The following is a 55,117-nucleotide window of genomic DNA, read 5'->3' on the forward strand; positions in this document are numbered from 1 at the left end:
AACGCGGGCGCGGGCGACAGCCTCGCCGTCGATGAAGTCATCATGGAGTTCGAATGACGTGAACGGCGCGGCGCGGCATAACGGCAGCGGGAGAGATCTGACCTTCGTCACGATCACCTTCCGCGAAGAGCTGGAACTGCTGCGCCTGCAGGCCCGCTCGATGGCGGCGTTCCTGCCGCCCGATATGGTGGGCGAGATCCTCGTCGTGGTGAACGACCGCGACGAGGCGGCGCTTGGCGATGCGGTCGAGGCGATGCGCGCCGAATATGGCGCGCTCTCGGGCCGCCTGCGGGTGATCCCCGCCACGCGGCTCTTCCGCTGGAACGTGGGGCCGCGCGGACCTCTGGCCCGGCTGCGGCGGGTGCAGGCGCTGCATCCGCGTCTCGCGCTCCGCTCGCCCGGCACCGCCTGGCGCGGGCATGGCGGCTGGAAGATCCAGCAGGTCTGCAAGCTGGCGATCTGGCGCGAGGTCTCGACGCCCTGGACCGTTCTGCTCGACAGCAAGATCCACTTCATGGCCCCGGTGCCGCGGTCCGAGTTCTTCGCCCCCGACGGCCGTCCGCGGATGATCTGCAAGGACCTTTCCGATGCGCGGATGGACTGGCTCGCGCCCTCCTTCGCCCAGTTCGGGCTGCCGCCCGATGCCGCGGGGCCCCGGGTCGCCGACGGCATCATGCCGCTGCCGGTGGCGACCGCGCTGCTGCGCGACGTGACCGAGGCGGTGGAAGCGAAGGCGGGCCCCCTGCAGGTGCTTTTCGCCGTCCACCGCAAGGGCGAGACCGAGGCGATGCTGATCACCGCCCATTGCATCGCGCGGCACGGCAGCCTCGAGGCGGTGTTCGACACCGCTCGGCCCCTCCCGCCGGTCATCATGCGGAGCCATGATGCGGCGTGGGTGGATGCCGCGCTCGACGCGGTCGAGCAGGGGGCGGTCTCGCTCGCGCTGCACCGCGCGGCGGTGGCCCGGCTGACCCAGGCGCAGCGCAGGCGGCTCGCCGGGCTCTGGCGTGACCGGGGGCTCGTCGGGGACGCGGGTGATCTGGCGCGGATCTTCAGCGTGCGGGACGGCGATGTGCCAGCCGCGGAGCAGGCGGCATGAACGGGCGCTACCGGATAGGCGCGGCCCGGCGGTCGCGGATCTCCTGCTGGCGGTCGGGCAGCTTGTCGATGGAGCGCGAGATCTCGCGCACGTCCCAGGGCTGGGGTTTGCGCAGCTTGATCTGTCCGTCCTTGCCGATCAGCACCATCATGAAGCCGCGCGGGCGCAGCGCCTGCCGGATCGGCGAGGGCGCGTCGGGGTCGGTGTCGGTGATGACGATCACGTCGCGGTCGCGCAATTCGTCGGGCCGCAGCTCGAGCGCTTCCATCTGCCGGCGGAACATCGGGTCGAGCGGGCTGTCGGCGAAGACGACCACGGGACGCTTTTCCCACCTGAACGCGTCGAGCTCCAGGTCGCCCGCCTCGACGAACAGCGGCTCCTGCTCGGGGTCGGCCGCGGCGGTCGCCTGCAGCGGCAGAGCCAGTGTCAGCGCCAGGGCAAGTGTCGTGAATGGCTTCATGCGTCCTCCTGCTGGGACGAATATAGGCACAAATCCGCGCGCTTACACGCGTCGTCACGCAGAATTTTGGCACGCTCGACCGTCCGTGCCCTCCGGCATGGCGGCTCGGGGCGCGATCGGCCCCGCCCCGCATGGCCGATCGCAGGCGCCCGCACCGCGGCCCGAGGGCCGCACGGCAGAGATATCCGCACCCCCCGCACCGTCGCGACGGGGCAGGGAAGACACACGCCCGGCAGGCGGAGCCCCCTCCGCATCCGGTGAAGAGAAGAGGACGTCACGATGACATCGAAGAAGGACGAATGGGCGGCCATCGCCGAGAAGGAACTCAAGAGCCGCACGCTCGAGGACCTGAACTGGCAGACGCTCGAGGGGATCGAGGTGAAGCCGCTCTACACCGAGGAGGACACCGCCGATCTGCCCCACATGGGCTCGCTCCCCGGCAAGGCGCCGTTCACCCGCGGGGTGAAGGCCACGATGTATGCGGGCCGGCCCTGGACGATCCGGCAATACGCGGGCTTCTCGACGGCGGAGGAATCGAACGCCTTCTACCGCCGCAACCTCGCCGCCGGTCAGCAGGGCGTCTCGGTCGCCTTCGACCTCGCCACCCACCGGGGTTATGACAGCGACCACCCCCGCGTGGTCGGCGACGTCGGCAAGGCGGGCGTGGCGATCGATTCGGTCGAGGACATGAAGATCCTCTTCGACGGCATCCCGCTCGACCAGGTTTCGGTCTCGATGACGATGAACGGCGCGGTGATCCCGATCCTCGCCAGTTTCATCGTCGCGGGCGAGGAGCAGGGGCACGACAAGTCCGTGCTCTCGGGGACCATCCAGAACGACATCCTCAAGGAGTTCATGGTCCGCAACACCTACATCTACCCGCCCGAGCCCTCGATGCGGATCATCTCGGACATCATCGAATACACCTCGAACGAGATGCCGCGGTTCAACTCGATCTCGATCTCCGGCTACCACATGCAGGAGGCGGGCGCGAACCTGGTGCAGGAGCTCGCCTACACGCTGGCGGACGGCAAGGAATACGTGAAGGCCGCGATCGAGGCCGGGATGGACGTGGACAAGTTCGCCGGGCGGCTGTCGTTCTTCTTCGCCATCGGGATGAACTTCTTCATGGAGGCCGCGAAGCTGCGCGCCGCGCGGCTGCTGTGGTATCGCATCATGGACGAGGTGGGCGCGAAGCAGGAGCGCTCCAAGATGCTGCGGACCCATTGCCAGACCTCGGGCGTCTCGCTGCAGGAGCAGGACCCCTACAACAACGTCATCCGCACCGCCTACGAGGCGATGTCGGCGGTGCTCGGCGGGACCCAGTCGCTGCACACCAACGCGCTGGACGAGGCGATTGCACTGCCGACGGACTTCAGCGCCCGGATCGCGCGGAACACGCAGCTCATCCTGCAGGAAGAGACGCAGGTGACCCGGGTGGTCGATCCGCTGGCGGGCAGCTACTACGTCGAGAGCCTGACCCATGAGCTGGCCGAGAAGGCCTGGGAGCTCATCCGGGAGGTCGACGAGATGGGCGGCATGACGAAGGCCGTGGCCTCCGGCATGCCGAAGCTCCGGATCGAGGAAAGCGCCGCCATCCGCCAGTCGATGATCGACCGGGGCGAGGAGGTGATCGTCGGGGTCAACAAGTACCGTAAGGACAAAGAAGACCCGATCGACATTCTCGACGTGGACAACGTGAAGGTCCGCGAGGGCCAGGTGAAGGCGTTGGAGCGTATCCGGGCGGAACGTGACCAGGCGGCCTGCGACGCGGCCCTGGCCGAGCTCGAGCGTGTGGCGAAGGAGGGCGGCAACCTACTGGCCGCCGCGGTCGAAGCGGCGCGCGCGCGTGCCAGCGTGGGAGAGATCAGCATGGCGATGGAAAAGGTGTTCGGCCGCCACCGGGCCGAGGTGAAGACGCTCGCGGGGGTCTACGGCAAGGCCTACGAGGGCGACGAGGGCTTCGCGGCGATCCAGAAATCGGTCGAGGACTTCGCCGAGGAGGAGGGCCGCCGCCCCCGGATGCTCGTGGTCAAGATGGGCCAGGACGGCCATGACCGCGGCGCCAAGGTGATCGCCACGGCCTTTGCCGACATCGGGTTCGACGTGGATGTCGGCCCGCTGTTCCAGACGCCGGAAGAGGCCGCGCAGGACGCGATCGACAACGACGTGCACGTCGTGGGGATCTCCTCCCAGGCGGCGGGCCACAAGACGCTGGCGCCGCAGCTGATCGAGGCGCTCAAGGCCAATGACGCGGGCGACATCATCGTGATCTGCGGCGGGGTGATCCCGCAGCAGGATTACGAGTTCCTCAAGAACGCCGGCGTGAAGGCGATCTTCGGGCCGGGGACCAACATCCCGACGGCGGCGCAGGACATCCTGCGGCTGATCCGCGAGGCCCGGGCAGGCGAGCCGGCCGTCTGAGATGGGCAAGCGCCCGGTCATCCTGCTGGGCATGGCGCTCGGCCTCCTCTGGGGGGTCGGGCTGCTCTGGGCGGGCGCGCGCGTCTTCCTGCCCGTCCCGCCGCCGATGGTGCTGGCCATGGCGCTTTTCCCGGCGGGGCTCGTCACCTGCGTGATGATCGGGCGCCTCGCGCAGCGCCGGTTCTTCGACGACACGATCATCGACGGCTCGCCCTTCGCGCCCGGCTCGGCCGCCGCCATCGACCAGGCGGTCCTGCGCAACACGGTCGAGCAGGTGACGCTCGCGCTCCTCGTCTGGCCGGTGGCGGGCTACGCGCTCGGCCCCGGGGTGGTGCTGGCGCTCGGCCTCGGATTCGCCATCGCGCGGGTGCTCTTCTGGGTCGGTTACCACATGGCGCCGCCGCTCCGGGCCTTCGGCTTCGCGGCCAGCTTCTACCCGACGGTTCTGGCGGCATTCTGGGTGCTCTGGCGGCTTCTGGGCGGAACTTTCGCGCTGCCGCTCTGATCCGCCCTTGCGCTGCGCCGCGCTTTGGCAAGGATCGGCCAGAGATCAGCCAGAGACACCCCATGACCCATAGTATACGCCCCGCAACCCACGGGGATCACGCCCAGATCCTCGCGATCTGGAACCCGATCTTCCGCGACAGCCTCGTCACCTTTGCCTCGGTCGAGAAGACCCCCGAGACGCTGGCCGACTACATCGACGGGCGCCGCGCCCGCGGCCGGGAGTTCTTCGTGGCGACGGAGGGCGAGACCGTGCTGGGCTTTGCCTCCTACGACCAGTTCCGGGCGGGCGACGGCTATGTCCATGCCATGGAGCACACGGTGATCCTGGCCGAAGGGGCGCGGGGCCGCGGGATCGGCCGGGCGCTGATGCGGGCGGTCGAGGATCATGCCCGCGCGGCCGGCGCGCATACGATGGTGGCGGGGATCTCGGGCGGCAATCCGGGCGCGGTGCCGTTCCATGCCGCCGTCGGTTACGAAGCCTGCGGGCGCATGCCGCAATCGGGCCGGAAATTCGGCCGCTGGCATGACCTCATTTTGATGCAGAAGGTCCTTTGATTCCGCAGCGCAGCGGTTAGAGTGCGCGCCCATGTCGATCTGGTCCCGCATCGCAGAAGCCCTCGCGGCCCTCGCCAATGGCGAAGGGCTGGCAGCCGTCTTCGACAAGCTCCGCGGCCCGCGCGAACGCAGCGTGGTCTTCGCCATCGCGGTGATCGCGCTCGGCGCGAAGATGGCCAAGGCGGACGGCGTGGTGAACCGGGTCGAGGTGCGCGCCTTCCGCGAGGTCTTCCGCATCGCGCCCGAGGACGAGAAGAACGCCGCGCGGGTCTTCAACCTCGCCCGGCAGGACGTGGCGGGCTACCAGGATTATGCCGAGCGCGTGGCGGGGATGCTGAAGGACCAGCCGGGGATGCTCTGCAACCTGCTGGAGGGCCTCTTCCACATCGCGATCTCGGACGGCGACTATCACCCGGACGAAGATGCCTTCCTTGCCGACGTGGCGCGGATCTTCGGGCTGGGGGAGGGCGACTTCCGCCGCCTGCGCGCCCGCTTCGTGCCGAGCGCCGAACGCGATCCCTACGAGGTGCTGGGCGTGGACAGCGGCGCCACGACCGAGGAGATCCGCCGCGCCTATCGCCGCGCCGTCCGCGAAAGCCATCCCGACCGGCTGATGTCGCAGGGGTTGCCGGAAGAGGCGATGAAGATGGCGGAAAAGCGGATGGCCGACCTCAACACGGCATGGGAAGAGATCAGGCAGACCCGCGGCGAAGCCGCCTGATGCGGCTCGCCACCTGGAACGTCGAATGGTTCTCGGGGCTCTTCGACGATGCCGACCGGCTGATCGCGGACGACAGCTGGTCCGCGCGCCACAACGTCACCAAGAGCCAGCAGATCGAGGCCATTGCCACGGTGATGACCGCGCTCGATGCCGACGGCATCATGGTGATCGAGGCGCCCGACCACGGGTCGCGGCGCAGCACGGTGCGGGCGCTCGAATATTTCGCCGATGTGTTCTCGCTGCGCGCGCGCAAGGCGCTGATCGGCTTTCCCAACGAGACCCAGCAGGAGATCGCCTTCCTCTACGATCCGGACGCGATGGAGGTGCGCCACGATCCCGGCGGCGACCCCACGGGCAAGAAGGGCGCCTTCGGCGCGCCGCGGTTCGACGGTGTCTTCCGGATCGACCTCGACGTCGACGCGACCGAGGACCATGTGCGGTTCTCCAAGCCGCCCCTGGAGCTCGAGGTGACGCCACGCTCCGGGCGGCCGATCCGGGTGATCGGCGCGCATCTGAAATCCAAGGCGCCGCACGGGGCGGTGGACCGGGACGCGGTGATGCGGCTGTCGATCGCGAACCGTCGCAAGCAGCTGGCGCAGGCGATCTGGCTCAGGGCGCGGGTGGCCGAGCACCTGGCGGCGGGCACTCCGCTGATGGTGATGGGCGATCTGAACGACGGGCCGGGGCTCGACGAATACGAACATCTCTTCGGGCGCTCCTCGCTCGAGATCGTCATCGGCGGAGAGGGAGAGGTCGCGCTCCACGACCCGCACGCGGCGCGCGCGCTGCAGGGCCGGCTGGCCGCCCTGCCGACCACCGCGCGGTTCTACGTCAAGCCCGAGGGGCGCTACCTGCAGGCGCTGCTGGATTACATCCTCGTCTCGCCGGACCTGGCCGCGACGGGGCCGCGCTGGCGCATCTGGCACCCGTTCGACGACACCGGTTGCTGGGCCCGGCCCGAGCTGCGCGATGCGCTGATTGCCGCCAGCGATCACTACCCGGTGACCATCGACATCGAAGTGTGATTTGGGCCGCGCGCCCCGATGCGGTAGAATGGGCGCCATGACAAAGCACATGCCCCTCATCCTGCTCCTCGCCCTTGCGGCACCGCTTCCCATTGCCGCGATCGCGCAGGCCACGACCGATGAGGAGGCGACCGAGGACGGTCCCACCCTCATGGAGCGGGGCGCGCGGATCTTCATGCGCGGGCTGATGTCCGAGATGGAGCCCGCGCTGCGCGACCTGCACGAGAGCTTCGAGGAGGTCGAACCCGCGATCCGCAGCTTCGTCCAGGAGATGGGCCCCGCCGTGGTGGATCTGCTCGAGACGGTCAAGGACTTCCGCGGCTATCACCCGCCCGAGATCCTGCCGAACGGCGACATCATCATGCGCAAGAAGCTGCCCGGGGAGATGGAGACGCCCGGCGAGACCGAGGTGGGGCCGGACGGCGAAGTGGAGCTCTGACAGGCGACGCCCTGCGCAGAGCCGCGATCGACGACGCAGGCCGGGCCTGGGCCCGGCGTGCCGCTATCTCCGCAGCAGGATCTCCGTCTCCGCTCCAAGCGAGGAGGCGAGCGAGGCGAAGCGCGCCGATGCGACCTCGCCGAAGAGGGGGAACGCGGCCTCGGTCAGGTGAAGTTCGAGCCGCTTCTTCTTCGGAAACCACTTCAGTTCGCCGATGTCGGCATCGCGGTCGAGCCAGAGCATCGCACCGAAGCGCATCGCCTTGCCGAGGATCTCGGCGTTGAGCTGCTCTTCCGGCGGGATCAGCTCGTAGAGCTCCTCGAAATGCGTGCCTTCGCGCTTGTTGCGATAGCGGTGCAGCAGCGCAAGGCCGAGGAAGATCCGCTCGGAATGCTTGAGCCCCCCGAGGTTCGCGCGCGTCGCGTTGTCGAAACAGACCTCGGCGCGGTAATCGGGATGCGCCCGCCATGTCACGTCGTGCAGCAGGCAGGCCGCCTTGATGATGCGCATCCGGTCGGGCCGGGCGGAGCGGAACAGCGGCAGGATGAATTCGTAAAGCGTGCGGCCGAAGCCGGGCAGGCGGGCATCCTTGCGCTCGGCGAAGCGGCAGCTCTCGATCAGCGGGTCGCGGTCGCGCAGTTTCTGGGGCATCTGCTGGTAGAGCATCCCCTCGCGGATGCCGTAGGCCGAGACGGCGATGTCGCGCGGGCGGAAGCTCCGCATCACCTCGACCAGCACTTCGGAGGCCAGCGGCACCAGCGCCATCCGGTCCTTCGAGATGCCGCAGCGCGACCGCAGCTTGTCCGGGTCCTCGGCGGCGATGTAGGCGGCGGTGTCGCGGATCGCCTTGGCGGTCATGCGGTATTCGTGCAGCACATGCAGCGGATAGCCGCGCCGGTCCATGTCGATCCGGGCGATCGCGCGCCACGACCCGCCGACGAGGAACAGGCGGTTCGGCTGCTCGCCCATCTGGTCATGAAGCCGGGCGACCTGTTCCTTGATGAAGCTGCGCCGGCCCTTCTTGCCGCCCTTGACCGAGGCGAGCTTTAGCGGACCGAGCGGCGAGGTCACGCAACGCCCGACCTGTCCGCCCGAGATCTCGGCCAGCTCCATCGAGGAGCCGCCGATGTCGCAGACGAGCCCGTAGGACCCGGGCCAGCCCAGCAGGACGCCCTGCGCCGAGAGCCGCGCCTCTTCGCTGCCGTCGATGATGTGGACATTCATCCCGGTTTCGCGCTCGACATCGGCGACGAATTCCGCGCCGTCCTCGGCCTCGCGCACCGCGGCGGTGGCGACGGCGGTGAGGGGGGTGGCCTCCATCCCGTGGGCGAGAAGCTGGAAGCGCTTGATCGCGGCCAGCGCGCGCTTGCGGCCTTCCGGGTTCAGCCGGCCGCTGTCGCCCAGGCCCGCGCCGAGCCCGCACATGATCTTTTCGTTGTAGAAATAGGCCGGGCTCCGCGCCGCGCCGTCGAAGACGACCATCCGGACCGAGTTCGAGCCGATGTCGACCACCCCCACGCGGGAGAGGGCACGGGCCTCGGGGTCTTCGAAGAGCGGGCGGCCGAAGGGCCCCCAGTCGGGCGGCGAGGTGTCGTTTGTCGCGTCCATGACTTTCGTCTTTCGGGTCCCGTTGACCCCTTATGTGCCCCGCGCGGAGGCCACGTCAACCGATGCCCCCGCGTCGTCTCGGGCCTCGGCCGTGTGGGTGAGCTCCGGCACGTCCGCCGCGCCCGCCGATCCGCGGCCCGAGAGCGAGGGGTTTTCCATGAAGAACCGGTGGCAGCTGAACGGGGTTCCGGTCTCGGGCCGGGTGGCGCGCAGGAAGCGGCCGTCGGGCTGCATCACCCAGCTCTGCGCCACGTCGGCGAGGTTCGCCGCCATGATCTGCTGGACGATCTGCGCCTTGACCGTGGGGTTGTCGATCCGGACCAGCGTCTCGACCCGGCGGTTGAGGTTGCGGCTCATCCAGTCGGCCGACGAGATGAAGACCTTCGCCGCGTCATGCGGCAGCTCGTGGCCGTTGCCGAAACAGACGATGCGCGAATGTTCCAGGAACCGGCCGACGATGGATTTCACCCGGATGTTCTCGGACAGCCCGGCGATTCCCGGCCGCAGCCCGCAGATGCCGCGGATCACGAGGTCGATCTTCACCCCCGCGCGGCTGGCGGCATAGAGCGCGTCGATGATGCTGGGTTCGATGAGCGAATTCATCTTGGCCCAGATCCGCGCGGGCCGGCCGGCGCGGGCATGATCGGCCTCGGCCCCGATCATCTCGATCAGGTCCGCCTTCATCCAGTGCGGCGAGATCGTCAGCTTCTCGAGACCCTCCGGCAGGGCATAGCCCGAGAGGTAGTTGAACACCTTCGTCGCGTCGCGGCCGAGCGCCGGATCGCAGGTGAAGAAACTGAGGTCGGTGTAGATCCGCGCCGTGATCGGGTGGTAGTTGCCGGTGCCGTAATGCGTGTAGGTGACCAGCTGCTTTCCCTCGCGCCGCACGACGGTCGAGATCTTGGCGTGGGTCTTCCAGTCGACGAAGCCGTAGACGACGTGGGCGCCCGAGCGTTCGAGCCTGCGGGACTGGCGGATATTGGCGGCCTCGTCGAACCGCGCTTTCAGCTCGACCAGCGCGGTCACGGATTTCCCGTCCTCGGCCGCCTCGCAGAGCGCCTCCACGATGGGCGAATTCTTCGACGTCCGGTAGAGCGTCTGCTTGATCGCCACCACGTCCGGGTCGCGCGCCGCCTGCTGGAGGAAGCGGACCACCATGTCGAAGGTCTCGTAGGGGTGGTGCAGCAGCATGTCCTTCTGCCGGATCGCCGCGAACATGTCGCCCTCGTGGTCGAGGACGCGTTCCGGCACGCGCGGGTTGAACGACGGCCAGAGCAGATCCGGGCGGTCGTCCAGCACCAGTTCGGAGAGGTGCGAGATGCCGATGATGCCGTCGACCTCGATCACCTCCTCGTCCTGCACGTGCAGCTCGCGCTCGATGATCCGGCGCAGCGCCTCGGGCGCGCCGGCCGAGATCTTGAGCCGCACGACCTCGCCCCTGCGGCGGCGCTTCAGGGCGGTCTCGAATTCGCGCACGAGGTCCTCGGCCTCTTCCTCGACCTCGAGGTCGCTGTCGCGCAGCACCCGGAAGGTGCAGGTGCCGAGCGCGCGGTAGCCGGGGAAGAGCCGGTCGATATGCACCAGCAGCAGTTCTTCCAGCGGCAGGAAGCGGTGCTCTCCGGCGCCCGAGGGCAGGGGGACGAAGCGGTCGATCTGGTGCGGGATCGGCAGCAGCGCCTGCAGGGTGCGCCGGTCGCGTTTCCGCTCGAGCATCAGGGCGAGCGAGAAGCCGAGGTTCGGGATGAAGGGAAAGGGGTGCGCCGGGTCGATGGCGAGCGGCGAGAGCACCGGGAAGACGTTGCTGAGGAAGACCTCGCCCAGGTGATCGCGGTCGGCCTGGGTCAGGTCCTCGCGGGTGAGGATCGAGATCCCGGCCTCCTGCATCTCGGCCCGCAGCGCGCGGAACACGATCTGCTGGCGCTTCATGAGCGCCCGGGCGTCGTCGTTGATCAGGACGAGCTGCTGCGCCGGGGTCATGCCGTCCACGGCGGGGGTGGTGTTGCCCTCCTTGGCGAGCTCGCGCAGGCCCGCGACCCGGACGGTGTAGAACTCGTCGAGGTTGGTGGCGCTGATCGACAGGAACCGGAGCCGCTCCAGAAGCGGCACCTCGGTGTTCTCGGCCTCTTCCAGCACACGCCAGTTGAAGCCGAGCCAGCTCATTTCGCGGTTGAAGAATCGCGCCGGACCCTCGGGGTCGAGGTCGGGCATGGTGTGTGCGGCGTCGGGGCCGCTCGTCAGGAAGTCTGCCTCGGTCATGCCGGTCTTCTTGCCGCTAAGTGCAAAGGTTTCGTGACGGGAGTTCATGTCCCGGACCTTATCCTCACCCGGCGTCCTGTTCCAGTTGATCGCAGGCCCGTCCCGCCAACCTGCGGGTGACATCCCGCTTCTCGCTGAGCGACAAGGCGTCGATGGCGGCGACGATCCTCTGGGCATCGGCGAAGGAGCGGTCCATCCGGCGCAGCAGGTAGGGGATCACGTCGCCATGCGGCACGATCTGGCGGTCGGCGAAGAGCTTGGCCAGCACCACCGCGAGCAGGCGGTCGTCGGGCAGGTCGATCGACACGCTGGTGGTGCCCTGCATCCGGCTGGCGAGGTCCGGCAGGTGCAGGCCCCAGTGCTGGGGGGCGGTGTTGGCCGTCAGCAGAAGCGACTGGCCCTCGGCGAGCAGGTGGTTGTGCAGGTGGAAGAGCGCGTGTTCGGCCGCTTCGTTGCCCGCGATCTCCTGCGCGTCCTCGATCACCACGGGTCCGGCGGCGAGGGCGGGGATGTTCTCCTGCGGCAGAAGGTAGGCCGGGATCAGCCGCGCCCGCGACCGGGTCGCCCAGACATGGGCCAGGTGGGTCTTGCCCGACCCGGTGGGCCCGATGATCAGCAGCTTGCGGTTCGGCCAGTCCGGCCAGCTCTCGACCAGCGCGAGCGCCACGGCATTGGGCTCGGCGACGAAAAAGTCGTCGCGCCCGAGCGCCGGTCTGGCGGGCAGGTCGAAATTCAGTTGCCGCGGCATGTCAGGGCGCGTCCTGCTCCGCGCGCAGCTCGGCGGGCATGGTGGTCGGCTCGATCATGTCGGCATCCGGCGCACCGCCCAGGTAGAGCGCGCTTTCCTTGTAGCGCGCGATCAGGAACCGCATGATCACCCCGATCGACGCGGCGACCGGCACCGCGATCAGCATGCCCACGAAGCCGAAGAGCGCCGCGAAGGCGGAGATGGCGAAGAGCAGCCAGACCGGGTGGAGGCGCACGGAGTCGCCGACCAGCTTGGGCGTGACGATGTTGCCCTCGATCACCTGGCCCGCGAAGAAGATCGCGGCGACGATGCCGATGCTCACCCAGTCGCCCCAGAACTGGAACAGGGCAAGGCCGATGGCGAGGATGCCGCCCAGAAGGGCCCCGACATAGGGGATGAAGGTCAGGATGCCCGCCACGGCGCCCACGAAGAGCCCGAAGTTGAGCCCCGCCAGCATCAGCGCCACGGCGTAATAGGTGCCGAGGATCAGGCAGACCGTGCCCATGCCGCGGACGAAGCCTGCCATGGTCAGGTCGATCTCGCGGGCCAGCTTGCGGATCGTGGGGGCGAAGTCGCGGGGCAGCATGTCGTCGATCTTGCCGATCATGTTGTCCCAGTCGTAAAGCAGGTAGAACGACACCACCGGCACGATGATGAACAGCATGAAGACGTTGATCAGCGAGGCGGCCGAGGCCATCGCGGTCTGCAGCAGTTCCGGCCCCTTGGATTGCAGCGTCTCGCCCACGCCGTTGAGCGAGCGGCGCACGGCCGAGCCCTCGTCGAGCAGGTCGGGGAAGCGCTCGGTCAGGAAGTCCTGCAGGCGGCGCAGCACGTCGGGCACGATGTTGAAGAACTCGATCGCCTGCTGCACCAGCGTCGGCAGGATCAGCAGCGCGATCAGCACGAAGATCAGCACGGCCGAGATGGTGATCACCGCCGTGGCCGCGGCCCGGCTCAGCCCCATCCGTTGCAGCTTGTCCGCCACCGGGTCGAGGAAATAGGCCACCGCGGCGCCGATCACGAAGGGCAGGATCACGTCGCCCAGCCACCACAGCAGCAGGAAAAGGATCGCCGCAGCGATGCCCCAGTACTTCAGTTGGTCCCGGATTGTCGGGGTCATTCGGTTTCCTGTCCTGTTGCGTCTATCTCACCGCGGGGACGCGCAAATGCAACCCCGGATTGGTCCCGCGACCCGGCACACGGCAGGGCGGGAGCGGCGCGCGGGCGGCCGCGAGCCGCTTGTGGGAGTGCCGAAAATCGCCTAGGGGAACGGAACCCGAAGCCAGGAGTCTCCGCCTCATGCGTCTGTCCCGCTACTTCCTTCCCGTTCTCAAGGAAACGCCCTCCGAGGCGCAGATCGTCAGCCACCGGCTGATGCTCCGGGCCGGGATGATCAAGCAGGCCTCGGCGGGGATCTATTCCTGGCTGCCGCTCGGCTACAAGGTGCTGCGCAACATCGAGCGGATCGTGCACGAGGAGCAGGTCCGCGCCGGGCACATCCCGCTGCTGATGCCGACGCTGCAATCGGCCGATCTGTGGAAGGAATCCGGCCGCTACGACGCCTACGGGCCCGAGATGCTGCGGATCCGCGACCGCCACGACCGCGACATGCTCTACGGGCCGACCAACGAGGAGATGATCACCGACATCTTCCGCAGCCACGTGTCGAGCTACAAGGACCTGCCGCTGACGCTCTACCACATCCAGTGGAAGTTCCGCGACGAGGTCCGCCCCCGGTTCGGCGTGATGCGCGGCCGCGAGTTCCTGATGAAGGACGGCTACACCTTCGACCTGACGAAGGAAGACGCGCTGCATGCCTACAACCGCCACCTGGTGAGCTACCTGCGCACCTACGAGCGGATGGGCCTGCAGGCGATCCCGATGCGCGCCGACTCCGGCCCGATCGGCGGCGACGACACGCACGAGTTCCTCGTGCTGGCCGAGACCGGCGAGAGCGAGGTCTTCTACGACAGCGAGATCACCGGGCTGAAGTTCGGCGACCGCGAGATCGATTACGACAATGTCGAGCAGTGCCGGTCCGTGCTCGAGGAATTCACCTCGCGCTATGCCCGCACCGACGAGACCCATGACGAGGCGCTCTTCAACGAGATCCCCGAGGACCGCCGCCGGGTGGCGCGCGGCATCGAGGTCGGGCAGATCTTCTATTTCGGCACCAAGTATTCCGAGCCCATGGGCGCGACGGTGCAGGGGCCGGACGGCAAGCCGGTGCCGGTGCACATGGGCTCGCACGGGATCGGCGTCTCGCGCCTGCTCGGGGCGATCATCGAGGCGAGCCACGACGACCGCGGCATCATCTGGCCCGAGGGCGTGACGCCCTTCCACGTGGGCATCGTGAACCTCAAGTCGGGCGATCCCGAGGCCGATGCCGCCTGCGCGGCGCTGCACGAGAGCTTCACGGCGCTCGGGCTCGACCCGCTCTACGACGACACGTCAGAGCGGGCGGGGGCGAAATTCGCGACGATGGACCTGATCGGCCTGCCCTGGCGGATCACCGTCGGGCCGCGCGGGCTGAAGAACGGCGTGGTGGAGTTGACCTCGCGCCGGACCGGCGAGAGCGAGGAGATGCCGCCCGAGCAGGCCGTGGCGCGGATCGCCGAGATCTACCAGGACGTCTGATCCAGCGGAGCGCCGCGCCCTGGCGCGGCGCACGACATGCTTTCGGTTTCGGGGGCGCTGCCCCCCTTGGCGGCCGCTGGCCGCCAATTCCCCCCGGGATATTTCCGGCAAGAGGAAGAGGGTGGGGACAGGGGCGGCCTCTGGCGGCGAGACGGGGCGCGCGCGCGCGCGCCCCTGGCGTGACCCGTCACGCCGCGCTCCGGCGGTCCTTCAGGCGGCTCTACGGGATGTCCTGTCGGCCGTCGGTCGGGAGCGCCTTCGTGGCTTGCCCCGGCCCGGAGCGCGGAGCGTTCAGCCTTCGATCTGCATGATCATCTCGACGCGCGTGCCGTGCCGTCCACCTTCGAATTCGGCCGAGACGAAGGCGTCCACGATCTCGAGCGCGAGACCTTCGCCGATCACCCGGGCGCCGAGGGCGAGCATGTTCGCGTCGTTGTGCTGCCGGATCATCCGGGCCGAGAAGCTGTCCGAGCAGACGCCGCAGCGGATGCCCTTCACCTTGTTGGCGGCCATCATGATGCCCTGTCCGGTGCCGCAGAGCACGATCCCGAGGCGGCAATCGCCCGAGGCGACCAGGCGCGCGGCGGCTTCGCCGTGCCTGGGATAATGGGTGCTCTCGGGGGTGGTCGGGCCGATGTCGACCGGCTCCCAGCCCTGCGCGGAGAGGTGGGCGGCCACGGCCTGCCGCATCTCGATGGCGGCGTGGTCGCTGGAAAGGGCGATACGTTTGCTGGCGGTCATGTCGCTGTCCCGTGTGAAGCGCGCCGCGGAGGATGGGGCGGCGCGGGAGGATCGGAATGGGCGCCTCTTACAGCCTCGGGGCGCCGGAGGACAGGGGGCCGTCGTGACGGAAAGGTCGGGCCGGGGGGCGATCCCCCGGGGCCATGAAGGGCCCGTGGGGAGCGGGGTTCAGTCCGTGCCGGCGCCGGTGCCCTCGTCGGCGGGGGCCGGAGGGGCGTTCCCGGCAGGCGCGTCGGTCGTTTCGGCGCCCTCGGCCGGGGGCTCCGTTCCCTCGGCGCCTTCCGCGGGCGCCTCTGGCGTCGCATCGGACGTGTCGGGGGCGGCCTCGGCGGGCGCCGTGTCGTCGGAGAGCGCGCCGTTCTGCCATGTCCCGCTGCGCTCCTCGCCGCTGGCGTAGGTCATCGTGCCTTCGCCCTGGCGGCGGCCGTCCTTGAACTGGCCCTCGTAGACGTCGCCATTGGCATAGGTGGCCTTGCCGGCGCCCGAGATCTCTCCGGCCTGCCACTGGCCTTCGTACCTGAAGCCGTCGGCCATGGTGATCGTGCCGGTGCCGTGGCGCTGGCCGTCCTTGAACTCGCCCTCGTAGACGGTGCCGTCGGGGTAGGTCGCCTTGCCGGTGCCGTCGCGCTGGCCCGCGACCCAGTCGCCCTCGTAACGGTAGCCGTCGGGGTAGGTCATGACCCCCTTGCCGTGGTTCTTCGCGTCCTTGAACTCGCCTTCGTAGACCAGCCCGTTGGGATAGGTGGCCACGCCCGCGCCGTCGATCACGCCGGCCTTCCACGCACCCTCGTAGGTCGCGCCGTCGGGATAGGTGATCTTGCCCGTCCCGTCGGCGAGATCGTTGCGGAACTGGCCCTCGTAGACCGAGCCGTCGGGATAGACCACGCGGCCGTCGCCCTCGATCCGGCCGGCGATCCAGTTGCCGCTGTAGGTGTAGCCGTCCGAGCCGGTGAAGGTGCCCTCGCCGTGGCGCTGGTCGTCCTTGAACTGGCCGTCATAGACATCGCCGTTGGCATAGGTGACCTTGCCGCGCCCCTCGCGGCGGCCCGAGACCAGCTCGCCCTCGTAGACGTCGCCGTTGGGCTGGGTGAGCGTGCCGGTGCCGTTGATCTGGCCGTCCTTCCAGGTGCCCTCGTAGATCAGCCCGTCGGGCATCGTCAGCTTGCCCTGGCCCTCGCGCGCGCCGCGCAGGATCTCGCCCTCGTAGACCGCGCCGTCGGGATAGGTGATGGTGCCGAGCCCTTCCTTGACGCCATTCACCCAGTCGCCGTCGTAGACATAGCCGCCGGGGCTCTCCATCCGGCCGCGGCCGTGATGCATCGCGTTGCGGAACCCGCCCTCGTAGCGCACGCCGTTGGCGTAATTGGCCACGCCCTGGCCCATGATCTTGCCGTCTTCCCACTCGCCCTCGTAGGTGCCGCCGTCGGAAAAGACGATCTTGCCGATCCCGCTCGGCTTGCCCTTGGCGAATTCGCCCTCGTAGACCGAGCCGTTCGGGAAGCGCGCGACGCCGGTGCCGAGGATCTCGCCCTCGACCCAGTCGCCGGTGTATTCGTAGCCGTTCGGCAGCCGGTAGGTCCCGGTGCCGTGCTGAAGCCCGTCCTTGAAGGTGCCCTCGTAGACCCCGCCATCGTCGTATTGCTTGGTCCGGACGTCGCCCTCCTGCGCCCAGAGCGGCGCGGCGAAGGTCAGCCCGAGCGCCGCGGCCCGCGCTCCCGTTGCGACGGATTTGGTGAACCTGTTTGCCATGGGGCCCCCTCGAATTGCTCGTGTGCCGGCCGGTGGCGGTGGCTCCAGCCCTGACGGTGCGCAGAAACTAGTGGAGGGCGCAGGGGCTGACAACGCCTTTCGGGCAAATCACCTTTTCCTCGCGGCGAGGTGAAGCTAAGCATGCCGAAACCGAGAGGAAGGGCACACATGGCCGACAGGTTCCGGATCACGCTGGCTCAACTGAACCCCGTGGTGGGCGATATCGAGGGCAACGCCGCCAAGGCGCGCGAGGTGCTGGAGGCCGGTCGCGCGGCCGGCGCCGACCTCGTCGCCTTCACCGAGATGTTCATCACCGGCTACAACACCCAGGACCTGGTCGAGAAGCCCGCCTTCCACCAGGCGGCGATCGCCGCGATCGAGGCGCTGGCCGAGGAACATGCCGACGGGCCCGCCTTCGTCATCGGCGGTCCGTGGATCGAGGGGGCGAGCCTCTACAACGCCTATCATTTCTGCCGGGGCGGAAAGGTCGTGCACCGCTCGCTCAAGCACAACCTGCCGAACGAGACGGTGTTCGACGAGGTGCGGGTCTTCGACAGCGGTCCCCTGGGCGGGCCCTATGCGGTCGGGAACACCCGCGTGGGATCCCCGGTCTGCGAGGATGCCTGGCACCCGGAGGTCGCCGAGACGCTGGAGGAATCCGGGGCGGAGTTCCTGCTGGTGCCGAACGGCTCGCCCTATTACCGCGGCAAGATGGACACCCGCTTCAACCACATGGTGGCGCGGGTGGTCGAGACCGGGCTGCCGCTGATCTACCTCAACATGGTGGGCGGACAGGACGACCAGGTCTTCGACGGCGGCTCCTTCGGGCTGAACCCCGGCGGCGAGATGGCCTTCCACATGCCGGTCTTCGATGCCTGCGTGGAGCATGTCGACCTGGAGCGCGGGGAGACCGGCTGGCGCATCTGTCCGGGCGAACGGGCGCATATGCCCGACGATTGGGAGCAGGATTACCGGGCCATGGTCCAGAGCCTGCGCGACTATTGCGGCAAGACGGGCTTCGGGAAGGTCCTGCTGGGGCTGTCGGGCGGGATCGACAGCGCGATCGTGGCGACCATCGCGGCGGATGCGCTCGGGCCGGAGAACGTGCGCTGCGTGATGCTGCCCTCGGAATACACCTCGGAGCATTCGCTGGAGGATGCCAGGGCCGTGGCGGAGGCGCTCGGCTGCCGCTACGATTTCGTTCCGATCAGCGCCGGCCGGCAGGCGATCACCGAGACGCTGGCGCCGCTCTTCGAGGGGACGAAACCCGATGTCACCGAGGAGAACATCCAGTCGCGCCTGCGCGGGCTTCTGCTGATGGCGCTCTCGAACAAGTTCGGGGAAATGCTGCTGACCACCGGCAACAAGTCCGAGGTCGCGGTCGGCTATGCCACGATCTACGGCGACATGGCGGGGGGCTACAACCCGATCAAGGACCTCTACAAGACCCGCGTCTTCGAGCAGTGCCGCTGGCGCAACGCCAATCACCGTGACTGGATGATGGGGCCCGAGGGTGAGGTGATCCCCGACCGGGTGATCTCGAAACCGCCTTCGGCCGAGCTCAGGGCGGACCAGAAGGACAGCGACTCGCTGCCCGATTACCCGGTGCTGGACGCGATCCTGAACATCCTCGTGGACCTCGACGGCTCGGTGGCGGATTGCGTCGCCGCCGGGTTCTCGCGCGAGGATGCGAAACGGGTCGAGCACCTGCTCTTCATCAGCGAATACAAGCGCTTCCAGTCGGCGCCGGGCACGCGGCTGACCAAGCGGGCCTTCTGGCTCGACCGGCGCTATCCGATCGTCAACCGCTGGCGCGACAACGGGTAGCCGGGCGCGGGCGCCCGGCCCGGGGAAGGGGGGCCGTCTGCCCCCCTCTTGGCCTGCGGCCAATTCACCCCCCGAGGATACATTGACCAGAGGAAAGCGGGGACGGTCCAATCCCCTGGGCTCCGCCCGTTCGGCGCCGCAGGGGTCCAGTGGACGCCTGCCTCATGGCACCTCACCGCCCCGAGGTTACTTCCGGCAAGTGGAAGGGGGGAGGGTCCCCGGGGGACGTGTCATTCCCACCAGGGGTCGATGGCGGCGATGTCGGCGTCGGACCAGCCGAAATGGTGGGCGAATTCGTGGATCACGACATGGGCGACGAGGTCGTCGAGCTCCACGTCGCCGCGCTCGCGCCATTCGGCCAGGATGGGTTCGCGGAAGAGCCAGACCGTGTCGGGCGGGCCGCCGAAGGCGAAGACGGATTTCTCGGTCATCGGCACGCCGTCGTAGAGGCCGGTGAGTTCCAGCGGGTCCTCCATCCCGAGATCGGCCAGCATGTCCGCCGCGGGCCAGTCGGCGATGCGCAGCAGGACCGCCCTGGCGGGCTCGGCGAAGGGCGGGGGCAGGGCGGCGATGGTGGCGAGCGCCACCCGTTCGAAACGGTCGAGGGAGAGATCCTGGGACATGGGCCCGATATGGCGTGGCGTCAGGCCGGACGGAAGGGCGGAATGCGACACGCGCGTCGAAAACGGGCGGGCGGGCGCCGGGACGTGGCCCTATGCGGCGCCATTTGCAGCTCCCGAGGACCCCGCCGATGCTCACCCTCCATGTCGTGCCCGACGCCTTCTCCGCCGAGGAATGCGACCGGATCATCCGCCTTGCCGCCGCCCAGCCTGCCGCCGAGGCGCGGCTCGTGGGGCAGCGCGATCACGACATGCGGCGCGCGGATCTCGTCTGGCTCGACGACATCCCCGGCACGGGCTGGGTGATGGACCGGCTGATCGACGTGGTGGCCGAGGCCAACCGGCAGGTGTTCGATTTCGCCCTGACCGAATTCGCCGAGAGCCCGCAGGTCGCCCGCTACGGCGCGGAGCGTCAGGGGCATTTCGACTGGCATTCCGATATCGGCGAGGGGGCGCTGGCGGGCCGGCGCAAGCTGACGCTGGTGGTGCAGCTCTCGGCATCGGAGGCCTACGAGGGCGGGTCGCTCGAGGTGATGCCGGCGGCGCACCGCCTCACCGCGCCGCGCGCATTGGGGACGGCGGCGCTCTTCCCGGCCTTCGCGCTGCACCGGGTGACGCCGGTCACGGCGGGGGCCCGCGCCTCGCTGACCGTCTGGGCGCATGGGCCCGCGTTCCGCTGAGCCCCTGCATGTCCGCACGGGGCATGTGATCTGGCGCAGATGGGACGCGGGGAACCTCCGGCGTAGGCACGAATTGAACTTCGCAAAAGGAGGCTTCCAATGAGCAAACCGAAGATCACGATCGCGTTCTACACCATGACCGGGACCAACCATCAGATCGCCGAGGAGGCCAGGCGCGCCGCCGAGGCCGCGGGCGCCGAGGTCCGCTTCCGCCGCTTCGCCGAGACCGCCCCGCAGGAGGTCATCGACGGCCAGGAGCAGTGGAAGGCGCAGCTCGAGAAGATGCAGGACATCCCCGAGATCTCGCATGACGACATGGAGTGGGCCGAGGGGTATTTCTTCTCCTTCCCGACCCGCTACGGCAATGCGCCGGGCCAGGTCCGTGCCTTCATCGACACGCTCGGGCCGCTCTGGCAGCAGGGCAAGCTGGCCGACAAGACGGCGACCGCCACCACATCGGCGATGAACACCCATGGCGGGCAGGAGAGCACGCTGCTGGGCTTCTACACCACGCTGATGCACTGGGGCGCCATCCTCGTGACGCCGGGCTATACCGACGAGGCGCTCTATGCCGCGGGCGGCAACCCCTACGGCTATTCCGCCAAGGCGGGCGAGTTCGACGATGCGGGCCGCACCGCTGTCGCGCACCAGGCGAAGCGGCTCGTGACATTCACGGAGAAACTGGTCGGGTAACCGCCCGCCGGTGACCGGCCGGGGTGGCCCATCGGGCCGCCCCCGGGGCCTCCGGACCGTGCCGCCCGTTGCGGATCCGCGGTCCGGGGGCCCTATGCATGCGGGGTGCGCTTGCCTATAACCGGGCGCAACGACCCAACGGAGTCCCCGTCCATGTCCGGAGAGCTGTCCCCCATCGACAAGGCCAAGTTCGTGGCCGCCAAGCGCGCCGTCGACTTCGTCGAGGACGGGATGCGCGTGGGGCTCGGCACCGGATCGACCGCCGCCTGGATGGTGCGCTGCCTGGGCGAGCTGGTGCGCGAGGACGGGCTGCGGATCAAGGGCGTGCCGACCTCGTCCCGCACCGCCGAGCTGGCGCGGGATTGCGGGATCACCGTCGTCAGCCTCGACGAGGCGAGGTGGCTCGACCTGACGATCGACGGGGCGGACGAGTTCGACCAGGACCTCAACCTGATCAAGGGCGGTGGCGGTGCGCTTCTGCAGGAGAAGATCGTCGCGACCGCCTCGGACCAGATGATCGTCATCGCGGATGTCGGCAAGGAGGTCGAGCATCTGGGCCATTTCCCCCTGCCGCTCGAGGTCATCCCCTTCGGCTGGCAGACCACCCAGGCGCTGGCCGAGGAGATGCTGATCTCGATGGATGTCCTGGGGCGGCAGAGTTCGCTCCGGATGAACGGCGCGGCGCCCTATGTGACGGACGAGGGCAATTACATCCTCGATCTGCACCTCAACCGGATCGGCAATGCGCGGCAGCTCGCGATGGTGCTGAACCAGATCCCCGGGGTGGTCGAGAACGGGCTCTTCATCGACATCTGCGACAAGGTCGTCGTGGGCTTCGGCGACGGCCGGGTCGAGGTGCGCGACATCAACGACGGCTCGATCGAGGAGGGTCGGCTGGATTTCCTCGAGGACGACAACCTCTTCCGCGATCTCGGGGAGTAGGGGCCGGGGCGCGCGCGCGCGCGGCCGGGCCGAAGCCCGGCCCGCGCCGGTGTCCGGTGTCCGGAGGGCGGTCCCCGGGGCGCAGGGCAGTGCCGGGGGCCCAGACTCACTGTTAGTTGCAGTGCCCCCGCCTCGCGCGACGGCTCGACTTGGATCTCGGTAACTGCCGAAAACCAGAGGCCAGTTCAAACAGCGGCCGTGGCAGGGGGCCCAGACCCACTGTTAGTTGCAGTGCCCCCGCCTCGCGCGACGGCTCGACTTGGATCTCGGTAACTGCTGAAAACCAGAGGCCAGTTCAAACAGCGGCCGTGGCGGGGGCGCTGCCCCCGTCGGGCCGGAGGCCCGACTCCCCCGGAGTATTTCCGGAAAGATGAAGCGAGCGGGCGGCTGGCGGCCGCCTACCGGCGACACCTGTCGAAGCCGCGGTAGCCCACGGTCGGGCCGTTCTCCAGCGCGAACACCAGCTCCGCGTTGCTCCGCCAGTCGGGATCGGGGAGATCCCGCAGCCTCAGGCTGACGCCGGGTGCGGAGAACTGGCCGTCCTCCTGCGCCTCGAGCGCGATGAGAACGCCGTTCAGCTTCATCGCCGCCGCGCCGCCTTCGGCGATCCAGAGGATGGGGTCGGCCGCGGCCGTGCGGGCGAAACCGCATTCCGGAGTGATGATCCGGCCTGCCTCGTCGCGGGTCAGCGGAGCCGGGTCGAGCTCTCCCAGCAGGGTCGTGTTCAACGCGTCCTCCACCGTGCCGGGCCGGGCGGCGGGATCCTCGTAGATCTCCGAGGCCGGTCCGTTCTCATCGATGTCCGCGATGAGATAGCGCATCTCGGCGATCTCCTTCTGCTGGGCGCCGATGATCGCATCGGCGAGCTTGCGCACCCGCGGGTCCTCGATCCCCGCGCGCTCCGAGGTCATCACGGCGATGGAATGGTGCGGGATCATCGCGCGCATGTAGCTCGGGCCCGAAACCGTGATCTGGCTGCGCACCAGCCAGAGCGCGACACCGGCGATCACGATTGCGCCAGCGAGAATGGCGAGGTTCGCACCCTTGTTCGGGTACATGGCGAACATGAAGGCCATCATGACGAAAGCCATCGTGCCGCCCATGAGCAGCGCCATCCAGGCGCGGGTTTCGCTGTAGAACACGTGCTCGAAAGCATATGTGTTGAGATACATGAGCCCGAACATCACGACGGTGGAGGTGGCGATCATCAGGGCGAAGCGGGTGTATGTCATAGATCTGCTCCCATGTCTGAGGCGCTGTAGCTGCTCAACGGCCTTCCCGCGCTGGAAGGTTCCCCCCTTCCGGGCCCTTCGCCGCCGGACCAGCGCGCTCTGGCATTCCAGCACCGGCTGTGGTCTATGGACCGGGACTTGAAAAGAGGCGGTTCATGAGCGACTTCGACTACGATCTCTTCGTCATCGGCGGCGGCTCCGGCGGGGTCCGGGCGGCCCGCGTGGCGGCCGGCGAGGCGGGCGCGAAGGTGGCGCTGGCCGAGCAGGACCGTTACGGCGGCACCTGCGTCATCCGGGGCTGCGTGCCGAAGAAGCTCATGGTCTTCGCCAGCGAATACCCCGCCATGGTGGCGGACGCGCGCGCCTATGGGTGGGACCTGAACGATCCCGCCTTCGACTGGGACGCCTTCCGCGGCAAGCTCGAGGCCGAGCTCGACCGGCTCGAGAACATCTACCGCAACCTGCTGAAGAATTCCGGCGTGACCGCCTACGACGCGCGGGCGCGGCTGAAGGATGCCCACACGGTCGAGCTCTCGACCGGCGAGACCTTCACCGCCAAGCACATCCTGGTCGCCACCGGCGGCCGGCCGGTGCCCGCCGACATTCCGGGCGCGGAACTGGCGATCTCGTCCAACGAGGTCTTCCACCTCAAGACGCTGCCGAAGCGCATCCTCGTCGTCGGCGGCGGCTATATCGCCTGCGAATTCGCCTGCATCTTCAACGGCCTCGGCTCCGAAGTGACGCAGTTCTACCGCGGTGCGCAGATCCTGCGCGGCTTCGACGGAGAGGCGCGCGGGCTGGTCGCCGACGAGATGCAGCAGAAGGGGATCACGATCCACTGCGGGACCAACATCCTCGAGATGGCACGCGACGGGGACGGCATCCGGGTGAAGGCCTCGAACGGCACCGAGGCGGTCTTCGACCAGGTGCTCTTCGCCATCGGGCGCGATCCGAACAGCCGCGACATGGGGCTCGAGGATCTGGGTGTGGAACTGGGCCGCCGCGGCGAGATCGTGGTGGACCGCTACAGCCAGACCGCCGTGCCCTCGATCTATGCCATCGGCGACGTGACGGACCGGGTGAACCTGACGCCGGTCGCGATCCGCGAGGGCATGGCCTTCGTCGAGACCGTCTTCAAGGGCAACCCGACGCCGGTCGATCACGAGCTGATCCCCTCGGCCATCTTCACGCAGCCGGAATTCGGCACCGTGGGCCTCTCGGAGGAGGCCGCGCGCGAGCAGGAGCCGATCGAGGTCTATTCGACCTCGTTCAAGCCGATGCAGCAGGCCTTTGCCGGCCGGGCCGACCGGGTGCTGATGAAACTCGTGGTCAGCCAGGCGAGCCGGAAGGTGCTGGGCTGCCATATCGTCGCACCGCAGGCCGGAGAAATGATCCAGCTGGCGGGAATCGCTGTAAAGATGGGTGCGACCAAGGAAGATTTCGACCGGACCGTGGCGGTGCACCCCACCATGGCGGAAGAGCTCGTGACCATGCGACAGCCGGTGCGAAAGGCTTGAATTCGATGCCTTCCCGGCACAGCTAGGGAGGCAAGGGACACCTTATTGAGGTCAAGGGAAGGAACAAGATGGCTGGACATTCCGGCGGACCCTGGGGCGGAGGCGGCGGTGGCAACCGCGGCGGCGACGATCAGGGGAACAACGGCGGGCAGCGGCCCGGCAACGGTGGCAGGCGCCCAGGCGAGGGGGGACAGATCCCCGATATCGACGAACTCGTCCGCAAGGGGCAGGACCAGCTCCGCGTGCTGATGGGCGGCCGTGGCGGCCCGCGCAAACCGGATGACGGCAATGGCGCCGGCCCCGGCGGGCCCTTCATCACCCGTGGCACGCTGATCATCGCGGGGCTGGTTGCCGTGGCCCTGTGGCTCTTTGCCAGCTTCTACACGGTGCGGCCCGAGGAACGCTCGGTCGAGCTCTTCCTGGGCGATTACTATTCGACCGGCGACCCCGGTCTGAACTTCGCTCCATGGCCGCTGGTGACCGCCGAGGTCATCCCGGTGACGCGCGAACAGACCGAGGATATCGGTGTCGCGGGCCGCGGCGACGAGGCCGGGCTGATGCTGACCGGCGACGAGAACATCGTCGACATCGACTTCCAGGTCGTCTGGAACATCTCGGACCCGGCGCAGTATCTCTTCAACCTGCGCGATCCGCGGATGACGATCCGCGCCGTGTCGGAATCGGCCATGCGCGAGATCATCGCGCAATCCGAGCTGGCGCCGATCCTCAACCGGGACCGGGGCGCCATCGCCGGGCGTCTGCAGGACATGATCCAGTCGACGCTCGACAGCTACGACAGCGGGCTCAACGTGGTCCGGGTGACCTTCGACAAGGCCGACCCGCCCGCCGAGGTGATCGACGCCTTCCGCGAGGTGCAGGCGGCCGAGCAGGAGCGCGAACGCCTGACCAACCAGGCCGACGCCTATGCCAACCGCGTCCTTGCCGGCGCCCGCGGTGAAGCCGCGCAGGTGCTCGAAGAGGCCGAGGGCTACCGCGCCCGCGTGGTCAACGAGGCCGAGGGCGACGCGAGCCGCTTCTCGGCGATCCTCGAGGAATACGCCAAGGCCCCCGAGGTGACGCGCAAGCGTCTCTACATCGAGACGATGGAGCGGGTGCTGGGCGATGTCGACAAGGTCATCCTCGAAGACACGGCGGGCGGACAGGGCGTCGTGCCGTACCTCCCGCTCAACGAATTGAACCGTTCCCGCCAGACCGAGGAGACCCAGTGATGCGCAAGGGTACCGCACTCATCATCGTCCTGGTCGCGGCGTTCCTGCTGTTCGTGTCCTCGATCTTCATCGTGGACGAACGCGAGAAGGCGCTGGTCCTGCAGTTCGGCCGGGTCGTCTCGGTCAAGGAAGACCCGGGCCTCGCCTTCAAGATCCCGCTGGTGCAGGAGGTCGTGCGCTACGACGACCGCATCCTGTCGCGCGACACCGACCCGCTCGAGGTCACGCCGCTCGATGACCGCCGGCTCGTGGTGGACGCCTTCGCGCGCTACCGCATCACCGACGTGAAGCAGTTCCGTCAGGCGGTCGGCGTCGGCGGCATCACCGCGGCGGAAAGCCGGCTCGACTCGATCCTGCGCTCGCAGATCCGGGAAGTGCTGGGCTCCGTCAGTTCCAACGACATCCTGTCCTCGGACCGGGCGGCGCTGATGCAGCGCATCCGGAACGGCGCGGTGACCGAGGCACGCAACCTCGGGCTCGAGATCATCGACGTCCGGCTGAAGCGCACCGACCTCCCGCGGGAGAACCTCGATGCCACCTTCGCCCGGATGCGGGCGGAGCGTGAACGCGAGGCGGCGGACGAGATCGCCCGGGGCAACGAGGCCGCGCAGCGGATCCGCGCGCAGGCCGACCGGACCCAGGTGGAAATCGTCTCGGACGCGAACCGCCAGGCCGAGATCGTCCGCGGTCAGGCCGACGCGCGCCGGAACTCGGTCTACGCCAACGCCTATGGCGCGGATTCGGAGTTCTTCGAGTTCTACCGTTCGCTCAGCGCCTATGAACGCGCGCTGAAGGGCGAGAATTCGACGATGGTGATCTCGCCCAACGGGGAGTTCTTCAACTACCTGCGCAGCTCGAACCCGGAGATCGCGGCCGAGGTCGCAGCGACCGGATCGGCCGACGTGCCGCAGAGCGGCGCAGGCGAGGGGCAGGGCGATCAGGGGGCGGCAGCCGTCGCGGAGGAGAGCTCCGACGCGGCGACGCAGGCGCCCGGCTCCGAGGCGGAGACCTCGGCCGAGGAGAGCACCCCGGCCGACGAGGGCGCCGGCGTCGGGCCCGCGACGGACGAGGCTGCGGCGGATGACACCGCGCCCGCGGGGGAGGACACCCCCGCCGCCGCGACCGCCGCGGAGGAAGAGACCACCGCGCCGGCAGCGAGCGAATGATCGAAACGGCATTCCTGGCCCTCGGGCTGGTGCTGATCGTGGAGGGGCTGGCGTACGCGCTGGCCCCTTCGCTTGTGGAGCAGCTGCTCGAGGCGCTCAGGGCGATGCCAGTGGAGGCGCGGCGGACCCTCGGTCTGGGGGCGCTGGCCATCGGTTTCGTCTTCGTCTGGATCGCCAAGACCATGGGGGCCTGAGCGATGTCTGTCGCCACGGGACTTTCACGAGCAGTTGAGACCGCGCGACGGGCTTTGAGTTGCGGTCCATCGGGTCTACATTGCATCTAACGGGCGAGGGCGCCCGGCGCGCCCGCCACACTTGACCGCCGGAACCGGCATGAAGCCGCGGCCGGCAGAGCAAACCAAAGAGGAGAACGGGTGTGACACAACTGGCTTATGCCACCCAACCCCGGGACCGCGACACGCAGGGCCAATGGACCCTGCGGGGCCTCGTCCTCGGCGTGATGATGACGCTGATGGCCGTCGGCCAGCAGGCCGTCGCGCAGGACCGGCCGTCGAGCTTCGCGGACCTGGCAGAGAAATTCAGCCCCGCCGTGGTGAACATCACCACGTCCACCACCGTCGCCGGCAACGCCGGCGTGAACCCCATCGTTCCCGAGGGCTCTCCCTTCGAGGATTTCTTCCGTGAATTCCGTGACCGGAACGGCGAGAGCGACCGTCCGCGCCGTTCTTCCGCACTGGGCTCCGGCTTCGTCATCTCGGAAGACGGCTACGTGGTGACCAACAACCACGTCATCGAATCCGCCGACGAGATCACCGTCGAGTTCTTCAACGGCACCGAACTGGACGCCGAAGTCGTCGGGACCGACCCGAAGACCGACATCGCGCTGCTGAAGGTCACGGCCGAGGGTCCGCTGCCCTACGTGTCGTTCGGCGACAGCGACGTGGCCCGCGTTGGCGACTGGGTGCTCGCCATGGGCAACCCGCTGGGCCAGGGCTTCTCGGTCTCCGCGGGCATCGTCTCGGCCCGGAACCGGGCGCTCTCGGGCACCTATGACGATTACATCCAGACCGACGCCGCCATCAACCGCGGCAACTCGGGCGGGCCGCTCTTCAACCTCGACGGCGAGGTGATCGGCGTGAACACCGCGATCCTGTCGCCCAATGGCGGCTCGATCGGGATCGGCTTCTCGATGGCCGCGAACGTGGTGTCGAAGGTCGTCGACCAGCTGAAGGAATTCGGCGAGACCCGCCGCGGCTGGCTGGGCGTCCGCATCCAGGACGTGACCCCCGACATGGCCGAGGCCATGGGGCTCGACGAGGCGCGCGGCGCGCTCGTCACCGACGTGCCGGAAGGCCCGGCGATGGAAGCCGGCATGCAGGCCGGCGACGTCATCGTCACCTTCGACGGCCGCGATGTCGAGGACACCCGCGGCCTGGTCCGCCAGGTCGGCAACACCGCGGTCGGCAAGGCCGTGGACGTGGTGGTGCTGCGCGACGGCGAAGAGACCGACCTCTCGGTGACGCTCGGCCGCCGCGAACAGGCCGAGAACCCGGTCCCCGCCGCCCAGCCGGGTGCCGAGGACGGCGAGGCGCCGGCGGAGAAGGAGCTCATGGGCCTCACCGTGAGCCCGGTCACTCCGGAGCTGATCGAGCAGCTGGAACTCGGCGAGAATGCCGAGGGGCTGGTCGTCGTGGACGTGGACGAGATGTCCGACGCCTACGAGAAGGGCCTGCGGGCGGGCGACCTCATCACCGAGGCCGGCCAGCAGAAGGTGGCGAGCCTCGGCGAGCTCGAGGAGCGGATCGCCGCGGCGCAGGATGCGGGCCGCAAGTCGATCCTGCTGCTCGTCCGCCGTGCCGGGGACCCGCGCTTCGTCGCGCTGCCGGTCGAGGAGACGGAAGAGGAGTGATCCTCTCCGCAGCCGACCGATCCGAACGGGCGCCCTTCGCGGCGCCCGTTTCCTTTCGGGCGGTGCCAGGCGGCGCGCGGGCCGGGGGCCCGCGCACAGGATGCCTTGCGGCACGGGGTGCCGCGGGTCAGAGGGGCGCTGCCCCTCTCTTGGCCTTCGGCCAATTCACACCCCGGGATACGGGAACCAGGGGAAGGGGGCGGCTCAGCCCGCGACGGGCACGGTCTCGGGCGTGGCCGAGGCCCCGGGGACATCGACGACCGCGAGGCCCAGCTTGCGGGCGGCGGCGAGCGACAGGGTGCCGCTGTCGAGCCCCTCGGGCTTCTGGTAGGCGCGGATCGCGGTCCGCGTGGGGCCGTCGATCGTGCCGGTGATCGCGCCGCGGTAGAGGCCGCGGGCCGCCAGCGCGCGCTGGAGCGATGAGATGAACTCGGCCGTCATCTCGGGCTGGCAGGGGGTGCGGAACCAGACCTCGCGCCGTTCCTGCACGATGCGCTGGCTGGTCTCGGTCCGGTAGCTGGAACTGCCGTCGGGGCCGGGGACCGCGGCCTGCTCGGTCACCGTCTCGATCACCGCGGGCGTGGCGTCGCGGCCCCAGCAGGTGCCCGGCGCCGCGCCCGGGGGCGCGGCCGCGCGGATCTGCGTGACCTCGGGCCCGATGGCGAGCGGGGTCAGCGTCTCGCCCCCGCAGGCGGCGAGCGCCAGCGTCATGAGCGGGGCCCGGAGGGGCAGGGGGATGCGGGGCATGATCGGCTCGTGGACTGCTCGCGCGGGTTGGCCCGCCTCGTTGGTCCGCAGTCTAGCCGGTTTCGCCGTAGCGGGGAACCCGTGCCGCGTCGCCGCCCTTGCCGTGGCAGAGCTTGTCGACCCCGAGGGCGGGCAGGCTGTCGAGCATGGCCGAGATATCCTCGATCCGTTCGGCGACCACGTGGGTCACGCCGCTGTCGCGCTGCACCCGGCCCGTCACCCGCAGCATCCGCCCCGAGATCACCGCGCGCCGGAACGCGTCGTAGAGCTTGCGCCAGACGATGATGTTGACGATCCCGGTCTCGTCCTCGAGCGTGAGGAAGATCACCCCCTTCGCCGTGCCGGGGCGCTGGCGCAGGATCACGATCCCCGCCACCGTCACCCGGGCATTGGCGGGCGGCAGCTGGAGCAGGGCGGCGGGGATGGCCGAGGGCGGTTTCGGCCAGGGGCGGTCGGCGGGTCTCATGAGAACGAATATAGAACATGACGCAACGCTCACAAGCCCTTGTCCCGGACAGATGCAAAAGGGGCTGGAACGGGCGGTGACGCGAAGCTAGACCGAACCGGAGCAGCAAGGGGAGCGAGATGGCGAAGATCACCTATATCGAGCACAACGGCACCGAGCACGTCGTCGAGGTCGCCAACGGCATGACCGTGATGGAGGGCGCGCGGGACAACGGCATTCCCGGCATCGAGGCCGATTGCGGCGGTGCCTGCGCCTGCTCCACCTGCCATGTCTATGTCGATCCGGCCTGGACCGACAAGCTGCCCGAGAAGGGCGACATGGAAGAGGACATGCTGGATTTCGCCTTCGAGCCCGATCCCGCCCGGTCCCGGCTGACCTGCCAGCTGAAGGTGACAGACGCGCTCGACGGGCTGGTCGTGCAGATGCCCGAGCGGCAGATCTGATGCGGCTGGCGGCGGCGCTCCTCGCGGCGCTGCTGCCGGTGGCAGGCTGGGCGGCGGAGGGACGGGTGGTGGCCGCCCGGTTCGGCGAGCCCACGACGCGCTACGACCACGGGGTCCTCGGGGATGCCGTGGAATGGGGGGCGTTGACGATCACCCTGCAGAGTGCCGCGGGGACCTCCGAGCATACCATCCGCCTGCCCGAGAACCGCGTCTTCGAGGATGTGGCGCCGCGGCTCGTCGATCTGGACCGCGACGGCAGCCCGGAAGTGGTGGTGGTGGAGACCGACCTGAACCGCGGCGCGCGTCTCTCGGCCTGGCAGCCGGGCGCGGAGGCGCCCCTCGTGGCGACCCCCTACATCGGGCAGAGGCACCGCTGGCTGGCGCCGCTCGGGGGCGCGGACCTCGACGGGGACGGGTTCGTCGAGCTGGCCTATGTCGACCGGCCGCACCTCGCGAAGGTGCTCCGGGTCTGGCGCTACCGGGAGGGCGCCTTCCGGGAGGTCGCCGCGGCCGAGGGGCTGACGAACCACCGGATCGGCTGGGACCACATCCCGGGCGGCATCCGGGAGTGCGGGCAGGGGCCCGAGATGATCACCGCGGATCGGGACTGGGGCCGGGTGATGGCCTCGCGCCTGACCGGCGGGCGGATCGAGACGCGGGCGCTCGGGGGGTATTCCGCCGAGGCCATGGCAAGCGCGATGGCCTGCCGGTAGCGGCGGCGCGGGACGCAACCTGACACGCCGGGTGCCGGGCGCGACCACCGCCGTGCACCGGCCTGGCCGTCGGCGCGGGGGCCTGAGGCGGCCCTGGGCTGCGGGCACGGGCAGGCAACCTACGACCTGGATGCGCGGGGCGGGCGCGGGAGGGGGCCCGGGAGCCACCGTTAGGGTGCAGTGCCCCCGCCTGCGCGACGGCAGGACCTGGAGCGCGATCGGATCTGAGCCTCGAAGATCGGTGCGGAGGGCGGTGGTGCAAGGCGGCCCGGGCCCGATGTCGGTTGCACTGCCCCCGGGCCTGCGCGACGGCAGGACCTGGAGCCCGACCGGCGTCAAGCCTCCAAGGTCGGTTCGAATGACGGCGGTGGAGGGGGGCGCTGCCCCCGTCGGGCCGCTGGCCCGACTCCCCCGGAGTATTTCCGGAAAGATGAAGCGGGGGGTCAGGCCGCCGGGGCTTCGGCGGCTTCCAGCTTTTCGAGCGCGGCCATCCAGAGCGTCTCGGCCTTTTCCATCGCCCCGCGCAGTTCCGCGTACTTGCGGTTCCAGACCTCCAGCTCGCCCACCTTGTCGTCCTCGTAGAGCGCGGGATCGGCCAGCTTCGCGGAGAGCTTGTCGCTCATGTCAGAGAGCTTCTTCACCCGTTCCTCGCATTTGCGGACCTCGGCGCGAAGCGCGAGCACCTGGTCGCGGGAGGGGCGTTTCGGCTTCTCCTTCGGCTTGTCGGACTTCGCCGAGGGCGCCGGGCCGATCAGCATCTGGCGGTAGCTTTCCAGGTCGCCCTCGTAGGGCGAGACGCGGCCGTCCTTCACCAGCCAGAGCCGGTCGGCCACGAGGCTGAGGAGGTGCATGTCGTGGGAGACGAGGATCACCGCCCCGGTGTAATCGGTCAGCGCCTCGACCAGCGCCTCGCGGCTCTCTATGTCGAGGTGGTTGGTCGGTTCGTCGAGGATCAGCATGTGCGGCGCGTCGAGCGTGGCGAGCAGGAGCGACAGCCGGGCCTTCTGACCGCCCGAGAGGCGGCCGACCTCGGTTTCGGCCTGCTCGGCGCCGAGCCCGAAGCCTGCCAGGCGGGCGCGGAGCTTGGCTTGCTGCTCACCGGGCCGGGCGCGCAGGAGGTGCTGGAGCGGTGTCTCGTCCACGTGCAGCTCGTCCACCTGGTGCTGGGCGAAGAAGCCGATCCGGAGTTTCGAGGAGGCGACCTTGCGCCCGTCGATCAGCGGCAGCCGGTCCGACAGCATCTTCGACAGCGTCGACTTGCCCTCGCCGTTGCGGCCGAGAAGCGCGATCCGGTCGTCCTGGTCGATGCGCAGGTTCATGCCGCGCAGGATCACCGTCTCGCCGTAGCCGGTGGAGGCGCCCTCGAGGGCGACGATGGGGGGCGAGAGCTCCTCGGGTTCGGGGAAGGTGAAGACCGTGCGCGCCTCGTCCTCGGGGGCGGTGATCTTCTCCATCTTCTCCAGCATCTTGACGCGGGATTGGGCCTGCTTGGCCTTCGACGCCTTGGCCTTGAAACGATCGACGAAGCTTTGCAGATGCGCGCGCCGTGCCTCCTGCTTCTTGGCGGCGGCGGCCTGCAGGCTGCGCTGCGCCGCGCGCTGGCGGGCGAAATCGTCGTAGCCGCCGGCGTAGAGGGTCAGCTTCTTGCCCTCGAGATGCAGGATATGGTTCACCGCCCGGTTCAGCAGGCCGCGGTCGTGGCTGATGATGAGCACGGTGTGGGGATAGCGCGCGAGGTAGCTTTCGAGCCAGAGCGCGCCCTCGAGGTCGAGGTAGTTGGTCGGTTCGTCGAGCAGCAGCAGATCGGGCTGCGAGAAGAGCACCGCGGCGAGCGCCACGCGCATCCGCCAGCCGCCCGAGAAGGCCGAACACGGCATCCGCTGCTCGGCATCGGTGAAGCCCAGGCCCTTGAGGATCGTCGCGGCGCGCGCCTCGGCGCCCCAGGCGTCGATGTCGGCGAGGCGGGTCTGCACCTCGGCCACGCGCATCCCGTCGGTGGCGGTCTCGGATTCGGCCATCAGCGCCGCGCGCTCGGTATCGGCGGCGAGTACCGTGTCGATCAGCGAGACCTCGTTGCCCGGCACCTCCTGCGCGACGCCGCCGATGCGGGCGCGGGGCGGCAGCGAGATGGCGCCGGTCTCGAGCGCGAGCTCGCCCCGGATCAGGCGGAAGAGGGTGGTCTTGCCGGTGCCGTTGCGGCCGACGATCCCGACCTTGTGGCCTTCGGGAATCGTGGCCGAGGCGTGATCGATCAGGGTGCGGCCGGCAACGGCGTAGGAGATGTCTTCGAGGCGTAGCATGCGCGGTCCCTAGCAGAGGCCGCGCAGCTGCGCCATAGGTCTACTGGGCGGTATAGCCGCCATCGACGAGGTGATAGGAGCCGGTGATGAAGCTTGCCTGGTCCGAGAGCAGGTAGCAGCAGAGATCGGCGACCTCGGACGGCTTGCCGAGGCGCTTCATCGCGTGCATCTGGGCCAGCGCCTGCTGCGTCGCGTCGTCGAGATGTTCGTCGATCAGCGGCGTGTGGATGAAGGCGGGGCCGATGGCGTTGACGCGGATGTTGTCGCCGGCGTGTTCCAGCGCGGCGCTCTTGGTCAGGCCGACCACGCCGTGCTTGGCCGCGACATAGGCCACGGAATTGGCGAAGCCCACGGAGCCCAGGATCGAGGCGATGTTGACCACCACGCCGCCGCCCGTTTTCCGCATCGCGGCGATGCCGTAGCGCGTGCCGTAGAAGACGCCGCTGAGGTTCACGCCGATGACCTTGTCCCAGCTGTCGAGCGGGTAGTCGCCGGTGGCGGCCTGCGCCCCGCCGATCCCGGCGTTGTTCACGATGCCGTGGAGCGCGCCGGTCTCCGTCACGGCGAAATCGACCAGCGCCTCGACCGCCTCGGGTTTCGACACGTCGCAGGCGCGGGCCAGCGCGCCGTGGCCGATCCTTTCGGCCGCCGCCTCCGCCGCCGCCTGGTCGATGTCCGACACGATGACGCGCGCGCCGCTCTCGGCCAGCCGCTCCGCGATGGCCAGGCCGATGCCCGAGGCCGCGCCGGTGACGATGATCGTCCTGCCGTCAAACCGAATGTCCATGATGTGTCTCCTTTTCGCGTGGGGCTCCCCGTCCAGAGACCTATGCCTTCGGGCAGGGTCCGCCAAGGTGGCTGCGTCAGGCTGTCCCGTCCTCGCGCTCCCGCGCGCGCCGGAGCAGGCGCCCGATGATGAACGAGGTGCGCGGCGCCCAGACGTAGCGCGTGCGCGCGGTGCGGACCCGGCCGACACGCATCCGCAGGAGCCCGAAGCCCAGGAGCGCCAGGTGCCCGACCGCCACCATGGCGAAGAGTGCGCCGGGCCCGAAGGCCGCGATCAGCTGGGAGGCCGTCCAGGGCGCGGCGATGGCGCCGAGCGCGTAGAAGAAGAGGAGCGCGGCCGAGAGCTCGGCCCGTTCCTCGTGGCTGGCGAAATCATGGGCATGGGCGGCGGCGACCGAATAGACCGGGAAGGTGGTGAAGCCGAAGAGCGCGGCGTTCAGCATCACCATCGTCACCCCGTCCGAGGTCGTCGCGGCCAGCAGGCAGCTGAGCATCGCGCCGACCGAGATCCAGATCAGGACCCGGCGGCGGTCGAACTTGTCCGCAAGCCAGCCCGCCGGGTATTGCGCCAATGCGCCGCCGAGGATGTAGATCGACAGGAAGAGCGCGATCTGGTCGGTGCCGAGCCCGACCTCCTTGCCGTAGAGCGGGCCGATCATCCGGAAGGTCGCGGCCGAGAGCGCCGAGACGATGACGGCCGCCACGGCGAGCGGCGAGCGCGCCCAAGCGAGGCCCGGCCTGAGGCGCGGCTGCGCGGGCATGGCGGGCTGTTCCGCGCGGGTGAGCGTCAGCGGGAAGAGCGCGGCGCAGCAGAGGATCGCCAGCACGTTGTAGGAGACGTAATCGGCAGGCGCCAGGAACGAGATCATCGTCTGCGCCAGCAGCGAGCCGCCCATGTCGATGATGCGGTAGGAGCCCATGACGCGGCCGCGCTCGGCATTCTCGAGCCGCGCCATCATCCAGCCCTCGATCACCGTGTAGCAGCCCGCGACGCAGAGCCCCGAGGCGACCCGCATCATGGCCCAGGCATAGGGATCGACGATCGTCATGTGGGCAATGAGCCCGATCGCGCCGGCCGCGGTGAAGGCCGCGAAGGCGCGGGAATGGCCGACGGCCCCCATCAGGCGCGGGGCCCACCAGCAGCCGATGAAGAAGCCCACGAAATGCGCCGAACCGAGCAGGCCGATCTGGCCCACGGTGAAGTCGAGCGCGATCCCGGAGAGCGCGTCGAGCGGGCCCACGCCGCCGGTCGAGAGCTGGAGCAGCAGGACCGAAAGGAAGAGCGGGGCGAAGGTCAGGAGAAGGCGCATGGGTCATGCTTGCCCGCAGTGACCCCGGGAGGGCCAGTCCGGGAGCGACGAAAGGGGTCGAAAACGGGATACGGAATTCGCGGGGTGCGGGATTGCGCAAAACGCGGCCCTCCGCGGGGCGGAGGGCGGGGAGGGGGGCTGTCTGCCCCCCCCGTCGGGCCTGCGGCCCGACTCCCCCCGAGGATACATGACCAGAGGAAAGCCGGGCGGGGCGCTCAGGCCTGGAGGTTCTTCTCCAGCCACGCCTCCAGCCAGTGGATGTTGTAGTTGCCGGACTGGATGTCGGGCTCCTGCAGGAGCGCGTCGAAGAGGGGCACGGTGTTCTCCACCCCGTCGACGATCAGCTCTCCGAGGGCGCGGTCGAGACGGGCGAGCGCCTCGGGCCGGTCGCGGCCGTGCACGATCAGCTTGCCGATCAGGCTGTCGTAATAGGGCGGGATCGAATAGCCGTCGTAGAGCGCGCTGTCCATCCGGACGCCGAGACCGCCGGGCGCGTGGTAATGCGTGATACGGCCGGGGCGCGGTGCGAAATCGGGCAGGCGTTCGGCGTTGATCCGGACCTCGATGGCGTGGCCGTTGATCGTGAGATCGTCCTGCGTGAAGGAGAGCGGATAGCCCTCGGCCACGCGGATCTGCTCGCGCACGAGGTCGACGCCGAAGATGGCCTCGGTGACCGGGTGTTCGACCTGCAGGCGGGTGTTCATCTCGATGAAGTAGAACTCGCCGTTCTCGTAGAGGAACTCGATCGTGCCGGCGCCGGCGTAGTTGATCGCGGCCACGGCATCGGCGCAGGTCTTGCCGATCCGGGCCCGCAGCTCGGGCGTGATCGCGGGGCCGGGGGCCTCCTCGAAGACCTTCTGGTGGCGGCGCTGGAGCGAGCAGTCCCGCTCGCCGAGGTGCACCGCGCCGCCCTTGCCGTCGCCGAAGACCTGGATCTCCACGTGGCGGGGGGTGGTGAGGTATTTCTCGATATAGACTTCGTCGTTGCCGAAGGCGGCCTTGGCCTCGGACCGGGCGGAGTGGAAGGCGCGCTCCATCTCGCCGTCATTCTTCGCGACCTTCATGCCGCGCCCGCCGCCGCCGGCGGTGGCCTTGATGATGACCGGGTAGCCGATCTCGGCCCCGATGCGCTTGGCGTCCTCGAGGCTGGGCACGCCGCCGTCGGAGCCGGGCACGCAGGGCACGCCCAGGTTCTTCATCGTGTCCTTGGCGGTGATCTTGTCGCCCATGATGCGGATATGCTCCGCCCGGGGGCCGATGAAGGTGAGCCCGTGGTCCTCGACGATCTGCACGAAGCCGGCGTTTTCCGACAGGAAGCCGTAGCCCGGGTGGATCGCCTGCGCGCCCGTCACTTCGCAGGCGGCGATGATCGAGGGGATGTGCAGGTAGCTCTGGGCCGAGGAGGGCGGACCGATGCAGACGCTTTCGTCGGCCATGCGGACATGCATCGCGTCGGCGTCAGCGGTGGAATGGACCGCGACGGAGCGGATGCCCATCTCGCGCGCCGCGCGGATGACGCGGAGTGCGATCTCGCCCCGGTTGGCGATGAGGATCTTGTCGAACATCTGAGTGGCCTTACTCGATGATCATGAGCGGCGCGCCGAATTCGACGGCCGACTGGTCTTCCACCATGATCCGCTTGATCGTGCCGGAGCGCGGCGCGGGGATGTGGTTCATGGTCTTCATGGCTTCGATGATGAGCAGCGTGTCGCCCTCGGACACCTGCGCGCCGACCTTGGCGAAAGGCTCCGCGCCCGGTTCGGGCTGGAGGTAGACGGTGCCCACCATCGGCGAGGTCACGGCGCCCGGGTGGCTGGCCGGATCGGCGGTCTCGGATGCGGCGGCAGGGGCCGCGGGCGCTGCGGCAGAGGCCGCGGGGGCCGGTGCCGGCAGGGCGGCGGGGGCGGCCATCGCCACGGGGGCGGGGGCGGCGACATGGCGGCTGACGCGGACGTTGAGGGAGTCGTCCTCGCCGTATTCCCGTTTCACTTCGATCTCGCTGAGGTCATTGTCCTTCAGGAGACCGGCCAGAGCCTGGATGAAAGAAACATCGGCGTCGTGCGACTTGTTCGTCATGCTGTCCTCGATCAGAAGCCCGGGCCCTTCCCTGTGGCCCTTTCCCCGGGGCTTATAAGGTAAGGGGAGGCGTGTGGAAAGCGACCTATGCGCAAGCGCGGGCCCGGTCAAACGGAAAGGGGCGCCCGGCGGGCGCCCCCCGTGCAGGGATCCGGCCGTCAGCGGTCGGCCGGGGTCACGACTTTCCCAGCGAGATCTGTTCGTCAGCCTCCAGCTGCGTGGCGAGCTCGGAATCGTATTCGTCCATGCTCTTGAGCTGTTCCTCGGTATAGCCGAAGGCGGTGACGGTCTCGCCCTGCCAGTCGAGCTCGGTCAGCGGCAGCGCCACCGAATGCTCGCCCAGGCCGAGGAAGCCGCCGACACCCACGACGGCCATCACCTCGCCGTTGATCCGGACGACATTGTCGATCTCGCCGATGTCCTCACCCGCCGAGGACGCCACCTCGGCGCCGATCAGGGCGCCCGCGGTGGAGGGGGCGGAGCCGGCGGCGGCAGCGGCCTCGGCATCCGCCGTGGCGGTCGCGTCGGGCGAGAGCGCCTCTTCGGTGGCCTCGGCGCCGTCCTCGAGCTGCTCGTCCGCCGCATCCGCGGTGTCGACGGCCGCGTCGCCGGCGGCTTCGGCGCTGTCGCCGACCTGTTCGCCCGCGGCGATCGTGGCCTCTCCGACGGTCTCGACCGCGTCACCGATGGCGGCGACGCCGTCCTCGACGTTCTGCCGCAGCGGATCGACATCGGCCTCGGCCTCGGCCTCGGCCTGCGCCGTTGCGCCCTCGTCGGTGGTGGTCGCCGTGGCGTTGATCTCGCCGTCGCCGAGGGTGCTCTCGACCTGCGTTCCGGTGTCCGTCGCGGTGTCCTGTGCCAGCACGGGGCCCGAGAGAAGGGCAAGCGCGGCAGCGCTGGAAATCAGTGTTTTCTTGACCGGTGTCATCATGTTCTCCTTGTTCGCGTTTGCGGTATGTCGCTCTTGCGATGTGCTGAAGGAGGAACGGGCCACGGTGGCGGAGGTTCCGCCAGGGGGAAGCTTTCCGGCGGCATGCTGCCGATCTGTCGCGGCCGGTTTCGCCGGGGCGAGGCGGGCAAGAAGAAAGGCGGGCCGCGCGGGCCCGCCTTTCCGTGTCACGCCCTGCGGCGGTCACTTGTTCATGCGGTTCTCGATCAGCTCGTCCACCACCGAAGGGTCGGCCAGGGTCGAGGTGTCGCCGAGCGCGCCGTAATCGTTCTCGGCGATCTTGCGCAGGATCCGGCGCATGATCTTGCCCGAGCGGGTCTTGGGCAGGCCGGGGGCCCACTGGATCAGGTCGGGCTTCGCGATCGGCCCGATCTCGTTGCGGACCCAGCCCTCGAGCTCCTTGCGGAGCTCGTCCGAGGGCTCCACGTCGTTCATCAGCGTCACGTAGGCGTAGATGCCCTGGCCCTTCACCTCGTGCGGGTAGCCCACCACCGCCGCCTCGGCGACCTTGGCGTGGGCGACGAGGGCGGATTCGACCTCGGCCGTGCCCATGCGATGGCCCGAGACGTTGATCACGTCGTCCACGCGGCCGGTGATCCAGTAATAGCCGTCCGCGTCGCGGCGGCAGCCGTCACCGGCGAAGTAATAGCCCTTGTAGTCCGAGAAATAGGTCTTCTCGAACCGCTCGTGATCACCCCAGACGGTGCGCATCTGGCCGGGCCAGCTCTGCTTGATGGCAAGGACGCCCTCGGCCTGGGTCTCCTCGATCTCCTTGCCGGAGGTCGCGTCCAGCACCACGGGCTGCACGCCGAAGAACGGCTTCGTGGCCGAGCCGGGCTTGGTCGCGGTGGCGCCGGGCAGGGGGGTGATCATGTGCCCGCCCGTCTCAGTCTGCCACCAGGTGTCGACGATGGGCAGCTTCCCCTTGCCGACGTTGTCGTTGTACCAGTTCCAAGCCTCGGGGTTGATCGGCTCGCCCACGGTGCCGAGCACCTTGAGCGACGAGAGATCCGAGCCCTCGACGAACTTCGTCCCCTGTCCCATGAGCGCGCGGATCGCGGTCGGGGCGGTGTAGAACTGGTTCACCTTGTGCTTCTCGATCACCTGCCAGAAGCGCGAGGCGTCGGGGTAGGTGGGCACGCCCTCGAACATCAGCGTGGTCGCGCCGTTCGCGAGCGGCCCGTAGATGATGTAGGTGTGGCCGGTCACCCAGCCGACATCCGCACCGCACCAGAAGACGTCGCCGTCGTGGTAGTCGAAGGTCAGCTCCTGCGTCATCGCGGCGTAGAGCAGGTAGCCGCCGGAGGAATGCACCACGCCCTTGGGTTTGCCGGTCGAACCGGAGGTGTAGAGGATGAAGAGCGGATCCTCGGCGCCCATCGGACGGATCGGGCAATCGGGGGCGACCTCGGCCATCATCGCCTTCACGTCGACGTCGCGGTCCTGGATCCAGGTCGTCTGGTCGCCGGTGTGCTTCACGACGAGGCAGCGCACCTTGTCCGAGCAGTGCAGCAGCGCGGCGTCGGTGTTCGACTTCAGCGCGGTGCGGCGCCCGCCGCGCGGCGCGGTGTCGGCGGTGATGACCACCTTGGCCTGGCAATCGTTGATCCGGTTGGCGAGCGCGTCGGGCGAGAAGCCGGCGAAGACGACCGAGTGGATCGCCCCGATCCGGGCGCAGGCGAGCATGGCATAGGCCGCCTCGGGGATCATCGGGAGGTAGATCACGACGCGGTCGCCGCGCATCACGCCCTGCGCCAGCAGGACGTTGGCGAAGCGGCAGACCTTCTCGTGCAGTTCCCGGTAGGTGATGTGCTGCGCGCCATCTCCCGGCTCGTCCGGCTCGAAGATGATCGCGGTCTGGTCGCCGCGTTCTTCCAGGTGCCGGTCGATGCAATTGTAGGCGACGTTCAGCACGCCGTCCTCGAACCACTTGATCTTGACCTTGCCGAGGGTGAAGTCCGCGTCCTTGACCTTCGTGAAGGATTCGATCCAGTCGAGCCGCGTCTTCGCCTGCTCGCCCCAGAAGGACTCGGGGTCCTCGATGGAGGCCTTGTACATCGTCTCGTAGGTTTCGGCGCCCACGTGAGCCTTGGCCACGAAGTCGTTGGACGGCGGATAGATTTTGGGGTTGCTGGCTTCGTTCATGACGCGCCTCCCTTTCGCGTTGGTGACGTCCCGTTAGGGAGTAGATAGGACCATCGCCCGGCGAGGTTCAAGGCGAACCCGCCGGGCGTTGTCCCGTCAGATGGCCAGGTACTCGGCCCGCAGCTCGGAGTTTCCAAGCACCTCGGCGGCCGATCCGTCGAACACGATGGAGCCGGTGTCGAGGATCACCGCGCGGTCGGCAAGCTCGAGCGCGCGGACCGCGTTCTGTTCGACGAGGATCGTGGTGATGCCCTGTTCCTTGATGATCCGGAGGGTCTTTTCGATCTCGTCCACGATCACCGGGGCAAGCCCCTCGTAGGGTTCGTCGAGCAGAAGCACCTTGATGTCGCGCGCCAGTGCCCGGGCGATCGACAGCATCTGCTGCTCGCCGCCCGACAGGGTGACGCCCTCCTGCCGGCGGCGTTCGCCGAGGCGGGGGAACAGCTCGAAGAGCCGCTCCTTCGACCAGCCGATCGGCGGGGCGATCTGGGCGAGGTCGATGTTCTCCTCGACCGTGAGGCCGGGGATGATCCGCCGGTCCTCCGGCACGAGCCCCAGCCCCGCCTGCGCCGCCTCGTGCGACCTCATCGTGTGCAGCGGCTGGTGGTCGAGCCAGATCTCGCCATGCGTCACCTGCGGCGCGTCGAGCCGGGCGATGGCGCGCAGGGTCGAGGTCTTGCCCGCCCCGTTGCGGCCCAGCAGGGCGAGGATCTCGCCCTCGTGGACGTTGAAGCTCACGTTCTGGACGATGTAGCTCTCGCCGTAATAGGCCTCCATGTTCCAGACCGACAGGAAGGCAGGCGCCGTCTCGGCGTAGTTCCTGCCCTTCGAGAAATCGGGTTTGACGTTCATCCTGGCTCTCCCTTACGCAGGCTGGCTCTCGCCGAGGTAGGCTTCGCGCACCTTCGGATGGCCCTTGATCTTCGCCGGCACGTCCTCGACCAGCGGCGTGCCCTGGGCCAGCACGGTGATCCGCTCGGCCAGGCTGAAGACGACGTGCATGTCGTGCTCGATGATCACGATGGTGATGTTGCGCTTGTCCCGGATCTCCTTCAGCAGCTCGATCGTGTTGTTGGTGTCCGCACGCGCCATGCCGGCCGTCGGTTCGTCGAGCAGCAGCAGCCGCGGCTCCTGCGCGAGGCACATCGCGATCTCGAGCCGCCGCTTGTCGCCGCGCGACATCGAGGCCGAATGCATGTCGCGCTTCTCGAGCAGGTTCATGTCGGCCAGCACGCTTTCGGCATGCGCGATGATGTCCTTCTGCGCGGTGATGGCCCGGATCGGGTTCAGCTCGAAGGCCCCGTCGCGCTTGGCGAAGCAGGGGATCATCATGTTCTCCATGACCGTCAGGTCGCCGAAGATCTCAGGCGTCTGGAACACCCGGCTGATCCCCATCTGGTTGATCTGGTAAGGCTTGCGGCCCAGCACGGACTGTCCGTCGAACATGACCGACCCGGTGTCCGGGATCAGCTTGCCGACGAGGCAGTTCAGCAGGGTCGACTTGCCCGCCCCGTTCGGCCCGATGATCGCGTGGACCGAATTCTCGGCCACGCTCAGGTTCACGTCCGACAGCGCCTTCAGCCCTCCGAACCGCTTGCCCACGTTCTTGACTTCAAGGATGCCCATGGATCGCGCTCCTCATTCGGCGGGGTTGGACTGGGTGGAATCGCGCGCCGCGTCCTTCTGCGGCTTGCGACGGAACAGCCGGGACAGCCGCTGGCCGCCCTCGACGAGCCCGCCGGGCAGGAAGGTCACGACGAGCATGAACAGCAGGCCCAGCGTCAGGTGCCAGCCGGGGCCGACGAAGTGTTCCGAGACGTAGACCGCGGCGTGCTGCATGTTCTCGGGCATGAAGGCGAACCAGGATTCGAGCACCGACGAGTTGATCTTGGAGAAGATGTTCTCGAAGTACTTGATGACGCCCGCGCCCAGGACCGGCCCGATCAGGGTGCCCGCACCGCCGAGGATGGTCATCAGGACGACCTCGCCCGACGCGGTCCACTGCATCCGCTCGGCGCCGGCGAGCGGGTCCATCGAGGCCATAAGACCACCCGCAAGACCGGCATACATGCCCGAGATCACGAAGACCGCGAGGGTGTAGGGCCGGATGTTGAGGCCGGTGTAGTTGAGCCGCGTCTTGTTCGCCTTGATCGCCCGCAGCATCAGCCCGAAGGGCGAGCGGAAGATGCGCACCGACACGTAGAAGGCCAGCAGCATGATCGCCGCGCAGACGTAATAACCCACGTTGAACTGGAACGCCCAGGTGCCGACATCCATGATGTAGGTCGAGCGCATCTCGGCGCCGAGCAGGTTGGTCACCGGGATGGAGCCGCTCTCGGTCGCCGTGACGCCGAGGATGCGCGGATCGGCCAGGGTGATCTGCAGCCCGGTCTCGCCGTTGGTGATCGGGGTGAGCACCGAATAGGCGAGGTTGAACGACATCTGCGCGAAGGCGAGGGTGAGGATCGAGAAGTAGATCCCCGTCCGCCGCAGCGAGATGTAGCCGATCAGCAGCGCGAAGATGCCCGAGGCGATGACCGAGGCGATGATCGCGGGGACGACGCTCATGCTCAGGAGCTTGAACATCCAGACGGCCGAGTAGGATCCCACGCCCAGGAAGGCCGCATGGCCGAAGCTGAGATAGCCGGTGAGGCCGAAGAGCAGGTTGAAGCCGATCGCGAAGATGCCGAAGATCACGAAGCGCTGCATCAGGTCCGGATAGCCCGCGTTGAACTGCGCCATGGCGCTGTTCGTCGGGAACGGGTTCAGCAGGAACGGAGCGAGGACGACCAGCGCGAAGACGACCAGCAACAGGATGAAGTCTTTTCTGTCGAGACCGAGCATGGGTTACTCCTCCATCACGCCCTTGCGGCCCAGAAGGCCCCGAGGACGGGCAAGCAGAATGATGATGGCGACGAGGTAGATGATGATCTGGTCGATGCCGGGCAGGATGGACTTGATCTCGTTCATCGAGGCGAAGCTTTCGAGGATGCCGAGCAGGAAGCCCGCGGCGACGGCGCCGGGCAGGGAGCCCATGCCGCCCACCACGACCACCACGAAGCTGAGGACCAGGAAGTCCATCCCCATGTGGTAGTTGGGCGAGTTGATCGGCGCGTACATCACGCCCGCCAGCCCCGCGACGACCGCGGCCATGGCGAAGGTGAAGGTGAAGCGCTTGTCGATGTTGATGCCCAGAAGGCCCACCGTCTCGCGGTCGGCCATGCCGGCGCGGACGACCATGCCGAAGGTGGTAAACTGCAGAAAGGCGAAGACCGACCCGATCAGCAGCGCCGCGAAGGCGAAGTAGACCATCCGCCAGTAGGGATAGATGATCACGTTCGGGTCGAAGCCGATCAGCACGCCGAAGTCGAACGAGCCCTGCAGCGCGTCGGGGGCGGGGGTCTGGATCGGGTTCGCGCCGTAGTAATGCTTGATGATCTCCTGCAGCACGATGGCCAGGCCGAAGGTCACGAGGATCTGGTCCGCATGGGGGCGCTTGTAGAAGTGCTTGATGAGACCGCGCTCCATCACGTAGCCGACCAGCGCCATGATCGGGATCGCGAAGAGGATCGCGATCGGCACCGACCAGTCGATGATGGTGGCGCCGACCTCGGGACCGAACCATTCCACGACATAGGGCGTCTCGACCTTCACCGGGTTGCCGAGGAAGTCGGTCCGGGTCTCGTCGAGCGTGACGTAGCTGAGCGACAGCAGCTTCTGCACCGAAACCGCGATGAAGGCGCCGATCATGAAGAGCGCGCCATGGGCGAAGTTGACGACACCGAGGGTGCCGAAGATCAGGGTGAGCCCGAGGGCGATCAGGGCATAGGCACTGCCCTTGTCCAGCCCGTTCAGGATCTGAAGGATGATGGCGTCCATGGACCTCTTCCCGAAGATGCACGTGGGCAAGGTGCGTGCCGCGCACGCACCCTACCGGCAAGCCCGCGCGTGATGCCGGGCGCTTGGTCGGGGCGCGTCCGCGACGCGCCCCGTCTGAGGCTTATGCGCCCGAGTTGCAGGCACCCAGGTTGCCGCCTGCGAACATCGGATGATCCGCCGCGTATTCGACCTGCTCGCGGGGCGTGACTTCCACGATCTCCACGAGGTCGAATTCGTTCTCCGGGTTCTCCTTGCCCCGCACGACCACGACGTCCTTGAAGCACTGGTGGTCCGCCGCGCGGTAGAGGGTCGGGCCGTTGCCGAGGCCGTCGAACTCGAAATCCTCGAGCGCTTCGGCGACGGCGCAGGGATCGAAGGACCCGGCGCGCTCCACGGCATCCGCGTAGAGCAGCGTCTGCGCGTAGCAGGTGTGCGCCGCCTGGCTCGGCGGGAAGCCGTATTTCTCGCCGAAGGACTGCACGAAGGCATTGGTGCCGGTGTAGCGGTCGCCCATCTGGTTCTCGAGCTTCCAGTCCCAGTTCTGGGAGCCGGGGATGCCCTTGATGTTCTCGCCGGCGCCGCGCGCCATGAGCTCCGAGTAGAGCGGCACGACGATCTCGAAGTTCTTGCCGTTGACCTGCTTGTCGCGCAGGCCGAACTGCACGGCGTTGGTCAGCGAATTGACCATGTTTCCGCCGTAGTGGTTCAGGACCAGCACGTCGGCGCCCGAGTTCAGGACCGGCGCGATGTAGGAGCTGAAGTCGGTCTGGGCGAGCGGCGTCAGCACGTTGTTGACGGTTTCCCAGCCAAGCGCCTCGGTGGCGGCCTGGATCGATTCCTGCTGCGTCCAGCCCCAGGTGTAATCGGCGGTCAGGTGATAGGCCTTGCGGTCCGCGCCGTACATCTTCTCGAGCACCGGGGCGAGCGCCGCGGCCGACATGTAGGCGTTGAAGAAGTGACGGAAGCCGTTTGCCTTCTTGTCCTTGCCGGTGGTGTCGTTCGAATGGGTGAGACCCGCCATGAAGATCACGCCGGCCTCCTGGCAGAGGCCCTGCACGGCCACGGCCACGCCCGAGGACGAACCGCCCGAGATCATCACCGCGCCGTCCTTCTCGATCATCGACTTGGCCGAGGCGCGGGCGGCGTCCGACTTGGTCTGCGTGTCGCCGGTGACGAATTTCACCTCCTTGCCGAGGATCCCGTTCCCCTTCAGGTTCTTCTCGGAGAAGGTCTGCATCATGCCGCCGTCGCCGCCGCCGTTCAGGTGCTCGACCGCCAGCTCGAAGGCGCGCAGCTCGTCGGCGCCCTCATCCGCGTAGGGGCCGGTCTGCGGCACGTTGAAGCCCAGCGTGACGCTGCTTCCGGTCGGTTCGTTCGTATAGGCGCGCGCCGAGGATCCGGTGAAGATCGTCGGAACCGCGAGGCCCGCCCCGGCGACTGCGCCGGTCCGGAGCACGCCGCGGCGTGTGAGTCTGTTGGACATTGTTATCCTCCCTGTTCGGTGGAACCGCCGACGTCTCCTCACGCCTGCGGACCGCACTAAGTGCAAAGATACCTTCGCAGACGAAGAGAAAACCAAGCAACAACTCCCTTTGTGCAAACGATTTTTTTGTAAACAAAATCACAAGGATCACGTAGAGTTGGTAAAGAAGTTTTTTGGCAGCGCAGAAACACGCTGAAATGGAAGGGAAATTCGGATGGCGCGCCCAACCTTGACGGGAAGCCGGATCCGCGAACGGCGGGCCCTGCGCGGGATGCGGCAGGCCGAGCTGGCGCGACGGGCCGGGATCTCGGCCTCCTACCTCAACCTGATCGAGCACAACCGGCGCAGAATCGGCGGCAAGCTGCTGCTCGACATCGCCGCGGCGCTGGACGTGGAACCATCGCTCCTCTCCGAGGGCGCCGAGGCCGCGCTGATCGCCACCCTGCGCGAAGCGGCCGCCGACCGGGCCGAGGCGGGGGCCGAGGCCGACGCGGTGGAGGAGCTCGCCGGCCGGTTTCCGGGCTGGGCCGCCCTTGTCGCCGCGCAGCACCGCGCCATCGAGGGGCTGGAACGCACGCTCGAGGTGCTCACCGACCGTCTGACCCACGACCCGCACCTCGCCGCGTCGATGCACGAGGTGCTCTCGACCGTGACGGCGATCCATTCCACGGCCTCGATCCTCGTCGAGACGAAGGAGATCGAGCCGGAATGGCGCGACCGCTTCCACCGCAACATCAACGAGGACAGCCAGCGCCTGGCCGAAGGCGCGCAGCGGCTGGTGAGCGAGCTGGAGGCCGGGCAGCGCCGCCAGGACACGCTGGGCGCGCCGCAGGACGAGGTGGAGCGCTTCCTGGCCGCCCGGGGCTTCCACCTGCCGGAACTCGAGGCCGGGGGCGGTGCAACCCCGGCCGAGGTGATCGCCGAGGCCGGAGAGGCGCTGAGCTCCACCGCCGCGCGCGAGATGGCGCAGGGGATCCTCGCCCGCTACGCCGAGGACGCCGCACGGCTGGCGGTCGGCCCGGTGACGGAGGCGGCTGCCGAAACGCTCGATCCCGGCTGGCTCGCCGCCCGGTTCGGCGTCGGGCCCGGTGCGATGATGCGCCGCCTCGCGAGCCTGCCGCCCGAGGCCGCGGCGACACTGGGCGGGCCCTTCGGGCTCGTGGCCTGCGACGCGAGCGGGACCTTCACCTTCCGCCGCCCGCTGCCCGGCTTCCCGCTGCCGCGGTTCGGCGCGGCCTGTCCGCTCTGGCCGCTGTTCCAGGCACTGTCGCGCCCGATGATCCCGCTCCGCCAGCGCCTCCGCCTTGCCAGCCGCGCCGAAGGCTGGTTCGTCACCCATGCGGTGGCCGAGCCCGTGGGCGTGGTGCAGGCCGGTCGGGAGCCGCTGTTCGAGGCGCATATGCTGATCGTGCCGGACCGTGACGAGAGCGAGGAGGGGCTGCGCCGGGTCGGTGTCACCTGCCGGATCTGCCCGCGGGCGGAGTGCCGCGGACGGCGCGAACCCTCGATCATGGCCGAGAGCGCCGCCGCCGGGTGACCTAAAGTAAATTATCCACAGTGCGGAATAACGTTTTTGACAGGTTGCATTTCCTGCCTGATAACAAGCGGACAAGAAGAAAAAGAAACGCTCGGAAGGGAGGGGAGGACCTGATGGGCAAGACCGTTCTTGTGATCGAGGACGAACCCAACATCATCGAAGCCATCGGTTTCATCCTGTCACGCGACGGCTGGCGGGTGGCGACGCATTCCAACGGGGTCGACGCGGTGGAGGCGGTGCGCGCGCGCGCGCCCGACCTCGTGATCCTCGACGTGATGCTGCCCGGCCGCTCGGGCTATGACATCCTGCGCGACCTGCGCGCGGGCGAGGGAACATCGGACCTGCCGGTGCTGCTGCTGACCGCGCGCGGGCAGACCAAGGACCGCGAGATGGCCGAAAGCTACGGTGCCTCGCGGTTCATGACCAAGCCCTTCTCGAACGCCGAGGTCCTGGAAGCGGTCCGCGACCTCGCCGGCGGATAGGCGGATGGCCCGGCCGCCGCGTGTGCTCTTCCTCGAGCGCCGGACCTACCGGCGGCGGCGGCTGGCGGACCTGGCCCGGCTGATGCCGGTGATCGGGCTGGTGCTGCTGCTGGTGCCGCTGCTCTGGCAGGAGGGCGCGGGCGGCATGCCGACGAGCCGGGCGATCCTGTGGATCTTCGGCGTCTGGGTGGTGCTGGTGGCGGCGACCGCATGGCTCGCCTCGCGCCGGCTCGAATCCGAGCTCGACGCCCAGGGCACGCCGCGGCCCCTGCCGGAGGCGGACCGCGGGGCGCGGCGCTGATGGCCTCGCTGAACCTGCTCATCGGCGTCTGCCTGAGCTACGTGGCGATCCTGTTCCTCGTCGCCTTCGCGGCCGAGCGCGCGGCGATGCGGGGCCGGGGCCACTGGCTGCGTTCGCCGCTCGTCTACACGCTGTCGCTGTCGATCTACTGCACCGCCTGGACCTTCTACGGCGCGGTCGGATACGCGGCGCGTTCGGGGCTCGAATACCTGACGATCTACATCGGCCCCAGCCTGGTGATGGTCGGCTGGCTCTGGGCCGTGCGCAAGATCGTCCGCATCGGACGGACCCAGCGGATCACCTCGGTCGCGGACCTGATCTCGTCCCGCTACGGCAAGTCGAACCTGCTGGCGGTCTGCGTGACGGTGCTCGCCGTGATCGGGACGACGCCCTATATCGCGCTGCAACTTCAATCGGTTGTCGAGAGCTTCTCAAGCTTTGCATTGGCCGATCCCGACGTCACGCCGAAGGGCGACAGCGCCTCCACGGCGCTCTGGGTCGCCGCGGGTCTGGCCTTCTTCACGGTGCTCTTCGGGACGCGGAACCTCGATGCCAACGAACGGCACCACGGGGTCGTCATGGCGATCGCGGTCGAGGCGGTGGTCAAGCTGGTGGCGCTGATGGCGGTCGGCATCTTCGTCGTCTGGGGGATCGGCGGGGGCCTGTCCGAGACGATGGCGCGGATCGACGCCTCCCGGCTCGGGCACTGGCAGATGGCCAACGGTCGCTGGGCCGGGCTGATCTTCCTCGCGGGCGCGGCGCTCTTCTGCCTGCCGCGGATGTTCCAGGTCCTCGTGGTCGAGAACGACGACGAGAGCCACCTGCGCACGGCGGCCTGGGCCTTCCCGGCCTACCTGATGCTGATGTCGCTCTTTGTGGTGCCGATCGCGGTGACCGGGCTCGAGCTGCTGCCCGAGGGCTCCAACCCCGACCTCTTCGTGCTGACCGTCCCGCTCGCCGCGGGGCAGGAGGGGCTGGCGATGCTGTCCTTCCTCGGCGGCTTCTCCTCGGCCACCTCCATGGTGATCGTCGCCTCGATCGCGTTGTCGACCATGGTCTCGAACCACATCGTCATGCCGATCTGGCTCAAGGCCACCGGCGGCGGGGCCGCGATCTCGGGCGATGTGCGCCACGTCGTCCTGCTGGCGCGCCGGCTGTCGATCGTGGGGGTCCTGCTGCTCGGGTATCTCTATTACCGCGTCTCCGGCGGGGGCGAGGCGCTGGCCGCCATCGGCCTGATCTCGTTCTCGGGCGTCGCGCAGTTCCTGCCCGCGCTGCTCGGCGGGATCTTCTGGCGCGGGGCCACCCGCATGGGGGCCTTCGCGGGGCTGATGATCGGCTCGGTTCTCTGGGTCTGGTGCCTGTTCCTGCCCAGCTTCGGCCCGGACGTCATCATCCCCGGCGAGGTGATGCTGCACGGCCCCTTCGGCTTCGGCTGGCTGCGGCCCTACGCGCTGTTCGGCATTGCCGGGCTCGATCCGCTGGTCCACGGCGTGCTGTGGTCGATGCTCTTCAACGCGGGCGCCTTCGCGCTGGTCTCGGTCTTCACCTTCCCCTCGCCGATGGAGCGGCTCCAGGGCGCGCAATTCGTCAACGTCTTCGCCCATTCCGAGGCGCCGCAGGGCTGGCAGGGCGGCGCCGCGCAGAGCGAGGACCTGATGATCATGGCGCAGCGCATCCTCGGCGCGGCCGACGCGCAGGCGCTCTTCCAGGACGCCGCGCGGCGTCAGGGGCTGCCGGGCTATCTGCCCGAGCCGACGGCGGAATTCCTCCAGCGGCTCGAGCGCGAGCTGTCCGGATCGGTCGGCGCGGCGACCGCCCATGCGATGGTCGGCCAGATCGTCGGCGGCGCCTCCGTCTCGGTCGAGGAGCTGATGGCGGTGGCCGACGAGACCGCGCAGATCATGGAATACTCCTCCCAGCTCGAGGCGAAATCCGAGGAGCTCGCCCGCACCGCCCGCCAGCTCAGGGCGGCGAACGACAAGCTCACCCAGATCTCGGTGCAGAAGGATGCCTTCCTCAGCCAGATCAGCCACGAGCTGCGCACGCCGATGACCTCGATCCGGGCGTTCTCCGAGATCCTGCGCGACGAGGGCGGCCTCAGCGCGGCAGAGCGCGGCAAATATGCCTCGATCATCCTCGAGGAGGCGGTGCGGCTGACGCGACTGCTCGATGACCTGCTGGATCTCAGCGTGCTGGAAAACGGGCAGGTGAACCTCAACTTCCGCGAGGCGGTGCTGTCCGACGTGCTCGACCATTCGGTCCGCGCCGCGTTGCAGGAGCGCGGCATCGAGATACGGCGCGATCCGCAGGCCGAGGCGCTGGTGGTCGAGACCGATGTCGACCGCCTGTCGCAGGTCTTCATCAACCTGATCGCCAATGCGCAGAAATACTGCGACGCAGCCCAGCCCGTGCTGACCATCGCCGTCAGCCGGCACAGAGGCGCGATCCACGTCGATTTCTCGGACAACGGCTCGGGTGTGGAGACCGGGATGCAGGGGCTGATCTTCGAGAAATTCTCGCGCATCGGTCACCATCAGGCGGGCGGCGCGGGGCTGGGGCTGGCGATCTGCCGCGAGGTGATGGCCCGGCTCGGGGGCTCCATCGCCTATCTGCCGGGGCAGGGCGGCGCCGCCTTCCGCGTGACGCTGCCCGGCGAACGGGCGCTGGCCGCGCAGTGACCGGCGCGGCCGGTGCGATCGGTTAAAGCCGTTGGTAACCATCTCCGGCCTAGTGTGCGGCGAAGCAGGTGCCCGCATCCGGCGGTGGAGGATATGATCAGCGACTCTCCCAATGCAGTCCTGCGCCGCAAGACCAGCGCGGCGCGCGAGGTATGGCAGGCGCGCGCCATGTCGCCCGCGAAGGCGTTGAAGCTCGCCTTCGCACGGGCGGCGGACGACCTGATGGACCTCGCCATGGCGGTCTCGTCGGTCGAGGCCGACACGCCCGGCGCCGAAGAGATGCTCGGCGCGCTTGAGGACGGGGAGCTTCTGGTTCTGCTCGACGGTCCCGGCGGGGCGATCGGGGTGGCGGCCCTGGCCTTCCCCGTGGTCGCCGGGCTGGTCGAGATGCTGACCATGGGCCGCGTGATGGGCGGCCCGCTCGAACCGCGGCGCCCGACCCGGACCGATGCCGCGATGATCGCGCCGCTGATCGACGCGGCCTTCGCCAACCTCGCCGAGCTGCTCAAGGGCGAGGCGGCGGAAGAGCAGTTCGCGGGCTACCGCTTCGGCGTGATGCTCGACAATCCGCGCATGGTCGGGCTCGCCATCGAGGCGACGGACTTCACCCGCTACCGCATGCGGCTGGACGTGGCCGGCGCCCGTGACGGGGAGGTGACGCTGGCGCTGCCCCTGCGCGAGGCCGCGCCCCAGCCCTCGGCGGACGAGGGGGCGGAGGGCGAGGCGCCCGCAAGCGTGCCGCTCAGCCCCGTGGTGATGGCGGCGCGCGCGCGGCTCGACGCCGTGCTGCACCGGTTCAGCCTGCCGCTGGCGGAGGTCGGGAGGCTCAAGCCCGGCGACCTGCTGGAGGTGCCCAGGAGCGCGTTGTCGGACACCATCCTGGAAGCCGGCCCGCGTCACCGCATCGCCGCGGCGCGGCTTGGCCAGCTGAACGGCTTCCGCGCCGTGCGGTTGACCCCGGCGGAAGGCGCGGCAGCCGCGGGCCATGTGGGGACCGGTCCGCCGCCCGCAGAGCCGCCTGCGCCCGACGCGGAGGCTGCGCCGCCCGATGCGGCCGAGGTTGGAGGGCTGCCGGAGCCCGGGACACTTCCCGCGCCCGGCGCTCCGATGGAGATGGGGGAACTGCCGTCCTTCGACGACCTGCCGGAGCTGGGAGACCTCCCCCAGCTGGACGACCTGCCGGAACTCGACGACCTGCCGGAGCTGGACGGCGAGGCCGAGGAGCTGCCCGATTTCGGCGCAGCCCCGATGCCGGGGCTGCCGCCGCTCGGGGATTAACCGGCGGAGAGCTCGTCGAGCCGCGGGCGCAGCTGGTTCAGGTCGTAGCCCGCCTTGGCCGCCGCCGCGATCAGCTCGTCCGGGGCGTCGCCCGCAGTGGCGCGGCCGAGTGCCCAGACCGTGGTGCAGCGGGTGCCCGAGGCACAATAGGCGAGCACCGGACCGGGGGCGTCCTCGATCGCGGCCATGTGCTCGGCGATCCGCTCGGGCGTCATGGTCGGATAGGTCAGCGGCAGGGTGACGAAGTCGATCCCCGCCTCCTGCGCCGCGGCCTCGACCGCGGCGGCCTGGTATTCGGGCGGGTTCTCGGCGTCGGGCCGGTTGCAGATGATGCGGGTGAAGCCCGCCTCCTTGATCGCGGCGACGTCCTCGGGCGCGATCTGGGGCGAAACGGCGTAGCGGGGGGTGACGGGGCGAATATCCATGATCGTCAGCCTTATTCCGCCGGCACGGCCCTGTCCAGACGCGCCCGGAGCCGCGGCGCGAGCCACATGCCCGCCACCATCGCGAGGGCGAAGATCAGCCCGCCCGTTCCCCCGTAGGAGAGCGAGGCCACGGCCGGCCCCGGGCAGAGCCCGGCGAGCCCCCAGCCCATGCCGAAAAGCACCGAGCCGATCACGATCATGCGGTCGACCTCGGCCCCGGGCGCGGGCGGGAAGCGGTCGCCCGCCAGCGGGCGCCGCAGGACCCGGGCCACCTGCCAGGCAATGGCCATCGGAATGATCGCGCCGCCCATGACGAAGGCGAGCGTGGGATCCCAGTCGCCGAAGACGTCGAGCCAGCCCTGCACCTTCACGGTGTCGGTCATGCCCGAAAGCAGGAGGCCGATGCCGAAGAGGCTCCCGGCGAGAAGCGAGACGAGGCTGCGCATCAGATCACCCCCAGGACGTGGCGGAAGACCGTGACGGTGAGCCCGCCCGCCAGGATGTAGAAGACGGTCGCCACGATGCCGCGCAGCGACAGCCGCGAGATCCCGCAGACCCCGTGGCCCGAGGTGCAGCCGTTGGCGATCCGCGTGCCGATGCCGACCAGCAGCCCTGCGGCGACCAGCACCGCGATGTCCGAGGTGACGCGGGTGTCCGGCGCGCCCACGACGAGCGCGAGCAGGGCCGGCGCGCCGAAGAGCCCGGCGAGGAAGGTCAGCCGCTCGGCCGTTCGGTCCGAGCCGTCGACCGCGCCGCCGATGATGCCGCTCGCGCCCATGATCCGCCCGTTGCCGAGCAGGTAGACCGCCCCGGCGAGGCCGATGATCAGCCCCCCGAGGAGGCCCATGATCCAGTCAGGTTGCATGTTTCTGTCTCCCCCTCAGAGCTTGTTCACCGGGACCTTGAGAAAGACATCGCCCTTCTCGTCCGCCGGAGGCATGTGGCCCGCGCGCATGTTCACCTGCAGCGAGGGGATGATCAGCTTCGGCATCGCCAGGGTCGCGTCGCGCGCATCGCGCATCGCCACGAAGTCCTCGGCCGATGTGCCCTGGCCGACGTGGATGTTGAGCGCCTTCTGCGCGCCCACCGTGGTCTCCCAGGCATAGGCATCGCGGCCGGGCGCCTTGTAATCGTGTCCGACGAAGATCCGGGTCTCGTCCGGCAGGGCGAGGATCTTCTGGATCGAGGCATAGAGCGCCTCGGACGAGCCGCCCGGGAAATCGCAGCGCGCGGTGCCGAAATCCGGCATGAAGAGCGTGTCGCCCACGAAGGCCGCGTCGCCGATCACGTAGGTCAGGCAGGCGGGCGTGTGGCCCGGCGTGTGCAGCACGTCCCCGCGCAGCTGGCCGATGTGGAAGCTGTCGCCCTGCTGGAAGAGCCGGTCGAACTGCGACCCGTCACGCTGGAACTCGGTGCCTTCGTTGAAGACCTTGCCGAAGGTGTCCTGCACCAGCGTGATCCGGTCGCCGATGCCGATCTTCCCGCCAAGCTTTTCCTGGATGTAGGGCGCGGCCGAAAGGTGGTCGGCATGGACATGCGTCTCGAGGAGCCATTGCACCTCGAGCCCGTGATCCCGGACGAAGGCGATGATCGCATCGGCCGACCGGGTGTCGGTGCGGCCCGAACTGTAGTCGAAGTCGAGCACGGAATCGACCACCGCGCAGGCGCTCCCCGCGGGGTCGCGGACCACGTAGGAGATCGTGTTGGTGGCGTCGTCGAAGAAGGCTGTGACGTCGGGTTTCATGAGTACCCCCAAGGTTGTTTCCTGACTTCATATAATGAAAATGGAATGTGATGCAAGATCTGCCCAAGCATTCCAGCGCGGATTCCCGCCGTCGAGGGCGAAAAGCGGGGGATAAGTCCAAAAATGTCCGGGGTTGTCCGCGATGCGGAATATTCGGCATTGCCGCAGGGGAAGCCTGATACTATCTTCAGGCACAGGCGGAAACGCCTGGGAGGAAATTGCGGGCCTTTCACCGGATGGCCCGCGGCATCAGTCGGAAGTGGGGATAACATGGCGTGACGGCGCTCTCCGTCGCGCGAAGGAGGAGTATGTCCATGACGGAACTCGATTCGACTGCACGGGCCATCGTGTCCGAGATCGCCTTGGCCGACCCGGCCACGCGTCACGTCCATCTGGACAAGCTGCATGGCGTGATCAGCAAGTACGCACTCACCGGAAACGGGATTCCGCGCCAGCTGCGGCAACTTCAGGAAGATCTGACGAACGAGGCCATCGAGGCCCGGTTCGACAACCTGCCCGTGTAGACCCGTCCCGCCACCGGCGGGGCCCCGCACCGCGGTCGTGCCCCCGGGCGCGACATCGAAAACACCGCCCCCGCCCGGCGCCCGCCCGGCGGGGGTTTTCGTT

At 68.7% G+C, this 55,117-nt stretch carries 53 protein-coding genes (1 of these 53 only partly in view); 26 read left to right on the plus strand and 27 right to left on the minus strand.

Annotation, left to right across the window (positions count from 1 at the left end; genetic code table 11):
• On the plus strand, positions 1-57 hold the 3' portion of the coding sequence (locus Q344_RS0103345) for an acetyl-CoA carboxylase biotin carboxylase subunit (protein ID WP_028285424.1). The gene continues 1,989 nt to the left of window position 1, outside the view; the window shows 57 of its 2,046 coding nt (coding positions 1,990-2,046); its start codon lies beyond the left edge, outside the window; it ends in the stop codon at positions 55-57.
• 1 nt (position 58) lies between these two features.
• The gene (locus Q344_RS0103350) at positions 59-1,099 is read left to right on the plus strand and encodes a DUF6492 family protein (protein WP_028285425.1); all 1,041 of its coding nucleotides are present in this window, start codon (positions 59-61) and stop codon (positions 1,097-1,099) included.
• Positions 1,100-1,106: 7 nt separating this feature from the next.
• On the opposite strand, the gene Q344_RS22975 is transcribed toward Q344_RS0103350, so the two are convergent.
• Positions 1,107-1,559: a DUF4174 domain-containing protein gene (locus tag Q344_RS22975; protein WP_036538252.1), complete on the minus strand. Its 453-nt coding sequence runs from the start codon at positions 1,557-1,559 to the stop codon at positions 1,107-1,109.
• A gap of 279 nt (positions 1,560-1,838) precedes the next feature.
• On the opposite strand from Q344_RS22975, the gene scpA reads away from it, so the two are divergent.
• The 6 genes from scpA (at position 1,839) to Q344_RS0103385 (ending at position 7,230) form a co-directional block, all read left to right on the plus strand.
• Entirely contained in the window at positions 1,839-3,983 is a 2,145-nt protein-coding gene (gene scpA, locus Q344_RS0103360; RefSeq protein WP_028285426.1) for a methylmalonyl-CoA mutase, read from the plus strand.
• 1 nt (position 3,984) lies between these two features.
• The gene (locus Q344_RS22980) at positions 3,985-4,488 is read left to right on the plus strand and encodes an MAPEG family protein (protein WP_051630236.1); all 504 of its coding nucleotides are present in this window, start codon (positions 3,985-3,987) and stop codon (positions 4,486-4,488) included.
• Positions 4,489-4,550: 62 nt separating this feature from the next.
• Positions 4,551-5,045 carry a GNAT family N-acetyltransferase gene (locus tag Q344_RS0103370; RefSeq protein ID WP_036538255.1) on the plus strand — a complete coding sequence of 165 codons (495 nt, stop codon included), beginning with the start codon at positions 4,551-4,553 and terminating at the stop codon, positions 5,043-5,045.
• A 31-nt stretch (positions 5,046-5,076) separates the two neighbouring features.
• A complete protein-coding gene (locus tag Q344_RS0103375) occupies positions 5,077-5,766 on the plus strand; it encodes a J domain-containing protein (protein ID WP_028285428.1) in 690 nt (229 codons plus the stop codon).
• Complete coding sequence (locus tag Q344_RS0103380; protein ID WP_028285429.1) at positions 5,766-6,791, plus strand: endonuclease/exonuclease/phosphatase family protein; 1,026 nt, start codon at positions 5,766-5,768, stop codon at positions 6,789-6,791. Before Q344_RS0103375 ends, Q344_RS0103380 begins: the two co-directional genes overlap by 1 nt.
• A gap of 37 nt (positions 6,792-6,828) precedes the next feature.
• Positions 6,829-7,230, plus strand: coding sequence for a hypothetical protein (locus Q344_RS0103385; protein WP_028285430.1), 402 nt, complete (start codon positions 6,829-6,831; stop codon positions 7,228-7,230).
• A gap of 63 nt (positions 7,231-7,293) precedes the next feature.
• Here Q344_RS0103385 and Q344_RS0103390 read toward each other — a convergent pair whose 3' ends face one another.
• From Q344_RS0103390 to Q344_RS22990, 4 genes are all read right to left on the minus strand, one after another.
• Complete coding sequence (locus Q344_RS0103390; RefSeq protein WP_028285431.1) at positions 7,294-8,838, minus strand: Ppx/GppA family phosphatase; 1,545 nt, start codon at positions 8,836-8,838, stop codon at positions 7,294-7,296.
• A 30-nt stretch (positions 8,839-8,868) separates the two neighbouring features.
• Positions 8,869-11,094, minus strand: a complete 2,226-nt coding sequence (locus Q344_RS22985; protein ID WP_051630238.1) for an RNA degradosome polyphosphate kinase — start codon at positions 11,092-11,094, stop codon at positions 8,869-8,871.
• Positions 11,095-11,158: 64 nt separating this feature from the next.
• A complete protein-coding gene (locus Q344_RS0103400) occupies positions 11,159-11,842 on the minus strand; it encodes a P-loop NTPase family protein (protein ID WP_028285432.1) in 684 nt (227 codons plus the stop codon).
• A gap of 1 nt (position 11,843) precedes the next feature.
• Complete coding sequence (locus tag Q344_RS22990) at positions 11,844-12,962, minus strand: AI-2E family transporter (protein WP_051630240.1); 1,119 nt, start codon at positions 12,960-12,962, stop codon at positions 11,844-11,846.
• A gap of 179 nt (positions 12,963-13,141) precedes the next feature.
• Here Q344_RS22990 and proS point away from each other — a divergent pair, with 179 nt between their 5' ends.
• Entirely contained in the window at positions 13,142-14,479 is a 1,338-nt protein-coding gene (gene proS / locus Q344_RS0103410) for a proline--tRNA ligase (protein WP_028285433.1), read from the plus strand.
• A 291-nt stretch (positions 14,480-14,770) separates the two neighbouring features.
• Here the strand turns inward: proS and rpiB are convergent, their stop codons facing one another.
• Together rpiB and Q344_RS0103420 are read right to left on the minus strand one after the other, a co-directional pair.
• Positions 14,771-15,220 carry a ribose 5-phosphate isomerase B gene (gene rpiB, locus Q344_RS0103415; protein WP_028285434.1) on the minus strand — a complete coding sequence of 150 codons (450 nt, stop codon included), beginning with the start codon at positions 15,218-15,220 and terminating at the stop codon, positions 14,771-14,773.
• 168 nt (positions 15,221-15,388) lie between these two features.
• Positions 15,389-16,969: an MORN repeat-containing protein gene (locus Q344_RS0103420; protein ID WP_084178283.1), complete on the minus strand. Its 1,581-nt coding sequence runs from the start codon at positions 16,967-16,969 to the stop codon at positions 15,389-15,391.
• A gap of 168 nt (positions 16,970-17,137) precedes the next feature.
• Here Q344_RS0103420 and Q344_RS0103425 point away from each other — a divergent pair, with 168 nt between their 5' ends.
• Positions 17,138-18,796, plus strand: coding sequence for an NAD+ synthase (locus Q344_RS0103425; RefSeq protein ID WP_028285436.1), 1,659 nt, complete (start codon positions 17,138-17,140; stop codon positions 18,794-18,796).
• 230 nt (positions 18,797-19,026) lie between these two features.
• Here Q344_RS0103425 and Q344_RS0103430 read toward each other — a convergent pair whose 3' ends face one another.
• On the minus strand, positions 19,027-19,419 hold the full coding sequence (locus Q344_RS0103430) for a metallopeptidase family protein (RefSeq protein ID WP_028285437.1): 393 nt from the start codon (positions 19,417-19,419) through the stop codon (positions 19,027-19,029).
• A gap of 128 nt (positions 19,420-19,547) precedes the next feature.
• On the opposite strand from Q344_RS0103430, the gene Q344_RS0103435 reads away from it, so the two are divergent.
• The 3 genes from Q344_RS0103435 to rpiA all read left to right on the plus strand — a co-directional run bounded on the left by Q344_RS0103435 (position 19,548) and on the right by rpiA (position 21,731).
• Complete coding sequence (locus tag Q344_RS0103435; protein WP_028285438.1) at positions 19,548-20,096, plus strand: 2OG-Fe(II) oxygenase; 549 nt, start codon at positions 19,548-19,550, stop codon at positions 20,094-20,096.
• 99 nt (positions 20,097-20,195) lie between these two features.
• Complete coding sequence (locus Q344_RS0103440) at positions 20,196-20,789, plus strand: NAD(P)H-dependent oxidoreductase (protein ID WP_028285439.1); 594 nt, start codon at positions 20,196-20,198, stop codon at positions 20,787-20,789.
• Between the two features lie 153 nt (positions 20,790-20,942).
• The gene (gene rpiA, locus Q344_RS0103445; protein ID WP_028285440.1) at positions 20,943-21,731 is read left to right on the plus strand and encodes a ribose-5-phosphate isomerase RpiA; all 789 of its coding nucleotides are present in this window, start codon (positions 20,943-20,945) and stop codon (positions 21,729-21,731) included.
• 398 nt (positions 21,732-22,129) lie between these two features.
• Here rpiA and Q344_RS0103450 read toward each other — a convergent pair whose 3' ends face one another.
• Positions 22,130-22,963, minus strand: coding sequence for a DUF305 domain-containing protein (locus tag Q344_RS0103450; protein ID WP_028285441.1), 834 nt, complete (start codon positions 22,961-22,963; stop codon positions 22,130-22,132).
• A 155-nt stretch (positions 22,964-23,118) separates the two neighbouring features.
• Here Q344_RS0103450 and gor point away from each other — a divergent pair, with 155 nt between their 5' ends.
• The 5 genes from gor (at position 23,119) to Q344_RS0103475 (ending at position 28,745) form a co-directional block, all read left to right on the plus strand.
• A complete protein-coding gene (gene gor / locus Q344_RS0103455) occupies positions 23,119-24,480 on the plus strand; it encodes a glutathione-disulfide reductase (RefSeq protein WP_028285442.1) in 1,362 nt (453 codons plus the stop codon).
• Between the two features lie 68 nt (positions 24,481-24,548).
• Positions 24,549-25,709: an FtsH protease activity modulator HflK gene (gene hflK, locus Q344_RS0103460; RefSeq protein ID WP_028285443.1), complete on the plus strand. Its 1,161-nt coding sequence runs from the start codon at positions 24,549-24,551 to the stop codon at positions 25,707-25,709.
• On the plus strand, positions 25,709-26,875 hold the full coding sequence (gene hflC / locus Q344_RS23000; RefSeq protein WP_084178284.1) for a protease modulator HflC: 1,167 nt from the start codon (positions 25,709-25,711) through the stop codon (positions 26,873-26,875). Before hflK ends, hflC begins: the two co-directional genes overlap by 1 nt.
• The gene (locus Q344_RS0103470) at positions 26,872-27,069 is read left to right on the plus strand and encodes a DUF2065 domain-containing protein (RefSeq protein WP_028285444.1); all 198 of its coding nucleotides are present in this window, start codon (positions 26,872-26,874) and stop codon (positions 27,067-27,069) included. Before hflC ends, Q344_RS0103470 begins: the two co-directional genes overlap by 4 nt.
• A gap of 266 nt (positions 27,070-27,335) precedes the next feature.
• Positions 27,336-28,745, plus strand: a complete 1,410-nt coding sequence (locus Q344_RS0103475) for a DegQ family serine endoprotease (protein WP_084178358.1) — start codon at positions 27,336-27,338, stop codon at positions 28,743-28,745.
• A gap of 204 nt (positions 28,746-28,949) precedes the next feature.
• On the opposite strand, the gene Q344_RS23005 is transcribed toward Q344_RS0103475, so the two are convergent.
• On the minus strand, positions 28,950-29,492 hold the full coding sequence (locus tag Q344_RS23005) for a peptidoglycan-binding domain-containing protein (RefSeq protein WP_051630242.1): 543 nt from the start codon (positions 29,490-29,492) through the stop codon (positions 28,950-28,952).
• Between the two features lie 52 nt (positions 29,493-29,544).
• On the minus strand, positions 29,545-29,958 hold the full coding sequence (locus Q344_RS23010; protein WP_051630245.1) for an OB-fold nucleic acid binding domain-containing protein: 414 nt from the start codon (positions 29,956-29,958) through the stop codon (positions 29,545-29,547).
• Positions 29,959-30,077: 119 nt separating this feature from the next.
• Here Q344_RS23010 and Q344_RS0103490 point away from each other — a divergent pair, with 119 nt between their 5' ends.
• Both Q344_RS0103490 and Q344_RS0103495 read left to right on the plus strand, forming a co-directional pair.
• Positions 30,078-30,401, plus strand: coding sequence for a 2Fe-2S iron-sulfur cluster-binding protein (locus tag Q344_RS0103490; protein ID WP_028285446.1), 324 nt, complete (start codon positions 30,078-30,080; stop codon positions 30,399-30,401).
• The gene (locus Q344_RS0103495) at positions 30,401-31,114 is read left to right on the plus strand and encodes an FG-GAP repeat domain-containing protein (RefSeq protein WP_028285447.1); all 714 of its coding nucleotides are present in this window, start codon (positions 30,401-30,403) and stop codon (positions 31,112-31,114) included. The genes Q344_RS0103490 and Q344_RS0103495 overlap by 1 nt, the downstream gene beginning before the upstream one ends.
• Before the next feature lie 443 nt (positions 31,115-31,557).
• Here the strand turns inward: Q344_RS0103495 and Q344_RS0103500 are convergent, their stop codons facing one another.
• The 12 genes from Q344_RS0103500 to Q344_RS0103560 all read right to left on the minus strand — a co-directional run bounded on the left by Q344_RS0103500 (position 31,558) and on the right by Q344_RS0103560 (position 46,042).
• Entirely contained in the window at positions 31,558-33,414 is a 1,857-nt protein-coding gene (locus tag Q344_RS0103500) for an ABC-F family ATP-binding cassette domain-containing protein (protein WP_028285448.1), read from the minus strand.
• A gap of 40 nt (positions 33,415-33,454) precedes the next feature.
• On the minus strand, positions 33,455-34,201 hold the full coding sequence (locus Q344_RS0103505; RefSeq protein WP_028285449.1) for an SDR family NAD(P)-dependent oxidoreductase: 747 nt from the start codon (positions 34,199-34,201) through the stop codon (positions 33,455-33,457).
• A 76-nt stretch (positions 34,202-34,277) separates the two neighbouring features.
• A complete protein-coding gene (locus Q344_RS0103510; RefSeq protein ID WP_028285450.1) occupies positions 34,278-35,510 on the minus strand; it encodes an MFS transporter in 1,233 nt (410 codons plus the stop codon).
• 215 nt (positions 35,511-35,725) lie between these two features.
• Complete coding sequence (accC, locus tag Q344_RS0103515; RefSeq protein WP_028285451.1) at positions 35,726-37,075, minus strand: acetyl-CoA carboxylase biotin carboxylase subunit; 1,350 nt, start codon at positions 37,073-37,075, stop codon at positions 35,726-35,728.
• A 10-nt stretch (positions 37,076-37,085) separates the two neighbouring features.
• A complete protein-coding gene (gene accB, locus Q344_RS0103520; RefSeq protein ID WP_028285452.1) occupies positions 37,086-37,586 on the minus strand; it encodes an acetyl-CoA carboxylase biotin carboxyl carrier protein in 501 nt (166 codons plus the stop codon).
• A 175-nt stretch (positions 37,587-37,761) separates the two neighbouring features.
• Positions 37,762-38,514: a PRC-barrel domain-containing protein gene (locus tag Q344_RS0103525; protein ID WP_169739173.1), complete on the minus strand. Its 753-nt coding sequence runs from the start codon at positions 38,512-38,514 to the stop codon at positions 37,762-37,764.
• A gap of 204 nt (positions 38,515-38,718) precedes the next feature.
• Entirely contained in the window at positions 38,719-40,680 is a 1,962-nt protein-coding gene (gene acs, locus Q344_RS0103530) for an acetate--CoA ligase (RefSeq protein WP_028285454.1), read from the minus strand.
• Between the two features lie 96 nt (positions 40,681-40,776).
• On the minus strand, positions 40,777-41,532 hold the full coding sequence (locus tag Q344_RS0103535) for an ABC transporter ATP-binding protein (RefSeq protein WP_028285455.1): 756 nt from the start codon (positions 41,530-41,532) through the stop codon (positions 40,777-40,779).
• A gap of 12 nt (positions 41,533-41,544) precedes the next feature.
• On the minus strand, positions 41,545-42,306 hold the full coding sequence (locus Q344_RS0103540; RefSeq protein ID WP_028285456.1) for an ABC transporter ATP-binding protein: 762 nt from the start codon (positions 42,304-42,306) through the stop codon (positions 41,545-41,547).
• A 12-nt stretch (positions 42,307-42,318) separates the two neighbouring features.
• Positions 42,319-43,524, minus strand: coding sequence for a branched-chain amino acid ABC transporter permease (locus Q344_RS0103545; RefSeq protein ID WP_028285457.1), 1,206 nt, complete (start codon positions 43,522-43,524; stop codon positions 42,319-42,321).
• 3 nt (positions 43,525-43,527) lie between these two features.
• Complete coding sequence (locus Q344_RS0103550; RefSeq protein WP_028285458.1) at positions 43,528-44,559, minus strand: branched-chain amino acid ABC transporter permease; 1,032 nt, start codon at positions 44,557-44,559, stop codon at positions 43,528-43,530.
• A 121-nt stretch (positions 44,560-44,680) separates the two neighbouring features.
• Entirely contained in the window at positions 44,681-46,042 is a 1,362-nt protein-coding gene (locus Q344_RS0103560) for a substrate-binding protein (protein ID WP_028285459.1), read from the minus strand.
• Positions 46,043-46,256: 214 nt separating this feature from the next.
• On the opposite strand from Q344_RS0103560, the gene Q344_RS0103565 reads away from it, so the two are divergent.
• The 5 genes from Q344_RS0103565 (at position 46,257) to Q344_RS23020 (ending at position 52,321) form a co-directional block, all read left to right on the plus strand.
• Positions 46,257-47,579 carry a helix-turn-helix domain-containing protein gene (locus Q344_RS0103565; protein ID WP_028285460.1) on the plus strand — a complete coding sequence of 441 codons (1,323 nt, stop codon included), beginning with the start codon at positions 46,257-46,259 and terminating at the stop codon, positions 47,577-47,579.
• 113 nt (positions 47,580-47,692) lie between these two features.
• A complete protein-coding gene (locus tag Q344_RS0103570; RefSeq protein ID WP_028285461.1) occupies positions 47,693-48,061 on the plus strand; it encodes a response regulator transcription factor in 369 nt (122 codons plus the stop codon).
• Positions 48,062-48,065: 4 nt separating this feature from the next.
• Positions 48,066-48,362, plus strand: a complete 297-nt coding sequence (locus Q344_RS23015; protein WP_036538264.1) for a hypothetical protein — start codon at positions 48,066-48,068, stop codon at positions 48,360-48,362.
• Complete coding sequence (locus Q344_RS0103580; protein WP_028285462.1) at positions 48,362-51,043, plus strand: ATP-binding protein; 2,682 nt, start codon at positions 48,362-48,364, stop codon at positions 51,041-51,043. The genes Q344_RS23015 and Q344_RS0103580 overlap by 1 nt, the downstream gene beginning before the upstream one ends.
• Positions 51,044-51,136: 93 nt before the next feature.
• Complete coding sequence (locus Q344_RS23020) at positions 51,137-52,321, plus strand: FliM/FliN family flagellar motor C-terminal domain-containing protein (protein WP_051630247.1); 1,185 nt, start codon at positions 51,137-51,139, stop codon at positions 52,319-52,321.
• Here Q344_RS23020 and Q344_RS0103590 read toward each other — a convergent pair.
• Genes Q344_RS0103590 through Q344_RS0103605 form a run of 4 tightly spaced genes read right to left on the minus strand, consistent with a single transcriptional unit; the run spans position 52,318 to position 54,490 of the window.
• On the minus strand, positions 52,318-52,746 hold the full coding sequence (locus tag Q344_RS0103590) for a protein tyrosine phosphatase family protein (protein WP_028285463.1): 429 nt from the start codon (positions 52,744-52,746) through the stop codon (positions 52,318-52,320). The two genes, Q344_RS23020 and Q344_RS0103590, sit on opposite strands and share 4 nt — an antisense overlap.
• Positions 52,747-52,757: 11 nt before the next feature.
• On the minus strand, positions 52,758-53,192 hold the full coding sequence (locus Q344_RS0103595) for a DUF6691 family protein (protein WP_028285464.1): 435 nt from the start codon (positions 53,190-53,192) through the stop codon (positions 52,758-52,760).
• Positions 53,192-53,611, minus strand: a complete 420-nt coding sequence (locus Q344_RS0103600; protein ID WP_028285465.1) for a YeeE/YedE family protein — start codon at positions 53,609-53,611, stop codon at positions 53,192-53,194. The genes Q344_RS0103595 and Q344_RS0103600 overlap by 1 nt, the downstream gene beginning before the upstream one ends.
• A gap of 15 nt (positions 53,612-53,626) precedes the next feature.
• The gene (locus tag Q344_RS0103605) at positions 53,627-54,490 is read right to left on the minus strand and encodes an MBL fold metallo-hydrolase (RefSeq protein WP_036538269.1); all 864 of its coding nucleotides are present in this window, start codon (positions 54,488-54,490) and stop codon (positions 53,627-53,629) included.
• Positions 54,491-54,804: 314 nt separating this feature from the next.
• Here Q344_RS0103605 and Q344_RS0103610 point away from each other — a divergent pair, with 314 nt between their 5' ends.
• Positions 54,805-55,014, plus strand: a complete 210-nt coding sequence (locus Q344_RS0103610) for a hypothetical protein (RefSeq protein WP_156954622.1) — start codon at positions 54,805-54,807, stop codon at positions 55,012-55,014.
• The last annotated feature ends 103 nt before the right edge of the window (positions 55,015-55,117 follow it).

The organism is Pseudooceanicola nanhaiensis DSM 18065 (genome assembly GCF_000688295.1).
Lineage (GTDB): Bacteria > Pseudomonadota > Alphaproteobacteria > Rhodobacterales > Rhodobacteraceae > Pseudooceanicola > Pseudooceanicola nanhaiensis.

Bases quoted from the DNA above. Each gene is read 5' to 3' on its own strand.
- Q344_RS22975 (WP_036538252.1), bottom strand. From the start codon at position 1,559: ATGAAGCCATTCACGACACTTGCCCTGGCGCTGACACTGGCTCTGCCG.
- scpA (WP_028285426.1), top strand. From the start codon at position 1,839: ATGACATCGAAGAAGGACGAATGGGCGGCCATCGCCGAGAAGGAACTC.
- Q344_RS22980 (WP_051630236.1), top strand. From the start codon at position 3,985: ATGGGCAAGCGCCCGGTCATCCTGCTGGGCATGGCGCTCGGCCTCCTC.
- Q344_RS0103370 (WP_036538255.1), top strand. From the start codon at position 4,551: ATGACCCATAGTATACGCCCCGCAACCCACGGGGATCACGCCCAGATC.
- Q344_RS0103375 (WP_028285428.1), top strand. From the start codon at position 5,077: ATGTCGATCTGGTCCCGCATCGCAGAAGCCCTCGCGGCCCTCGCCAAT.
- Q344_RS0103380 (WP_028285429.1), top strand. From the start codon at position 5,766: ATGCGGCTCGCCACCTGGAACGTCGAATGGTTCTCGGGGCTCTTCGAC.
- Q344_RS0103385 (WP_028285430.1), top strand. From the start codon at position 6,829: ATGACAAAGCACATGCCCCTCATCCTGCTCCTCGCCCTTGCGGCACCG.
- Q344_RS0103390 (WP_028285431.1), bottom strand. From the start codon at position 8,838: ATGGACGCGACAAACGACACCTCGCCGCCCGACTGGGGGCCCTTCGGC.
- Q344_RS22985 (WP_051630238.1), bottom strand. From the start codon at position 11,094: ATGACCGAGGCAGACTTCCTGACGAGCGGCCCCGACGCCGCACACACC.
- Q344_RS0103400 (WP_028285432.1), bottom strand. From the start codon at position 11,842: ATGCCGCGGCAACTGAATTTCGACCTGCCCGCCAGACCGGCGCTCGGG.
- Q344_RS22990 (WP_051630240.1), bottom strand. From the start codon at position 12,962: ATGACCCCGACAATCCGGGACCAACTGAAGTACTGGGGCATCGCTGCG.
- proS (WP_028285433.1), top strand. From the start codon at position 13,142: ATGCGTCTGTCCCGCTACTTCCTTCCCGTTCTCAAGGAAACGCCCTCC.
- rpiB (WP_028285434.1), bottom strand. From the start codon at position 15,220: ATGACCGCCAGCAAACGTATCGCCCTTTCCAGCGACCACGCCGCCATC.
- Q344_RS0103420 (WP_084178283.1), bottom strand. From the start codon at position 16,969: ATGGCAAACAGGTTCACCAAATCCGTCGCAACGGGAGCGCGGGCCGCG.
- Q344_RS0103425 (WP_028285436.1), top strand. From the start codon at position 17,138: ATGGCCGACAGGTTCCGGATCACGCTGGCTCAACTGAACCCCGTGGTG.
- Q344_RS0103430 (WP_028285437.1), bottom strand. From the start codon at position 19,419: ATGTCCCAGGATCTCTCCCTCGACCGTTTCGAACGGGTGGCGCTCGCC.
- Q344_RS0103435 (WP_028285438.1), top strand. From the start codon at position 19,548: ATGCTCACCCTCCATGTCGTGCCCGACGCCTTCTCCGCCGAGGAATGC.
- Q344_RS0103440 (WP_028285439.1), top strand. From the start codon at position 20,196: ATGAGCAAACCGAAGATCACGATCGCGTTCTACACCATGACCGGGACC.
- rpiA (WP_028285440.1), top strand. From the start codon at position 20,943: ATGTCCGGAGAGCTGTCCCCCATCGACAAGGCCAAGTTCGTGGCCGCC.
- Q344_RS0103450 (WP_028285441.1), bottom strand. From the start codon at position 22,963: ATGACATACACCCGCTTCGCCCTGATGATCGCCACCTCCACCGTCGTG.
- gor (WP_028285442.1), top strand. From the start codon at position 23,119: ATGAGCGACTTCGACTACGATCTCTTCGTCATCGGCGGCGGCTCCGGC.
- hflK (WP_028285443.1), top strand. From the start codon at position 24,549: ATGGCTGGACATTCCGGCGGACCCTGGGGCGGAGGCGGCGGTGGCAAC.
- hflC (WP_084178284.1), top strand. From the start codon at position 25,709: ATGCGCAAGGGTACCGCACTCATCATCGTCCTGGTCGCGGCGTTCCTG.
- Q344_RS0103470 (WP_028285444.1), top strand. From the start codon at position 26,872: ATGATCGAAACGGCATTCCTGGCCCTCGGGCTGGTGCTGATCGTGGAG.
- Q344_RS0103475 (WP_084178358.1), top strand. From the start codon at position 27,336: ATGATGACGCTGATGGCCGTCGGCCAGCAGGCCGTCGCGCAGGACCGG.
- Q344_RS23005 (WP_051630242.1), bottom strand. From the start codon at position 29,492: ATGCCCCGCATCCCCCTGCCCCTCCGGGCCCCGCTCATGACGCTGGCG.
- Q344_RS23010 (WP_051630245.1), bottom strand. From the start codon at position 29,958: ATGAGACCCGCCGACCGCCCCTGGCCGAAACCGCCCTCGGCCATCCCC.
- Q344_RS0103490 (WP_028285446.1), top strand. From the start codon at position 30,078: ATGGCGAAGATCACCTATATCGAGCACAACGGCACCGAGCACGTCGTC.
- Q344_RS0103495 (WP_028285447.1), top strand. From the start codon at position 30,401: ATGCGGCTGGCGGCGGCGCTCCTCGCGGCGCTGCTGCCGGTGGCAGGC.
- Q344_RS0103500 (WP_028285448.1), bottom strand. From the start codon at position 33,414: ATGCTACGCCTCGAAGACATCTCCTACGCCGTTGCCGGCCGCACCCTG.
- Q344_RS0103505 (WP_028285449.1), bottom strand. From the start codon at position 34,201: ATGGACATTCGGTTTGACGGCAGGACGATCATCGTCACCGGCGCGGCC.
- Q344_RS0103510 (WP_028285450.1), bottom strand. From the start codon at position 35,510: ATGCGCCTTCTCCTGACCTTCGCCCCGCTCTTCCTTTCGGTCCTGCTG.
- accC (WP_028285451.1), bottom strand. From the start codon at position 37,075: ATGTTCGACAAGATCCTCATCGCCAACCGGGGCGAGATCGCACTCCGC.
- accB (WP_028285452.1), bottom strand. From the start codon at position 37,586: ATGACGAACAAGTCGCACGACGCCGATGTTTCTTTCATCCAGGCTCTG.
- Q344_RS0103525 (WP_169739173.1), bottom strand. From the start codon at position 38,514: ATGACACCGGTCAAGAAAACACTGATTTCCAGCGCTGCCGCGCTTGCC.
- acs (WP_028285454.1), bottom strand. From the start codon at position 40,680: ATGAACGAAGCCAGCAACCCCAAAATCTATCCGCCGTCCAACGACTTC.
- Q344_RS0103535 (WP_028285455.1), bottom strand. From the start codon at position 41,532: ATGAACGTCAAACCCGATTTCTCGAAGGGCAGGAACTACGCCGAGACG.
- Q344_RS0103540 (WP_028285456.1), bottom strand. From the start codon at position 42,306: ATGGGCATCCTTGAAGTCAAGAACGTGGGCAAGCGGTTCGGAGGGCTG.
- Q344_RS0103545 (WP_028285457.1), bottom strand. From the start codon at position 43,524: ATGCTCGGTCTCGACAGAAAAGACTTCATCCTGTTGCTGGTCGTCTTC.
- Q344_RS0103550 (WP_028285458.1), bottom strand. From the start codon at position 44,559: ATGGACGCCATCATCCTTCAGATCCTGAACGGGCTGGACAAGGGCAGT.
- Q344_RS0103560 (WP_028285459.1), bottom strand. From the start codon at position 46,042: ATGTCCAACAGACTCACACGCCGCGGCGTGCTCCGGACCGGCGCAGTC.
- Q344_RS0103565 (WP_028285460.1), top strand. From the start codon at position 46,257: ATGGCGCGCCCAACCTTGACGGGAAGCCGGATCCGCGAACGGCGGGCC.
- Q344_RS0103570 (WP_028285461.1), top strand. From the start codon at position 47,693: ATGGGCAAGACCGTTCTTGTGATCGAGGACGAACCCAACATCATCGAA.
- Q344_RS23015 (WP_036538264.1), top strand. From the start codon at position 48,066: ATGGCCCGGCCGCCGCGTGTGCTCTTCCTCGAGCGCCGGACCTACCGG.
- Q344_RS0103580 (WP_028285462.1), top strand. From the start codon at position 48,362: ATGGCCTCGCTGAACCTGCTCATCGGCGTCTGCCTGAGCTACGTGGCG.
- Q344_RS23020 (WP_051630247.1), top strand. From the start codon at position 51,137: ATGATCAGCGACTCTCCCAATGCAGTCCTGCGCCGCAAGACCAGCGCG.
- Q344_RS0103590 (WP_028285463.1), bottom strand. From the start codon at position 52,746: ATGGATATTCGCCCCGTCACCCCCCGCTACGCCGTTTCGCCCCAGATC.
- Q344_RS0103595 (WP_028285464.1), bottom strand. From the start codon at position 53,192: ATGCGCAGCCTCGTCTCGCTTCTCGCCGGGAGCCTCTTCGGCATCGGC.
- Q344_RS0103600 (WP_028285465.1), bottom strand. From the start codon at position 53,611: ATGCAACCTGACTGGATCATGGGCCTCCTCGGGGGGCTGATCATCGGC.
- Q344_RS0103605 (WP_036538269.1), bottom strand. From the start codon at position 54,490: ATGAAACCCGACGTCACAGCCTTCTTCGACGACGCCACCAACACGATC.
- Q344_RS0103610 (WP_156954622.1), top strand. From the start codon at position 54,805: ATGACGGAACTCGATTCGACTGCACGGGCCATCGTGTCCGAGATCGCC.